47 protein-coding genes and 1 pseudogene (1 of these 48 only partly in view) are annotated in these 57,671 nt (G+C 62.4%); 39 read left to right on the top strand and 9 right to left on the bottom strand.

Annotated features, from left to right (window positions below):
• Nucleotides 1-714: the 5' portion of an AraC family transcriptional regulator gene (locus tag ACTJKT_RS00510; protein ID WP_440785737.1), read on the bottom strand. The gene continues 303 nt to the left of window position 1, outside the view; 714 of the gene's 1,017 nt are visible here — the first part of the coding sequence; it begins with the start codon at nucleotides 712-714; the stop codon falls past the left edge of the window.
• A gap of 357 nt (nucleotides 715-1,071) precedes the next feature.
• Here ACTJKT_RS00510 and ACTJKT_RS00505 point away from each other — a divergent pair, with 357 nt between their 5' ends.
• The 9 genes from ACTJKT_RS00505 to ACTJKT_RS00465 all read left to right on the top strand — a co-directional run bounded on the left by ACTJKT_RS00505 (nucleotide 1,072) and on the right by ACTJKT_RS00465 (nucleotide 12,870).
• On the top strand, nucleotides 1,072-3,282 hold the full coding sequence (locus ACTJKT_RS00505; RefSeq protein WP_440785736.1) for a TonB-dependent receptor: 2,211 nt from the start codon (nucleotides 1,072-1,074) through the stop codon (nucleotides 3,280-3,282).
• Between the two features lie 380 nt (nucleotides 3,283-3,662).
• Nucleotides 3,663-4,934: an ABC transporter substrate-binding protein gene (locus tag ACTJKT_RS00500; protein WP_440786054.1), complete on the top strand. Its 1,272-nt coding sequence runs from the start codon at nucleotides 3,663-3,665 to the stop codon at nucleotides 4,932-4,934.
• 136 nt (nucleotides 4,935-5,070) lie between these two features.
• Nucleotides 5,071-5,997, top strand: a complete 927-nt coding sequence (locus ACTJKT_RS00495) for a carbohydrate ABC transporter permease (protein WP_025808983.1) — start codon at nucleotides 5,071-5,073, stop codon at nucleotides 5,995-5,997.
• 10 nt (nucleotides 5,998-6,007) lie between these two features.
• A complete protein-coding gene (locus tag ACTJKT_RS00490) occupies nucleotides 6,008-6,838 on the top strand; it encodes a carbohydrate ABC transporter permease (protein ID WP_028683916.1) in 831 nt (276 codons plus the stop codon).
• A 178-nt stretch (nucleotides 6,839-7,016) separates the two neighbouring features.
• A complete protein-coding gene (locus tag ACTJKT_RS00485; RefSeq protein WP_440785735.1) occupies nucleotides 7,017-8,120 on the top strand; it encodes an ABC transporter ATP-binding protein in 1,104 nt (367 codons plus the stop codon).
• Between the two features lie 14 nt (nucleotides 8,121-8,134).
• Nucleotides 8,135-9,616 (top strand): mannitol dehydrogenase family protein, encoded by a 1,482-nt coding sequence (locus ACTJKT_RS00480; RefSeq protein ID WP_440785734.1) that lies wholly within the window; start codon nucleotides 8,135-8,137, stop codon nucleotides 9,614-9,616.
• Nucleotides 9,617-9,752: 136 nt separating this feature from the next.
• Nucleotides 9,753-11,261, top strand: coding sequence for a xylulokinase (gene xylB / locus ACTJKT_RS00475; RefSeq protein WP_440785733.1), 1,509 nt, complete (start codon nucleotides 9,753-9,755; stop codon nucleotides 11,259-11,261).
• Nucleotides 11,262-11,263: 2 nt separating this feature from the next.
• The gene (locus ACTJKT_RS00470) at nucleotides 11,264-12,202 is read left to right on the top strand and encodes a carbohydrate kinase family protein (RefSeq protein ID WP_440786053.1); all 939 of its coding nucleotides are present in this window, start codon (nucleotides 11,264-11,266) and stop codon (nucleotides 12,200-12,202) included.
• A gap of 50 nt (nucleotides 12,203-12,252) precedes the next feature.
• Nucleotides 12,253-12,870 (top strand): transglycosylase SLT domain-containing protein, encoded by a 618-nt coding sequence (locus ACTJKT_RS00465; protein WP_440785732.1) that lies wholly within the window; start codon nucleotides 12,253-12,255, stop codon nucleotides 12,868-12,870.
• A gap of 313 nt (nucleotides 12,871-13,183) precedes the next feature.
• Here ACTJKT_RS00465 and ACTJKT_RS00460 read toward each other — a convergent pair whose 3' ends face one another.
• Nucleotides 13,184-14,494, bottom strand: a complete 1,311-nt coding sequence (locus tag ACTJKT_RS00460) for an OprD family porin (RefSeq protein ID WP_440785731.1) — start codon at nucleotides 14,492-14,494, stop codon at nucleotides 13,184-13,186.
• Nucleotides 14,495-15,135: 641 nt separating this feature from the next.
• Here ACTJKT_RS00460 and ACTJKT_RS00455 point away from each other — a divergent pair.
• From ACTJKT_RS00455 to ACTJKT_RS00340, 24 genes are all read left to right on the top strand, one after another.
• Nucleotides 15,136-16,488: a UDP-glucose dehydrogenase family protein gene (locus ACTJKT_RS00455; RefSeq protein WP_440785730.1), complete on the top strand. Its 1,353-nt coding sequence runs from the start codon at nucleotides 15,136-15,138 to the stop codon at nucleotides 16,486-16,488.
• A complete protein-coding gene (locus ACTJKT_RS00450) occupies nucleotides 16,485-17,513 on the top strand; it encodes an NAD-dependent epimerase (RefSeq protein WP_440785729.1) in 1,029 nt (342 codons plus the stop codon). Before ACTJKT_RS00455 ends, ACTJKT_RS00450 begins: the two co-directional genes overlap by 4 nt.
• Nucleotides 17,514-17,588: 75 nt before the next feature.
• Nucleotides 17,589-18,362, top strand: coding sequence for a sugar transferase (locus tag ACTJKT_RS00445; protein ID WP_106699030.1), 774 nt, complete (start codon nucleotides 17,589-17,591; stop codon nucleotides 18,360-18,362).
• 1 nt (nucleotide 18,363) lies between these two features.
• Nucleotides 18,364-19,008 (top strand): CpsD/CapB family tyrosine-protein kinase, encoded by a 645-nt coding sequence (locus tag ACTJKT_RS00440; protein WP_440785728.1) that lies wholly within the window; start codon nucleotides 18,364-18,366, stop codon nucleotides 19,006-19,008.
• A gap of 22 nt (nucleotides 19,009-19,030) precedes the next feature.
• Nucleotides 19,031-20,044, top strand: a complete 1,014-nt coding sequence (locus ACTJKT_RS00435; protein ID WP_440785727.1) for a polysaccharide biosynthesis/export family protein — start codon at nucleotides 19,031-19,033, stop codon at nucleotides 20,042-20,044.
• A gap of 11 nt (nucleotides 20,045-20,055) precedes the next feature.
• Nucleotides 20,056-21,624 carry a GumC family protein gene (locus ACTJKT_RS00430; protein WP_440785726.1) on the top strand — a complete coding sequence of 523 codons (1,569 nt, stop codon included), beginning with the start codon at nucleotides 20,056-20,058 and terminating at the stop codon, nucleotides 21,622-21,624.
• Complete coding sequence (locus tag ACTJKT_RS00425) at nucleotides 21,597-22,712, top strand: glycosyltransferase family 4 protein (protein WP_440785725.1); 1,116 nt, start codon at nucleotides 21,597-21,599, stop codon at nucleotides 22,710-22,712. The genes ACTJKT_RS00430 and ACTJKT_RS00425 overlap by 28 nt, the downstream gene beginning before the upstream one ends.
• Nucleotides 22,709-24,067 carry an O-antigen ligase family protein gene (locus tag ACTJKT_RS00420; protein WP_440785724.1) on the top strand — a complete coding sequence of 453 codons (1,359 nt, stop codon included), beginning with the start codon at nucleotides 22,709-22,711 and terminating at the stop codon, nucleotides 24,065-24,067. The genes ACTJKT_RS00425 and ACTJKT_RS00420 overlap by 4 nt, the downstream gene beginning before the upstream one ends.
• Nucleotides 24,068-24,709: 642 nt before the next feature.
• Nucleotides 24,710-25,675, top strand: a complete 966-nt coding sequence (locus ACTJKT_RS00415) for a glycosyltransferase family 2 protein (protein WP_440785723.1) — start codon at nucleotides 24,710-24,712, stop codon at nucleotides 25,673-25,675.
• Nucleotides 25,668-26,804, top strand: a complete 1,137-nt coding sequence (locus ACTJKT_RS00410; RefSeq protein WP_440785722.1) for a glycosyltransferase — start codon at nucleotides 25,668-25,670, stop codon at nucleotides 26,802-26,804. The genes ACTJKT_RS00415 and ACTJKT_RS00410 overlap by 8 nt, the downstream gene beginning before the upstream one ends.
• Nucleotide 26,805: 1 nt before the next feature.
• Nucleotides 26,806-27,804 (top strand): polysaccharide deacetylase family protein, encoded by a 999-nt coding sequence (locus ACTJKT_RS00405; RefSeq protein ID WP_440785721.1) that lies wholly within the window; start codon nucleotides 26,806-26,808, stop codon nucleotides 27,802-27,804.
• A complete protein-coding gene (locus ACTJKT_RS00400; protein ID WP_440785720.1) occupies nucleotides 27,801-29,111 on the top strand; it encodes a lipopolysaccharide biosynthesis protein in 1,311 nt (436 codons plus the stop codon). The genes ACTJKT_RS00405 and ACTJKT_RS00400 overlap by 4 nt, the downstream gene beginning before the upstream one ends.
• On the top strand, nucleotides 29,105-31,039 hold the full coding sequence (locus tag ACTJKT_RS00395) for a hypothetical protein (RefSeq protein WP_440785719.1): 1,935 nt from the start codon (nucleotides 29,105-29,107) through the stop codon (nucleotides 31,037-31,039). The genes ACTJKT_RS00400 and ACTJKT_RS00395 overlap by 7 nt, the downstream gene beginning before the upstream one ends.
• Nucleotides 31,036-31,740 (top strand): N-acetyltransferase family protein, encoded by a 705-nt coding sequence (locus tag ACTJKT_RS00390; protein ID WP_440785718.1) that lies wholly within the window; start codon nucleotides 31,036-31,038, stop codon nucleotides 31,738-31,740. Before ACTJKT_RS00395 ends, ACTJKT_RS00390 begins: the two co-directional genes overlap by 4 nt.
• Nucleotides 31,737-32,867: a GNAT family N-acetyltransferase gene (locus tag ACTJKT_RS00385; protein WP_440785717.1), complete on the top strand. Its 1,131-nt coding sequence runs from the start codon at nucleotides 31,737-31,739 to the stop codon at nucleotides 32,865-32,867. The genes ACTJKT_RS00390 and ACTJKT_RS00385 overlap by 4 nt, the downstream gene beginning before the upstream one ends.
• Before the next feature lie 20 nt (nucleotides 32,868-32,887).
• On the top strand, nucleotides 32,888-33,670 hold the full coding sequence (locus tag ACTJKT_RS00380) for a carbohydrate deacetylase (protein ID WP_440786052.1): 783 nt from the start codon (nucleotides 32,888-32,890) through the stop codon (nucleotides 33,668-33,670).
• A 167-nt stretch (nucleotides 33,671-33,837) separates the two neighbouring features.
• Nucleotides 33,838-35,886, top strand: coding sequence for a type VI secretion system Vgr family protein (locus ACTJKT_RS00375; protein WP_440785716.1), 2,049 nt, complete (start codon nucleotides 33,838-33,840; stop codon nucleotides 35,884-35,886).
• Complete coding sequence (locus ACTJKT_RS00370; protein WP_440785715.1) at nucleotides 35,877-36,737, top strand: hypothetical protein; 861 nt, start codon at nucleotides 35,877-35,879, stop codon at nucleotides 36,735-36,737. Before ACTJKT_RS00375 ends, ACTJKT_RS00370 begins: the two co-directional genes overlap by 10 nt.
• A gap of 36 nt (nucleotides 36,738-36,773) precedes the next feature.
• Nucleotides 36,774-40,031: a hypothetical protein gene (locus ACTJKT_RS00365; RefSeq protein WP_440785714.1), complete on the top strand. Its 3,258-nt coding sequence runs from the start codon at nucleotides 36,774-36,776 to the stop codon at nucleotides 40,029-40,031.
• Between the two features lies 1 nt (nucleotide 40,032).
• On the top strand, nucleotides 40,033-41,025 hold the full coding sequence (locus ACTJKT_RS00360; protein ID WP_440785713.1) for a tetratricopeptide repeat protein: 993 nt from the start codon (nucleotides 40,033-40,035) through the stop codon (nucleotides 41,023-41,025).
• A 20-nt stretch (nucleotides 41,026-41,045) separates the two neighbouring features.
• Nucleotides 41,046-42,017: a tetratricopeptide repeat protein gene (locus tag ACTJKT_RS00355; RefSeq protein WP_440785712.1), complete on the top strand. Its 972-nt coding sequence runs from the start codon at nucleotides 41,046-41,048 to the stop codon at nucleotides 42,015-42,017.
• A 51-nt stretch (nucleotides 42,018-42,068) separates the two neighbouring features.
• On the top strand, nucleotides 42,069-43,040 hold the full coding sequence (locus tag ACTJKT_RS00350; RefSeq protein WP_440785711.1) for a tetratricopeptide repeat protein: 972 nt from the start codon (nucleotides 42,069-42,071) through the stop codon (nucleotides 43,038-43,040).
• 5 nt (nucleotides 43,041-43,045) lie between these two features.
• On the top strand, nucleotides 43,046-44,020 hold the full coding sequence (locus ACTJKT_RS00345) for a tetratricopeptide repeat protein (protein ID WP_440785710.1): 975 nt from the start codon (nucleotides 43,046-43,048) through the stop codon (nucleotides 44,018-44,020).
• Between the two features lie 235 nt (nucleotides 44,021-44,255).
• Nucleotides 44,256-44,516, top strand: a complete 261-nt coding sequence (locus ACTJKT_RS00340; RefSeq protein ID WP_440785709.1) for a DUF2790 domain-containing protein — start codon at nucleotides 44,256-44,258, stop codon at nucleotides 44,514-44,516.
• A gap of 145 nt (nucleotides 44,517-44,661) precedes the next feature.
• Here the strand turns inward: ACTJKT_RS00340 and ACTJKT_RS00335 are convergent, their stop codons facing one another.
• Nucleotides 44,662-44,931 (bottom strand): DUF1652 domain-containing protein, encoded by a 270-nt coding sequence (locus ACTJKT_RS00335; protein ID WP_096374174.1) that lies wholly within the window; start codon nucleotides 44,929-44,931, stop codon nucleotides 44,662-44,664.
• Nucleotides 44,932-45,403: 472 nt separating this feature from the next.
• On the opposite strand from ACTJKT_RS00335, the gene eco reads away from it, so the two are divergent.
• On the top strand, nucleotides 45,404-45,886 hold the full coding sequence (gene eco / locus ACTJKT_RS00330) for a serine protease inhibitor ecotin (protein WP_440785708.1): 483 nt from the start codon (nucleotides 45,404-45,406) through the stop codon (nucleotides 45,884-45,886).
• Nucleotides 45,887-46,073: 187 nt separating this feature from the next.
• Here the strand turns inward: eco and ilvA are convergent.
• Nucleotides 46,074-47,081 (bottom strand): annotated as a pseudogene (gene ilvA, locus ACTJKT_RS00325) (threonine ammonia-lyase, biosynthetic); the annotation flags it as partial.
• Between the two features lie 282 nt (nucleotides 47,082-47,363).
• On the opposite strand from ilvA, the gene ACTJKT_RS00320 reads away from it, so the two are divergent.
• The 3 genes from ACTJKT_RS00320 to map all read left to right on the top strand — a co-directional run bounded on the left by ACTJKT_RS00320 (nucleotide 47,364) and on the right by map (nucleotide 48,742).
• Nucleotides 47,364-47,699, top strand: coding sequence for a DUF2834 domain-containing protein (locus ACTJKT_RS00320; RefSeq protein ID WP_038579174.1), 336 nt, complete (start codon nucleotides 47,364-47,366; stop codon nucleotides 47,697-47,699).
• Between the two features lie 78 nt (nucleotides 47,700-47,777).
• Entirely contained in the window at nucleotides 47,778-47,981 is a 204-nt protein-coding gene (locus ACTJKT_RS00315; RefSeq protein ID WP_009048910.1) for a ParD-like family protein, read from the top strand.
• Nucleotides 47,978-48,742, top strand: coding sequence for a type I methionyl aminopeptidase (gene map / locus ACTJKT_RS00310; protein ID WP_440785707.1), 765 nt, complete (start codon nucleotides 47,978-47,980; stop codon nucleotides 48,740-48,742). Before ACTJKT_RS00315 ends, map begins: the two co-directional genes overlap by 4 nt.
• 4 nt (nucleotides 48,743-48,746) lie before the next feature.
• Here map and ACTJKT_RS00305 read toward each other — a convergent pair whose 3' ends face one another.
• Both ACTJKT_RS00305 and ACTJKT_RS00300 read right to left on the bottom strand, forming a co-directional pair.
• Nucleotides 48,747-49,685 carry a magnesium transporter CorA family protein gene (locus ACTJKT_RS00305; protein WP_440785706.1) on the bottom strand — a complete coding sequence of 313 codons (939 nt, stop codon included), beginning with the start codon at nucleotides 49,683-49,685 and terminating at the stop codon, nucleotides 48,747-48,749.
• Between the two features lie 7 nt (nucleotides 49,686-49,692).
• Nucleotides 49,693-51,279 (bottom strand): RimK family protein, encoded by a 1,587-nt coding sequence (locus ACTJKT_RS00300; RefSeq protein WP_440785705.1) that lies wholly within the window; start codon nucleotides 51,277-51,279, stop codon nucleotides 49,693-49,695.
• Between the two features lie 92 nt (nucleotides 51,280-51,371).
• Here ACTJKT_RS00300 and rimI point away from each other — a divergent pair, with 92 nt between their 5' ends.
• On the top strand, nucleotides 51,372-52,484 hold the full coding sequence (gene rimI, locus ACTJKT_RS00295) for a ribosomal protein S18-alanine N-acetyltransferase (protein WP_440785704.1): 1,113 nt from the start codon (nucleotides 51,372-51,374) through the stop codon (nucleotides 52,482-52,484).
• 107 nt (nucleotides 52,485-52,591) lie between these two features.
• Here the strand turns inward: rimI and ACTJKT_RS00290 are convergent, their stop codons facing one another.
• From ACTJKT_RS00290 to lpxO, 3 genes are all read right to left on the bottom strand, one after another.
• Nucleotides 52,592-53,740, bottom strand: a complete 1,149-nt coding sequence (locus ACTJKT_RS00290) for a PQQ-dependent sugar dehydrogenase (protein WP_440785703.1) — start codon at nucleotides 53,738-53,740, stop codon at nucleotides 52,592-52,594.
• A gap of 67 nt (nucleotides 53,741-53,807) precedes the next feature.
• Nucleotides 53,808-54,170 (bottom strand): hypothetical protein, encoded by a 363-nt coding sequence (locus tag ACTJKT_RS00285; RefSeq protein ID WP_440785702.1) that lies wholly within the window; start codon nucleotides 54,168-54,170, stop codon nucleotides 53,808-53,810.
• Nucleotides 54,171-54,446: 276 nt separating this feature from the next.
• The gene (gene lpxO, locus ACTJKT_RS00280) at nucleotides 54,447-55,346 is read right to left on the bottom strand and encodes a lipid A hydroxylase LpxO (protein ID WP_440785701.1); all 900 of its coding nucleotides are present in this window, start codon (nucleotides 55,344-55,346) and stop codon (nucleotides 54,447-54,449) included.
• Between the two features lie 537 nt (nucleotides 55,347-55,883).
• Here lpxO and ACTJKT_RS00275 point away from each other — a divergent pair.
• On the top strand, nucleotides 55,884-57,470 hold the full coding sequence (locus ACTJKT_RS00275; RefSeq protein WP_009043780.1) for an ABC-F family ATPase: 1,587 nt from the start codon (nucleotides 55,884-55,886) through the stop codon (nucleotides 57,468-57,470).
• Nucleotides 57,471-57,671 lie beyond the last annotated feature (201 nt).

Here is a 57,671-nt window from a genome sequence, read left to right as displayed (position 1 = left end):
GTGCTTGATGCGGCTGGCCAGGCTTTCTGGGTCGCGGTATTTGACCAGGATATTGGCCGGCGCCTGGGCCAGGAAACGCTTGAGTTCCTCATCGCTGCGCTTGATCGGCAGGTCCAGGCAATCGGCGGCGACGATCATCCGCGTGCGCGGCCGGTCGAACCGCAGGTTCTGCGAGAACATCACCTGGTAGTCGTCGCAGAAATCCGGTTCCGGGCAGCGCAGCTCGATGGCCAGGATCGGGATGCGCCGCCCGGCCAGCCAGCAGGCCACGCCGTGGACGATCATCCAGTAGGTGAAATAGGTAAAGGCCCGGCGCGGTTCCTGCTCGTCCTCCAGCAGGACGATCTCCGCCAGGCTCTGCTGGCGCACCAGCTGGGCCGGCAGGTATTCGAGCATCAGCGACAAAAACGCCAGCCCGGATTCCAGGCCCGCCGCCAGGTTCTGCCGGGCCATGGCGCTGCGGCAAAGAAACGCCAGGCTGCCGGACTTGAGCTTGCGCGGGTCCATGCCGAAGAACTCGTCGTCCGTGCGCCGGGCCAGCAGGCGCCACAGCCGGGCATAGGCCGCCGCCGGCACACGGGCGGCGCTGACCTCCAGCTGGGCCGGGTCGATGCCGACCTTGAGCAGCACTTCTTCGCTGGCGGCACCCGGGGCGCAGCTTTGCAGCAGCGCTTCGCGCACCAGTTGCATGGAGATCGTGTCTTTTTCCGACATCGCGCGTAACTGCTTCCTGCATAAGGAGATTTGTCGGTCATCTTAGGCAGTGCCGAGGAAAAAGCCAGTGGGCTTTTGGCTAAGCGGCCCGTCTCGTCCCGTCCGGTTACTGGCCTTCGTGCGCCGCTGCCTCCAGCCCTCCGCGCAGCGACAGGCCGCACACCCACTCACCCTTGATCCAGGCAGATGAGTCTCAGCACATCAAAAGATAAATCTCTTACAGGTTATGACCTTGCCTTCACTGCTAGAAGACAAATCTCATTAACGTCAAAAAATTGTAAGCGTTCTTGTACATTTCGCTTTTAATAATCAATCTCAAATAGGATTTAATCTCATCAAACCCAAAGAGTGATTCTCATGGATAGCAAAGCCCCCTCCTCCTTGTCACAGCGCCCTCTGCTGGCCCCCACAATAGGCCTCGCCATCGTCTCTGCCTCCGGTCTCAGCGCGGCTGGCGAACGGCAGAACGTCTTGCAACTGGACAACATCAAGGTCGAGGCGGAGGAAGGCAAAGGCTACAAGACCGAACGTTCGTCTTCCGCCAAGTACGTGGCGCCGTTGCTGGATACCCCGCAGACCATCACCGTGGTGCCGCCCAAGCTGATCCAGGAACAGCAGGCGCTGAGCCTGCGCCAGGTGCTGTCGAACGTGTCCGGCATCACCTTCAATGCCGGCGAAGGCGGTGGCGGCTCGGGGGACAGCATCAACATCCGCGGCTTCTCGGCCAACAGCAATATGCAGATCGACGGCCTGCGCGACAGTGCGCAGACCAACCGCTCCGACACCTTCAACATCGAGCAGGTGGAGGTGATCAAGGGCCCCAACTCAGTCTTCGGCGGCGCCGGCACCACCGGCGGCAGCATCAACCTGGTCAGCAAGCAGCCGAAGAACCAGGCGTTCACTCGCCTCGGCGGCAGCCTCGGCACCGACAACTACTACCGCCTGACGCTGGACAGCAACCAGCCCCTGGAAGGCGTCGGCCAGGACAGCGCGGTGCGGATCAACCTGATGGGCCATCAGAACGATGTGCCCGGCCGCGAGCAGATCGACCGCGAGCGCTGGGGCATCGCGCCGTCGTTGCGCCTGGGCTTCAGCGACGCCACCCGGCTGACCCTCAGCGCCTTCCACCAGACCGACGACAACCTGCCGGACTACGGCGTACCGGCGCTTGACGGCAAGAAGCTGGCCGGAGTCAAGCGCGATGCCTATTTCGGCTGGAAGAACCTGGACAAGGAGCAGATCGAACAGAACGCCTTCACCGCCGATTTCGAGCATGACTTCAGCGACCACCTACGCCTGCAGAACCTCACGCGCTACAGCCGCACCGCGCGCGACACCATAGTCTCGGCGTCCCATGTCAACACCAGCGGCGTGCCGGCGGGCCGCTACCGCCCGGCCGGGCCCCAGGCCTACGGGCGCGACGCCACCACCGAGATGTGGATCAACCAGAGCAACCTGATCGGCGACTTCGAGTTCGCCGGCATGCGCCACGACCTGGTGGCGGGCGTGGAACTGTCCCGGGAAACCCTCGACCTGAAGACCTACAACCATGGCCTGGGCACCGCGCTGTATCCGCGCGATGGCTATGCCCTGGGCAACCCGCCCGGACGCTGGAATGGCCCGGTCAGCAAGGCCACCAGCGGCTATACCGAGACCACCCTCAAGGGCCAGGCCTACTACCTGTTCGATACCATCGCCCTGAGCGAGCGCTGGGACCTCAACCTCGGCCTGCGCTACGACAAGATCAAGGGCGACGTCGACAAATACTCGGGCAGCCATGTGAAAAGCGAGAGCCTGGCCTCGGACACGAACAAGGCCAGCGCCCGCACCGGCCTGGTGTTCAAACCGACCGAAAACGGGCGCATCTATGCCGCCTGGGGCAACTCCTTCAACCCTTCCGCCGAGAACCTGGCCTCGACCGGCGGTGGCTTGAGCAATGGCAACCAGGACCTGGCGCCGGAGAAGAACGAGACCTGGGAACTGGGCACCAAGTGGGAATTGCTGGACAAGCGTCTGGAACTGGACGGGGCGCTGTTTCGCGTAGAGAAGAGCAACGCCCGGGAAACCATGGCCGACGGCTCGACCCAACTGGCCGGCAAGCAGCGGGTGCAGGGTGTGGAAATCGGCGTCACCGGGCATGTCACCGAGCAGTGGGACGTGTTCGCCAACTACACCTTCCTCGACAGCGAAACCCTGAAAGCGGCGAACACCGCCGCGGGCATCGCGCGCAAGGGCCAGGCCCTGGGCAACACGCCGCCGCGCTCGTTCAACCTGTGGACCACCTATGAACTGCCGGCCGGCTGGACCCTGGGTTACGGCACTCGTTATGTCAGCGAGCGCAACGTGACCTCCAGCACCCGCGCCAAGCTGGACGCCTACTGGGTGCATAACGCCATGCTCGGCTACAAGGTCAACCACAATCTCGACCTGCAGCTGAACGTCAACAACCTGTTCGACAAGGACTACGTGGAACGGGTGCGCCAGCAGAACGGCTCGACGGCGCGCTCCTCGGCCATCGAATACGGCGACGCCCGCGCGGCGATCATGTCGGCCACCTATAGTTTCTGACCCCCCTCCCCCTCAGCGCGAAACCCTGTTCGACCGGGGCTTCGCCGCTGTCATCGGCGCCGTCCCGCCGCTCTCCGGCACAGGTCGCCCCAGTAAAAAACCAATACGCAATCTCCCCCGCTTTACCCGGCCCGAGCGGGCTAATCCTTGGCCCATGGCGGCTTGCGCCGGGCGGAGGCTTTCATCGCAGTGCAAAAAAGTATCGATTCGAGTGTCAGGGATGATTTGTCAGCGCGGTCGTTGAGGGCTGTAATCAGCCCCACATTCTTCCCGGCATCCGGAAGACACAACAACAATAACCGTCCTTCTGCCGCCCACCGGGCCCGGAAGAGGAGTGCACGATGAAACCCTGCATTACCGCCCTGCTCGTCACCACCTGCATGACCCTCAGCAGCGTCAGCCTCGGCGCCCAGACCCTGACCATCGCTACCGTCAACAACAGCGACATGATCCGCATGCAGAAACTCTCGAAAGCCTTCGAGAGCGAGCACCCGGACATCAAGCTGAACTGGGTGGTGCTCGAAGAGAACGTGCTGCGCCAGCGCCTGACCACCGACATCGCCACCCAGGGCGGGCAGTTCGACGTGCTGACCATCGGCATGTACGAAGCCGCGCTGTGGGGCGCCAAGGGCTGGCTGCAACCGATGCAGGACCTGCCCGCCGCCTATGACCTGCAGGACATCTTCCCCGCGGTACGCGAAGGCCTGTCGGCCAAGGGGACGCTGTACGCCCTGCCGTTCTACGCCGAAAGCTCGATGACCTACTACCGCACCGACCTGTTCAAGGACGCCGGCCTGGTCATGCCCGAACACCCGACCTGGGAGCAGATCGGCGAATTCTCCGGCAAGCTCAACAAACCCGAGCAGGAACAGTACGGCCTCTGCCTGCGCGGCAAGGCCGGCTGGGGCGAGAACATGGCGCTGATCACCACCCTGGCCAACGGTTTCGGCGCGCGCTGGTTCAATGAGCAGTGGCAGCCGGAATTCACCGGGCCGGAATGGAAGAACGCCCTGACCTTCTACGTCGACACCATGAAAAAGGCCGGCCCGCCCGGCGCCTCCAGCAACGGCTTCAACGAGAACCTGGCGCTGTTCAACAGCGGCAAGTGCGCGATCTGGGTCGACGCCAGCGTCGCCGGTTCCTTCGTCACCGACAAGTCCCAAAGCAAGGTCAGCGAACACGTCGGCTTTACCTACGCCCCGCAACAGGTGACCGACAAGGGCAGCGCCTGGATGTACTCCTGGGCGCTGGCGATCCCCACCAGCTCCAAGGCCAAGGATGCCGCGCAGACCTTCGCCACCTGGGCCACCTCCAAGGAATACGGGGCCCTGGTCGCCGAGAAAGACGGCATCGCCAACGTGCCGCCAGGCACTCGCGCCTCCACCTACAGCGAGGCCTATCTGCAGGCCGCGCCGTTCGCCAGGGTGACCCTGGAATCGCTGAAGGTCGCCGCCCCGACCAGGCCGACCCTCAAGCCGGTGCCCTACATCGGCATCCAGCTGGTGACCATTCCCGAGTTCCAGGCCATCGGCACCCAGGTCGGCAAGCTGTTCTCCGCCGCGCTGATCGGCCAGACCACGGTCGACCAGGCCCTGGCCGCCGCGCAGCAGACCACCGAACGCGAAATGAAACGCGCCGGCTACCCCAAGTAATCCTTGTCTCCTGTAGGAGCGAGGCTTGCCCGCGATGAACGATAACGCGGTTATCGGACAGACCGCGGTGCGGCTATCGCGGGCAAGCTCCGCTCCTACAGAAAAAAGCATCTGTACCTGAACGGTTGTGATCGCCATGAATACCTCGACTGCCAAAGCTCATTTGCAAGTGCCCCAGGTCGCGCGCAAGCGCCGCCTGCTCAACCCCGGCTGGTTCCTGGTCAGCCCCTCGGTGGCGCTGTTGCTGCTGTGGATGATCGTGCCGCTGGGCATGACCCTGTACTTCTCGCTGATCCGCTACAACCTGCTGTACCCCGGGGAAAACCAGTTCGTCGGGCTGGAGAACTTCAGCTACTTCCTCACCGACTCGGGCTTTTTGCCCGGGGCCGGCAACACCCTGCTGCTAGTGGGCAGCGTGCTGCTGATCAGTGTGGTGTTCGGGGTGCTGATCAGCGCCCTGCTGGAAGCCAGCGAGTTCCTCGGCCGCGGCATCGTCCGGGTGCTGCTGATCTCGCCGTTCTTCATCATGCCCACGGTGGGCGCGCTGATCTGGAAGAATCTGATCTTCCACCCGGTGTCGGGGATTCTCGCCGCGGTGTGGAAGCTGTTCGGCGCCCAGCCGGTGGACTGGCTGGCCCACTACCCGCTGCTGTCGATCATCATCATTGTGTCCTGGCAGTGGCTGCCGTTCGCCATCCTGATCCTGATGACTGCCATGCAGTCCCTGGACCAGGAACAGAAGGAAGCCGCGCGCCTGGATGGCGCCGGGGCCATCGCGATCTTCTGGCACCTGACCCTGCCGCACCTGGCGCGTCCCATCGCGGTGGTGGTGATGATCGAGACCATCTTCCTGCTCTCGGTGTTCGCCGAAATCTTCACCACCACCAACGGTGGCCCGGGCTACGCCTCGACCAACCTCGCCTACCTGATCTACAACCAGGCGCTGGTGCAGTTCGACGTGGGCATGGCCTCGGCCGGCGGCCTGATCGCCGTGGTCATCGCCAATATCGCCGCGATCATCCTGGTGCGGATGCTCGGCAAAAACCTGACTGACAAGCCCTGAGGTGCGCGCCATGACCCTGCAACAATCCCGCCGCCTGCAAAGCCTGCTGCTCGGCACCCTGGCCTGGGCCATCGCCATCCTGATTTTCTTTCCGATCTTCTGGATGCTGCTGACCAGCTTCAAGACCGAAATCGATGCCTTCGCCACGCCGCCGCAGTTCATCTTCACGCCGACGCTGGAGAACTACCTGCACATCAACGAGCGCAGCAACTACCTGGCCTTCGCCTGGAACTCGGTGGTGATCTCCTTCAGCGCCACCGCCCTGTGCCTGCTGATCGCGGTGCCGGCGGCCTATTCCATGGCCTTCTACGAGACCCGCAACACCAAGCGCACCCTGCTGTGGATGTTGTCGACCAAGATGCTGCCGCCGGTGGGGGTGCTGATGCCGATCTACCTGCTGGCCAAGAGCTTTGGCCTGTTGGACACGCGCATCGCGCTGATCGTCATCTACACCCTGATCAACCTGCCGATCGTGGTCTGGATGATTTACACCTACTTCAAGGACATCCCCCGGGACATCCTCGAGGCCGCGCGGCTGGACGGCGCCACCCTGGGCCAGGAAATGCTCCGGGTGCTGCTGCCGATCGCCAAGGGCGGCCTGGCCTCCACTGTGCTGCTGTCGCTGATCCTGTGCTGGAACGAGGCGTTCTGGTCGCTGAACCTGACCTCGTCCAACGCCGCGCCGCTGACCGCGCTGATCGCCTCCTATTCCAGTCCCGAAGGGCTGTTCTGGGCCAAGCTCTCGGCGGTCTCGACCCTGGCCTGCGCGCCGATCCTGATCTTCGGCTGGATCAGCCAGAAACAACTGGTGCGCGGCCTGTCCTTCGGCGCCGTGAAATAACCAAACGACCCCCTTGATCAACGCTGATCCAAACCTTGATCAAAACCCTGTAGCCGCTGCCGCAGGCTGCGATAGGCACCGAAGGGGCCTCGGCGCCCCTGAGATCGCTGGCGAGCCTGCGGCTCGATCGCAGCCTGCGGCAGCGGCTACACCGAAATTTGAAATCCGGAGAGATTCCATGGCCAACCTGAAAATCAACAATCTGCAAAAAGGCTTCGAAGGTTTTTCCATCATCAAGGGCATCGACCTGGAAGTGCGCGACAAGGAGTTCGTGGTCTTCGTCGGCCCCTCGGGCTGCGGCAAGTCCACCCTGCTGCGGCTGATCGCCGGGCTGGAGGAAGTCAGCGGCGGCACCATCGAGCTCGATGGCCGCGACATCACCGAAGTCAGCCCAGCCAAGCGCGACCTGGCCATGGTGTTCCAGACCTACGCCCTGTACCCGCACATGAGCGTGCGCAAGAACATGTCCTTCGCCCTGGACCTGGCCGGCGTGCCGAAAACCGAGGTGCAACAGAAGGTCAACGAAGCGGCGCGCATCCTCGAACTGGGGCCGATGCTGGAGCGCAAGCCCAAGCAGCTGTCCGGCGGCCAGCGCCAGCGCGTAGCGATTGGCCGGGCCATAGTGCGCAACCCGAAGATCTTCCTGTTCGACGAGCCGCTGTCCAACCTAGATGCCGCGCTGCGGGTGCAGATGCGCCTGGAGCTGGCGCGCCTGCATAAAGAGCTTCAGGCGACCATGATCTACGTGACCCACGACCAGGTCGAAGCCATGACCCTGGCCGACAAGGTGGTGGTGCTCAACGGCGGCCGCGTGGAACAGGTGGGCTCACCGCTGGAGCTGTACCACAGCCCGGCCAACCTGTTTGTCGCCGGCTTCCTCGGCACACCGAAGATGGGCTTCCTCAAGGGCCGGATCAGCCGGGTCGAGGGCCAGGGCTGCGAGGTGCTGCTGGATGCCGGCACCCGCATCCAGCTGCCGCAAAGCGGCGCCAGGCTGAGCGTCGGCAGCCCGGTGACCCTGGGCATTCGTCCCGAGCACCTGGAACTGGCCCGCCCTGGCGACTGCACCCTGCAGGTCACCGCCGACGTCAGCGAGCGCCTGGGCAGCGACACCTTCTGCCATGTCGTCACCAGCTCCGGCGAAGCCCTGACCCTGCGTATCCGCGGCGACCTGGCCAGCGCCTACGGCCAGCAGCTGAACCTGCACCTGGACGCCGAACACTGCCACCTCTTCGATGCCGACGGCGTGGCCGTGGCCAGGCCGCTGCGCGCCGCCGCCTGAACGAGAACCGAACGATGAAACTGAACAGACACAACCTCCACTGCCTGGCCCCCGAAGTGCGGCTGCCCGCCTACGACCTGGCCGAGATCCGGCAAGGCATGGTGCATATCGGCGTGGGCGGTTTCCACCGGGCGCACCAGGCCTACTACACCGATGCCCTGATGAACACCGGCGAAGGCCTGGACTGGGGCATCTGCGGGGTCGGCCTGCGCGCCGAGGACCGCCGCGCCCGCGACGACCTGGCCGGCCAGGACTGCCTCTTCACCCTGTTCGAACTGGGCGACAGCGACGCTACCGAAGTGCGGGTGATCGGCGCGATCCGCGACATGCTGCTGGCCGAGGACGGCGCCCAGGCGCTGATCGACAAACTGGCCGACCCGCAGATCCGCATCGTCTCGCTGACCATCACCGAGGGCGGCTACTGCATCGACGACAGCAGCGGCGAGTTCATGGCCCACCTGCCGCAGATCCAGCACGACCTGGCCCACCCGCAGCAGCCGAAGACCGTATTCGGTTTTCTCTGCGCGGCCCTGGCCCAGCGTCGGGCGGCCGGGGTCCCGGCCTTTACCCTGATGTCCTGCGATAACCTGCCGCACAACGGCGCGGTGACCCGCAAGGCGTTGCTGGCCTTCGCCCGCCAGCGCGACGCCGAGTTGCACGACTGGATCGCCGCCAACCTCAGCTTCCCCAACGCCATGGTCGACCGCATCACGCCGATGACCAGCACCGCCCACCGTCTGCAACTGCACGACCAGCATGGCATCGACGACGCCTGGCCGGTGGTCTGCGAGCCCTTTGCGCAATGGGTGCTGGAAGACAAGTTCGTCAGCGGCCGACCGGCCTGGGAAAAGGTCGGCGTGCAATTCACCGACGACGTCACGCCCTATGAGGAGATGAAGATCAAGCTGCTCAACGGCAGCCACCTGGCCCTGACCTACCTGGGCTTCCTCAAGGGTTATCGTTTTGTCCACGAGGCCATGGCCGACCCGTTGTTCGTGGCCTACATGCGCGCCTATATGGACCAGGATGTGACCCCGCAACTGGCGCCGGTGCCGGGCATCGACCTGAGCGATTACAAGGACACCCTGGTGGCGCGCTTCTCCAACCGGGCGATTGCCGACCAGCTGGAGCGGGTCTGCTCCGACGGCTCGTCGAAGCTGCCCAAGTTCAGCGTGCCGACCATCAACCGCCTGATCGCCGATGGCCGCGACACCGAGCGCGCGGCCCTGGTGGTCGCCGCCTGGGCCCTGTACCTCAAGGGCGTGGACGAAAACGGCGCCAGCTACAGCATCCCCGACCCGCGCGCCGGGTTCTGCCAGGCGCTGGTGGCGGACGATGCACTGATCGGCCAGCGGTTGTTGGCGGTCGAGGAGATCTTCGGCACGGCGATCCCCGCCAGCGCCGAATTCACCGCCGCCTTCGAGCGCTGCTACAGCAGCCTGCGCGACGACGGCGTGACCCGCACCCTGGAGCGGATATTGGCCCGAGACAGCTGATGCTTGCCTGTTACTGTCGCGTTGATCCAGAAAGATCGCGGATTCAGGTTTTGCGGTTGCGCTGCAACCGATCGCAGCCTCGCGGGCTCGGCAGCGGCTACAGTGGGTTTGATTTGAATTTTGTGCAGGTTCATCCATGACGACGCAACAGCTTTTCCTCGGCATCGACTGCGGCACCCAGGGCACCAAGGCCATCGTCCTCGACGCCGCCAGCGGTGAAGTGCTGGGGCTGGGCGCGGCGCCCCACAGCCTGATCAGCAGCGCCAACGGCCGCCGTGAACAGGACGTCGGGCAATGGCGCGAGGCGTTCGCCCTGGCCACCCGCCGGGCCTTGCTGGCCGCTGGTGTCAGCGGCCTGGATATCCTCGGCATCGGCGTCTCGGGCCAGCAGCACGGCCTGGTCCTGCTCGACCGGCAGGGCCAGGTGCTGCGCCCGGCCAAGCTCTGGTGCGACACCGAATCCACCCCGCAGAACCAGCGCCTGCTGGATTACCTGGGCGGCGAACAGGGTTCCCTGGAGCGCCTGGGCGTGGCGATTGCTCCCGGCTACACGCTGTCGAAACTGCTGTGGACCCGGGAACAGCATCCGCAGATCTTCCAGCGCATCGCCCATGTCCTGCTGCCCCACGACTACCTGAACTACTGGCTGACCGGCCGCTGCTGCAGCGAATACGGCGATGCCTCGGGCACCGGCTATTTCAATGTGCGCACCCGGCAATGGGACCTGGCGCTGCTCAGGCATATCGACCCCGATGGCCGCCTGGAAGCCGCCTTGCCGGAACTGCTCGAAGCCCATCAGCCGGTGGGCACCCTGCTGCCGGAGATCGCCCGGCAACTGGGCCTCAACCCCCGGGCGCTGGTGTCCAGCGGTGGCGGCGACAATATGCTGGGGGCCATTGGCACCGGCAATATCCAGCCCGGGGCGATCACCATGAGCCTGGGTTCCTCCGGCACCCTGTACGCCTATGCCGAGCAACCCCGGGTCAGCGCGGACGCCACGGTGGCGACCTTCTGCTCCTCCAGCGGCGGCTGGCTGCCGCTGATCTGCACCATGAACCTGACCAATGCCACGGGCGCGGTGCGCGAATTGTTCGAGCTGGATATCGACGCCTTCAACCAGCTGGTGGCCCAGGCGCCGATCGGTGCCGAGGGCCTGTGCATGCTGCCGTTCCTCAACGGCGAGCGGGTCCCCGCCCTGCCCCACGCCAGCGGCAGCCTGCTAGGCTTGACCGCCAACAACCTGACCCGGGCCAACCTGTGCCGCGCGGTGATGGAAGGCACCACCTTCGGCCTGCGCTACGGCCTGGACCTGCTGCGCCAGAACGGCCTGCAAAGCCAGAGCATCCGCCTGATCGGCGGCGGTTCGAAAAGCCAGCTGTGGCGGCAGATGGTCGCCGATATCATGCACACCCCGGTGGTCTGCACCGAGCAGAGCGAAGCGGCGGCCCTGGGCGCGGCGATCCAGGCGGCCTGGTGCGAGTCCCACGACAGCGGCCAGGCGCAGAGCCTGGCGCAGTTGTGCCAGCGCTGCGTGAGGCTCGATGCAAGCAGCGAAACCTGGCCGATAGCGGCCAATGTCGCGGCCTACCAGCAGGCCTATGAACTTTACCAACAGCATGTGGCAACCCTTTTGAAGAGCGAGTGACTATGTATCTGGTCTGCGGTGAAGCACTGTTCGATTTTTTCAGCGAAGACGATGCCAGCGGTCGGGCATCGCGGGTCAACTTCCAGGCAATCGCCGGCGGTTCGCCCTTCAATGTCGCGGTCGGTCTGCGCCGCCTGGGCGTGGACGCGGCGCTGTTCGCCGGGCTGTCCACCGACTACCTCGGCCGGCGCCTGTTGCAGGTGCTGCGCGACGAAGGCGTGGGCGAAGACTACCTGCTGCACGTGCCGGCCCCGACCACCCTGGCGATGGTCGCGGTGGGCGCCGACGGCTCGCCGCAATACAGCTTCCGTGGCGAAGGCTGCGCCGACCGCCAGTTGCAGCTGGCCGACCTGCCGCAACTGGACAGCCGGGTGCGCGGCCTGCACATCGGCTCGTTTTCCCTGGTGGTGCAGCCGATCGCCGACACCCTGCTGGCACTGGTGCGCCGCGAGCGCGGCCAGCGCCTGATCAGCCTCGACCCCAACGTGCGCCTCAATCCGGCCCCGGATATCCAGCTATGGCGCCAGCGCATCGACACCCTGGTCCGGCTCGCGGACCTGATCAAGGTCAGCGACGAGGACCTGCACCTGCTCTACCCCGACCAGGACCCGCAGCAAGTGATCGAAGGCTGGCTGCAGCATCACTGCCAGCTGGTGTTCCTGACCCGCGGCGCAGAGGGCGCGACGGTGTTCAGTCGGGCACATGGCCGCTGGTCGGCGCCGGCCATGCCGATTAAGATGGCCGACACCGTGGGCGCCGGCGACACCTTCCAGGCCGCTCTGATTGCCTGGCTGACCGAAAGGCAGCTGGATTCGTTGGAAGCTGTAGCGGGATTGAGCCGGGACCAGATCGACCAGATGCTCAGGTTCGCCATCCGCGCCGCGGCGCTGACCTGTGGCAAGACCGGACCGGACCTGCCCTATCGCCACCAACTGAACTGATCGAAGGAGCGCTACGCGGCGCTGCCATCGACCCGAATAGAGCCTTGCCCTTGACCCGCTTTGCCTATGCCGCCGTAGTACTCCCCCTCGTCCTGACCGGCTGTGCGACCTCGCCGCCGGCCAACCCCAACGACATCTGCGAGATCTTTCGCGAGAAAAGCGACTGGTTCAAGGCGGCCAAGGCCACCGAAGAGAAATGGGGGGTGCCGATCCAGGTGCCGCTGTCGATCATCTACCAGGAATCGAGCTTCAAGCAGGATGCCTTGCCGCCGCGCAAATACCTGTTGTGGGTGATCCCCTGGGGTCGGGTCTCCACAGCGGCCGGCTACCCGCAGGCCAAGTATGAAGTCTGGGGCGACTACCAGCGCAAGGGCGACAACTACTGGGCCAGCCGCACCAACTTCGCCGACGCCACCGACTTTATCGGCTGGTACATGGACCAGACCACGCGGGTCAACGGCGTGACCAAGCAGGACGCCTACCGCCAGTACCTGAACTACCACGAAGGCTGGGGCGGCTATCGCCGCCAGACCTATACGGCCAAACCCTGGCTGCAGACCGTGGCGGGGAAAGTGCAAAGCCGCTCCAACCTCTACGGCCAGCAATACGCCGGCTGCCGGGAAGAGCTGAACCGCGGCTTCTGGAGCCGCTTCTGGGATTGGCTATAACCGCCTGACCCCGCTCTCCCCGCCTCCACGTTCTCTGTAGCCGCTGCCGAGCGTGCGAGGCTGCGATCGGCGGCGCAGCCGTCGCAAACCCGGCAACCGCGTTGCATCAGCTACACCGCGTGCGGTGGTTTGGCGGCTGCTTTGCAGCCGATCGCAGCCTCGCGGTGCTCGGCAGCGGCTACACATATACCGCGATCCCTGTAGCCGCTGGCGCAGCCTGCGATCGGGTTGGGCGGCATTCCGACGAAGCAGTCGTAAAACCAGCCAATGCGTTTATCCAGGCATATCGCGGATTCAGCTTCCGGCAGCGCCGTCAGAGAATCGAGAAGTTGTAGCTGACAATCAGCCGCGTCTCGTCCACGTCCCGGGCGAACTTCTCGTAGTTGCTGCGGTAGGTGGCGTTACGCAGGCGCAGGCTGACGTCCTTGAAGGTGCCGCTCTGCACCACGTACTTGAGTTCGCTGTCGCGTTCCCATTCGCGGCCTTCCTGGTCGCTGCCCGGGACCTTGATGTGGTCGCCGCTGACATAGCGGGTCAGGAAGCTCAGGCCGTTGATGCCAATGGCCTTGAAGTCGTAGTCGTAGCGCAGCTGCCAGGAACGCTCCTGGGCGGCGGCGAAGTCGTTGACCTGCACATAGTTGACCAGGTAGGGGTTGCTGCCATCGAGGTAGGGCATCGAGTTGTCGCCGTTCATGCGCTGCCAGCCGGCGCTGAAGGTGTGGCCGTCGATGGCGTAGCCGAGCATGCCGCTCAGGGCACGGTTGTCGATGGAGCCAGCGCGCTCGGCGCCGCTGTCGGCACTCTTGAGCAGGCGCAGGTCGGCCTTCAGCACACCGCTGCCCAGGGGCTGGTTGGCCAGCAGGCCGATGAAGTGCTGGCGGTAGATGTCTGCAAGCTCCCCGTAGTGGTACTGGCCGGTCAGGCGGTCGTTGAACTTGTAGTCGATGCCGTACATGTCGAAATGGTCGGCGGTGACGTTGCAGGCATACCGCTTGTTCTTGCAGTGCACGCGGATGTCCTGGGCGTCGGTGGAGTCCCGGGCGGTGTACCGGTCCAGGCGCGCGGCCATGAACGTCAGGTCCTTGATCTCCCTGGAGGTGAGCATGGCGCCGTTGAACATGGTCGGCAGCAGGCGCCCGTCGTTGTACTTGAGCAACGGCAGGTCCGGCAGCAGCGCGCCGTACTTGAACACGCTCTGCGACAGGCGCACCTTGGCGGTCAGGCCGAGCTTGGCGTACTGGTCCTTGGAGCCCCGCGGGTCCTGGCCGCTGGACGGCAGCAGGCCGCTGTTGCTGCGGTCGGGACTGGAATCGAGCTTGAAGCCGAGCATGCCCAGCGCGTCGATGCCAAAACCGAGGGTGCCTTCGGTGTAGCCCGATTGCAGGTTGAGAATGAAGCCCTGGGCCGCCTCTTCGCGCTTGGAAGCACCCTGGTCGTTGCTGGTATGGCCGTCGCGGAAGTCACGGTTGAAATAGATAGTGCGCGACTCGAGCTTGGCGCTGCTGTCTTCGAAGAAACCCGCGGCCTGGGCGGTAAAACCCGCGCACAGGCAAAGGGCGCCAAGGCCCACTGATTGATAACGCAGCGGTCGGGATGAGTGCAGCAAAGGGAAAGGGGGACGCATGAAAAGCTCCAACAGTGCATCGGTAACGCGGATGAAAGAAAGGCAATAGCAATCCATCTGGCGAATCATTTCTGGCCAGGTGAATTGATCAAATCAATGTTGACCCGCAATGATGGCAGATGGCTTTGACGGGCTACACCCGACTTTAGTCTGAAGCTGCTACAGCCTTTGGCGCTTCCCGTGCTCTTCCAGCGCACTGCCCTGCCTGCAATAAAGCGATCATTTCCAACACTTTTTTCCTTCGTGGAGGCCCTTGGCCGAGGCGCCATTCATTGGGCGATTCCAGAGGTTTTGGATCCAAGCAAGCGTCCACCGAGGATAAAAACGCTGTTTTTCTTGCTCAAAAAAATACCGTTCGTCGGCTAAATTTACCTTATGGGGTTTTGTAACAAGGAATTGACACAATGCTTTCTCAACCCTTTCAGTAACATTATCTAGTTGATTTTAAACAGAATTAATCTATTCAAATAAGGATCCAAAATGCCATCGTCATTTATATAACACGGCAAAACGCCAATTAACCGTCTCCATGCTGTGGTAGTGTCAAAAAAAGAACGCGAAAAGGGCTTGCACCTATTCAGTTCCTTAAGAAGTGGGCAGAAAAAACTCACTCACTACCCATCACGGATGAGGTTCCTCCCTTGGATGTCAGCGTTTTTGGTACCGGCTACGTCGGCCTGGTACAAGCAGTCGCCCTGGCCGACGTCGGCCACAACGTGGTCTGTGTCGACATCGACGGCCAGAAAGTCGCCCAATTGCAGCGCGCCATCGCGCCCATTCACGAACCGGGGCTGACGACGCTGATCGAGGACAATCTGAAAGCCGGTCGCCTGTCCTTCACCACCCAGGCCCAGGACGCGGTGAACCATGGCGAGCTGATGTTCATCGCGGTGGGCACCCCGTCCAACGAAGACGGCTCCGCCGATCTCGATCATGTGATTGCCGTCGCTCGCGACATCGCCCGCCTGATGCAAAGCGACAAGACCCTGGTGATCAAGTCCACGGTGCCGGTGGGCACCGCCGACCTGGTGCTGGAAACCGTCATCGAACAGCTCACCGACCTGGGCAAGTCCGAGCTCAAGGTGCATGTGGTGTCCAACCCCGAGTTCCTCAAGGAAGGCAGCGCGGTGGCCGACTGCATGCGCCCGGACCGGATCATCGTCGGCTGCGCCCATGACAAGCCGCGCCAGCAGTTGAGCGAGCTGTACGCGCCGTTCAACCACAACCGCGACCGCCTGATGTTCATGGATAACCGCAGCGCCGAGCTGGTGAAGTACGCCGCCAACGCGATGCTCGCCACGCGCATCAGCTTCATGAACGAAATGGCCAACCTGGCCGAGCGCCTGGACGTCGACATCAGCGCCGTGCGCAAGGGCATCGGCGCCGACCCGCGGATCGGCTACCACTTCATCTACCCGGGCGCCGGCTTTGGCGGCTCGTGTTTCCCCAAGGACCTCAAGGCGCTGATCCACACCGCCGAGAGCCATGGCCTGGAGCCGCACATGCTCAAGACCGTGCGCGACGTCAACGAGCAGCAGCGGCACGTGCTGTTCCGCAAGCTCAAGGCGCACTTTGGCGACGACTTGCGCGGCAAGGTCATCGCCATCTGGGGGCTGGCCTTCAAGCCCAATACCGACGACATGCGCGAAGCCACCAGCCGCTACCTGATGGAAGCGCTGTGGGACGCCGGCGCCACGGTGCATGCCTACGACCCGGAAGCCATGACCGAATGCCGGCGCCTGTACGGCTACCGTCCCGACCTGCAGCTGTGCGCAACCCGCGACGACACCCTGCAATGCGCCGATGCGCTGGTGATCTGCACCGAGTGGAAGGCCTTTCGCGTGGTCGACTTCAACCAGTTGCGCGAGCGCCTCAAGGCGCGGCTGATCGTCGACGGGCGCAACCTCTACAACCCGCAACAAGCGGCGGATGCCGGCCTGCATTACCTGAGCATCGGCTTACCCTATCGCCTACCGGGGGCGCTCTACGCATGAATATCCTGATCACCGGGGCCGCCGGTTTCATCGGCGCCCATACCGCACTGCGTTTGCTCAAGGATGGGCATCAGGTCACCGGGCTGGATAATTTCAACGACTACTACGACCCGCAGCTCAAGCGCGACCGGGTGCGCTGGGTGGAGCAACAGGTGGGAGCCTTCCCGCTGTACCGCCTGGACTTGAGCGATGCCGAGGCCCTCGACCGGCTGTTCGCCCAGGTCCGCCCGCAGGTGGTGATCAACCTGGCGGCCCAGGCCGGGGTGCGTTATTCCCTGGAAAACCCCAAGGCCTACCTGGACAGCAACCTCGGCGGCTTCCTCAACCTGCTGGAAATGTGCCGGCGCTACCCGGTCGAGCACCTGATCTATGCCTCGTCCAGTTCGGTGTACGGCGCCAACCATCACACCCCGTACAAGGTCAGCGACAACGTCGACCATCCGCTGTCGCTGTACGCCGCGAGCAAGAAAGCCAACGAGCTGATGGCCCACAGCTACAGCCACCTGTTCGACGTGCCGGCCACCGGCCTGCGCTTCTTTACCGTGTACGGCCCCTGGGGCCGCCCGGACATGTCGCCGATCCTGTTCGCCCAGGCCATCAGCGAAGGCCGGCCGCTGAAGCTGTTCAACTACGGCATGCACCAGCGCGACTTCACCTACATCGACGACATAGTCGAGTCCCTGGTGCGGCTGCTGGGTAAACCACCGCTGCGCGACCCGCTGTGGGACCGCGAACAGCCCGACCCGGCCACCAGCATGGCGCCCTGGCGCCTGTTCAATATCGGCGGGCAACGCCCGGTGGAACTCAAGGACTACGTCGCCACCCTGGAGCGACTGCTCGGACGCAAGGCGCTGGTCGAGTACCTGCCGCTGCAGCCCGGCGATGTGCTGAACACCTGCGCCGATGCCAGCGCCCTGGAGAACGTTACCGGCTTCGGCCCGCAGGTGCCCCTGGCCGAAGGCCTGGGGCGCTTCGTCGACTGGTTCCAGAGCTACTACCGGCCGCCCTTGCCGCCACGGGCCTGACGCGTCGCACCGAGCTGCACCGGCGAACCCGCTCGCCGCTTCTACCCACTGCCAATGGAAATACCCCCGATGGACATGGAAAGACCATTCTCATCGCCCGTGCCTTCTGTTCCCGAGGAGCCTGCGCCGGCTGCCGGCCCCGTCCATATCGACCGGCGCAACGACCCGTTCCGGCGCAAGGTCGAGGCCGCCGTCGAGCTGCAACGCCGTGGCTGGCTGACCGGTCGCCGCGGCGGCTGCCCCTGGACCCTGTCCCTGAGCAAGCGCCTGACTTCGACCCTGCTGGCCGCGCTGATCCTGCTGCTGATCGCGCCGCTGCTGCTGGCGATCGCCCTGCTGATCAAGCTGACCAGCCCCGGCCCGGTGTTTTTCGTGCAGCTGCGCACCGGCTTTCGTGGCCGGCGTTTCGGCATGTACAAGTTCCGCACCATGGTGGTCAACGCCGAGTCCCTGAAGGACTCGGTGCGCCACCTGAACAAGCACGGCCCGGACTCGGTGGACTTCAAGATCGACCGCGACCCGCGGATCACCGGGATCGGCGGTTTCCTGCGACGCACCAGCCTCGACGAGCTGCCGAACCTGATCAATGTGCTGCTCGGCCAGATGCGCATCGTCGGCCCGCGGCCGACCTCGTTCCACGCCCAGACCTACAAGGAACACCACCTCGGCCGCCTGAGCATCTACCCCGGCATCACCGGCCTGTGGCAGGTGTCCGGGCGCAGCGATGTGGACTTCGACGGCCGGGTGACCCTGGACATGACCTACATCTTTCAGCAGAGCCCCTGGCTGGACCTGAAGATCCTGCTCAAAACCCCTCTCAAAGTCCTCAACGGCCACGGAGCAAGTTGAAATGGCGGCTGCAACCTTTGCCAGTCTGGAGATCCAGACCCCCACCGAAAGCAACCTGGCCGTGACCGTACTCGACCAGCAGCTGCGGGTGATCCTGCTCACCGCGCCGAACGGCAACAGCGGCGTGACCACCAGCAGCCTGACCCTGGCCAACGAGCTGGCGCGCACCAGCCGCGGACGGGTGCTGCTGCTGGACACCAGCCTCGCCGACAACAGCCTGACCCAGCGCCTGGGCCTGGAACAGAACCCGGGCTTCCTCGATCTGGTGCTGGCCGAGCAGCCGCCGAGCCTGGCGTCCTGCATCGAGCACCCCGGTGCCCCGGGCTTCGACTTCCTGCCCCTGGGGCGTCGCCAGCAGTACAGCGAACGCCTGACCAGCCAGCCGCTGCGGGAACTCTTCGCTGCGCTGAACGAGGTGTACCGCTTCGTGATCGTCGACGGCGACCCGGTGTACAGCAACGGCGACCTCCTCACCCTGAGTACCCAGGTCGATGGCGTGGTGCTGGTGGTGCGCAGCGAGGAAACCCGCTGGGAAGTGGCCCAGGCCGCCGCGCAACGGCTGGTCCAGGCCGAGGCGAAGCTGATCGGCAGCGTGTTCAACGCGCGCAAGTACTACATGCCCAAATGGGTCTACGACCGTCTCTGACCGGCACAAGGAAAGTCTGCACATGAAACCTCAAGCGCTCCCCCTTTGCCTGTTGCTGGCCGCCCTCGCCGGCTGCGCCAGCCCCGACGTCGAGGAAATGCCGGTGCATGTCCTCAGCGCCGAAGCCGGCCAGGGCCAGATGACCGAAGTGCTGCCGGTGGAGCAGGTCCTGCGTCCCCAGGACGTGCTGGACGTGATCTTCCACATCGGCAGCACCAGCCAGACCCGCTATAGGGTGCAGCCGGGCGACCAGGTCGACGTCTCGTTCCTGACTGCCGCCGAGCTGGGCGGCAACAAGCTGGTGTTGCCCGACGGCAGCATCGAGATGCCCTACGTCGGCAACGTGCAGGTCGCCGGGCTGACCGCCGAAGAGGCGCGCCGGACCCTGGAAAGCGCCTACTCGCGGGTACTGAAAAAACCCCAGGTGACCTTTTCGATTTCCCACGCCATGGCCCAGCTGGATAACCTGCGCACCAGCCTGACCAACCCGGCCACCGGCCTGAGCCGCGAGATCACCGTCGGCTCCGACGGGCGCGCCAGCTTCCCGTTGCTCGGCGCCATGTCCCTGCAGGGCATGACCCTCAGCCAGCTGCAGAAGACCCTCAACCAGCGCTACGCCAAGGAAGTCAGTCAGGTCAGCGCCGATGTGCTGCTCAAGTCGACGGCGGCCAACGAAGTCTTCGTGCTCGGGGAAGTCGGCCAGCCCGGCGCCTACCCGATCCGCCGCCCGGTGTCGGTGCTCGAGGCCCTGACCCTGGCCAAGGGCGCCGGCCCCACCGCGCGCCTGGACTCGGTGGTGATCATGCGCCGCACCGGCAACCAGGTGCAGGCCCGCACCTACGACGTCGCCGCCGCCCTGGACCGCAACGCCGCGCAGTTCGCCTACCTGCAGCCGGACGACCTGCTCTACGTGCCCAAGACCCGCCTGGCCAAGGCCGGCGCGTTCAGCAAGCAACTGGCCGACATCATCATGTTCCAGGGTGTCGGCTTCAGCTTCGGCTACCGCGTCGACAACAAAGAATCGGACAACAATTGAGCCTTCCCGCGATGAACAGAATCGAAAACTACCTGCACGAGTTCCTCCTCGTGTTCTTCGTCAATCGCCGGCTGATCAAACGTGTGTTCCTCGGCTTCGCCGTGATCGCCCTGCTGTTGCCGCTGGTGCTGCGCCAGAGCTACGAGATCACCGCCGAAGTCATAGTGCAGTCGAAAAAGCTGTCGCAGAGCGACGCCAACACCGTGCTCACCCCGGACAGCGACAAGTTCATCCCGCCGTCCCTGGCGGACATGGAAACCGAGAGCAACATCCTGCGTTCGCCGACGCTTATCCGCGAAACCATCGGCCAGTTGCGCGACACCGGCGAGTTCGGCGACGGCGAGGGCCTGCTCGCCCGATTGATCTTCAATCCGCTGCGCGATCATGTGACCACCCCGCTGCGCGCCGCCCTGGGCCTGAAGATCGAACCGGTGCGCGACACCGCCCTCGACGCCATGACCAACCAGGCGGTCAAGGACCTGAAGATCGCCACCCTGCCCGGTTCCAATGTGATCTCAGTGGTCTACGCCAGCGCCGACCCGACCCAGGGCACGCGCTTCGTCGAGCGCCTACTGGCCAACTACCTGAAGAACCGCCAGGACCTGCAATCCAACGAGCTGCCGCAGACCTTCTTCGAGCAGAAGAAAGTCCAGTACCAGGAGCGCCTGGATGACCTCGAAGGCTTGCGCCAGGCCCTGCTGGAAGCGGCCCACGCCTCCGATCCCAAGGAAGAGATCACCTTCCGCCTGAACGCCATCAACACCGAAGAGCAGTCGCTCAACGGCTACCGTGACCAGGCCCTGGAGAACCAGCGCCGCCTGGACTACCTGCAAAACAACCTGAAGGCCGCGCGCAAAGGCAGCCTGACCGACTACACCTTCCCCTTCGCTTTCGCCAACACCGTGGACAACGTGGCCTACGAGGACCGCGAGATCAAACAGCTGGGCGAACAGCTGACCAACCTGGTGAGCCAGTACGGCACCACCTCCGACACCTACCGGGCCGACAGCGTGCCTATGCAACAGCAGCGCGAGCAGATCGTCCGCGCCCGCGCGCAGTTCCTCAAGGTCGTGGAAAACCGCGTCCGCGAGCGCACCAGCGACCTGCAGATCACCAACTCGGTGATCGCCCAGAAGACCGCGCGGATCAACCAATACAAGACCCGCGTGCGCGACCTGCAGGAAGTGCTGAGCAAGCTGCGCCAGCTCGACACCGAGATCGACGCCCTGCACAAGGCCTTCTTCACCTACACCCAGCGCTACGAAGAAAGCCGCGGCGAACGCCTGATCAATGGCGAGCTGTCCAACGCCCGGGTGCTCAGCCAGCCTTATGAACCCAGCGAGGCGGCCTTCCCCAAACCCATGCTGATCATCCCCCTGGGCCTGCTCACCGGCCTGCTGCTGGCGATTGCCCTGGGCTACGTCTACGAGTTCTTCGATCACCGCTTCAAACATCCGGCCCAGGTCGGCGACCACCTGAACCTGCCGGTGCTGATGGTGCTCGACGCGGTGCAGGTGCCGGTGGTCAACCCCTACCCGCGCTGGACCTGGCAATGGCTCTGGCACTGGGCCAAGCAGTGAACCGCACGGAAAGCGAGATGCTCATGGCCGACCTGCCGATTGTCCATGTGATCCACAGCGGCGGCTTCTATGGTGCCGAACGCATGCTGCTGGACCATTGCCGGGGCATGTCCGGGCAGCATCGGGTGCTGTTTATCGACGCGCCGCCGGCCCTGCTCGAACGTTTTCGCGCGGGCGGCGTCGAGTGTCACAGCTGCAGCGGGCTGCGGGCGATGCTCAGGCATCTGGGCCCGCAACCGGTGCTGCTCAATGCGCACAATTTCAAGGCCCAGCTGTTTGCCCTGCTCTGTGCCTGGCACCTGGGCCTGCCGCTGGTCTGGACCCAGCACGGGTTCACCCCGCGCAGCGCCAAGCAGAAGTTCTACACCTGGCTCAGCCTGCGCCTGTGCCGCCGGCGCACGGTGCGGCGGGTGGCCTGCGTGGCGCAGAGCATCGCCCGCTTGCATCGCCAGGCCGGGGTCGAGACGGACAAGTTGCAGGTGATCCCCAACGGCTTGCCCGAACAGTGCATCCCCGACCAGAACCTGCGCGACCCGAAGGCGCCGCTGGTGGGTTTTGTCGGCCGCCTGAGCCAGGAAAAAGGCCCGGACCTGTTTCTCGACGCGCTGATCCCGCTGTGCCAGCAACGCCCAGCGCTGAAGGTGGTGCTGCTCGGCGACGGGCCCTTGAGCGAGATGCTGCGCCAGCGCATCCAGGACGCCGGCCTGGCGTTGCAGATCCTGATGCCGGGCTACCAGAACAACATGAGCAAATGGATGCACCGCCTCAGCGTGCTGGTGCTCAGCTCGCGCACCGAAGGCACGCCGATGATCCTGCTCGAAGCCATGCAGGCCGGCACGCCGATCGCCGCCTTCGCCGTCGGCGGCATTCCCGATGTGATCGAACACAGCGTCAACGGCCTGCTCGCCCAGCCGCTGGACAGCGCCGAACTGGCCGGGCATATCGCCGAGCTGCTGGACGACCCCGACCTGGGCGAACGCCTGAGCCTGGCGGCGCGCCAGCGGCAACGCTGTAACTATCACCTGCCGCGCCTGGCCCTGCGCTGGCAAGCCCTGTACCGCGCGGCCCAGGAGGCCTGGAACCGATGATCGCCTCCCTTTCCCTGGGCGCCCTGCTGGGGCTGGCCTGCCTGCTGCTGCTCGCCAGCCCCTGGCCCTACCTGGCGCCGCTGGTGGTGGTCGGCATGTTCGGCCTGGCGCTGCTGTACCGCCGTACCGGCTGGGGCCTGCTGGGCATCTGCGCGCTGGTGCCGTTCGAAGGCCTGTTCAAGGACAGCTCTTTTTCCGCGGCCAAGCTGCTGGGGGCCTCGCTGATCCTGATCCTGCTGTTCAAGCTGCTGATGCGCCAGATCGGCGAGACGCGCCTGCGCAGCAATCTGTGGCGGGCGCTGCTGCCGTTCCTGCTGTGCCTGCTGCTGAGCCTGATGTACAGCGAGAACCTGGGCGTGTCCCTGGGCAGCCTGCGGGAACTGGCGGTGGGCCTGGTGCTGTTTTTCGTGACCCTGCTGATCGGCCGCGAGGTCAACCTGCTGATGCTCTGCCGCCTGCTGGCGCTGAGCGTGGCCGCCACCTGCGTGATCGCCCTGTTCTCAGCCAAGTACCAGGTCGGCGGCCGGGCCATCGGCCTGCTGCAGGACGCCAACTACTTCGCCCTGCTGATCGCCATGGCGGTGCCGCCGGCGATCCTCCTGGCCCTGCGCGAGCGGCACTGGCCGCTGCGGCTGTTCTGGGCCGGGGTGACCCTGACCCTGATGGCCGGCATGACCAAGACCGACTCGCGCTCCGGGTTGCTGGTGGTGCTGTTCACCATCGCCATCGGCGCCTGGCACTACCGCCATCGGCTGCAACGGCTGCGGCCCAAGCACCTGGGGTTCGTCATGTTCGCCGTGGCGATTGTCGTGCCCCTGGGCATCGCCGCGCTGCCGGCGGACTATGTGGCGCGGATCCAGTCCCTGAGCCTGCTCAAGTCCGGCTCCCACTCCGCCGACACCTCCCTGGGCCGACGCACCTCCTACCTGGTGGTCGGCGGGCAGATGATCCGCGAGAACCCCTTGCTCGGCTCGGGCCTGGGCACCTTCCCGATCCATTACGCGCAGACCGGCTTTGCCAGCGGCTTCTCGGAAAACATGAACGAGCCGGACCTCTACCGGCGCGCCCACAACACATACCTGGAGCTGTTCAGCGAACTGGGGATTCCCGGCGGCCTGAGCTTCGTCGCCCTGTTGCTGATGGGCCTGCGCAACTTCGAACGGGCGCGGATCGCCTGGCTGCACAAAAGCCAGCAGGACCAGGCCGACATCGCCACCCACCTGGGCCTGAGCCTGCTGGCCCTGGCGGTGTTCCTGCTGTTTCTCAGCGCGCCGAACCACAAATACCTGTGGATCTTCCTGGCCCTGTCCAGCGTCCTGCGCCGCCAGGCCGAAACGCCGGAGAGCCAATCATGAAACGGATCCCTGTAGCCGCTGGCGTAGCCTGCGATCGAGCGCGCCGCGCTCGCCAAACCTGCCAGCGCGCTTATCCAGGCAGATCGCGGACTCAGGCTTTGCGGTTGCTGCGCAACCGATCGCAGCCTCGCAGGCTCGGCAGCGGCTACACAGACAACGCAGCCCCTGTAGCCGCTGGCGCAGCCTGCGATCGAGTGCGCAGCGCTTGCAAAACCAGCCAGCGCGCTTATCCAGGCAGATCGCGGATTCAGGCTTTGCGGTTGCTGCGCAACCGATCGCAGCCTCGCGGGCTCGGCAGCGGCTACACAGGCAACGCAATCCCTGTAGCCGCTGCCGCAGGCTGCGATCGAGCGCGCAGCGCTCGCAAAACCAGCCGGCGCGCTTATCCAGGCAGGTCGCGGACTCAGGCTTTGCGGTTGCTGCGCAACCGATCGCAGCCTCGCGGGCTCGACAGCGGCTACATAGACAACGCAATCCCTGTAGCCGCTGCCGCAGGCTGCGATCGAGCGCGCAGCGCTCGCCAAACCTGCCAGCGCGCTTATCCAGGCAGATCGCGAACTCAGGCTTTGCGGTTGCTGCGCAACCGATCGCAGCCTCGCGGGCTCGGCAGCGGCTACAGGTCAGGAACAAGGAAAGCCGAGCATGAAACGGATCAGCGTGATAGTGCCGATGTTCAACGAGGCGCGGCATATCCTGCGCACCCTGGACAGCGTCAGCAGCGCCGCCGCGGTGGCGGGGCTGGAATGCGAGCTGATCGTGGTCGACAACGGCTCGCGCGACAACGGCCCGCAACTGGCCATGGACCAGGGCGCGCGGGTGCTGCATTACCCCGGGCTGTCCATCGGCGCCCTGCGCAATCGTGGCGCGGCCTGTGCGACCGGCGACTGGCTGGCCTTCCTCGATGCCGACATCGAGGTGCCGCTGAACTGGCTGCTGCTGTGGAAATCCGCCGAGGCCAGCCAGCGCGCCGATGTCTTCGCCCTGGACTGCGACGCCCCGCGCAGCGCGCCCTGGTTCGCCCGCGCCTGGCAGCGCCGCAGCCTGTCCGGCAACCAGCAGGAACGCCTGCTGCAATGGCTGCCCACCCCCAACCTGTGCATGGCCCGGGTCTGGTTCAACCGCATCGACGGTTTCGACGAGGCGCTGCGCACCGGCGAAGACAAGGATTTCGGCCTGCGCCTGAACCGCGCCGGCGCCCGCCAGCTGAGCCTGGCCACGCCTGTGGTGCAGCACTGGGGTTTCGAGGGCAGCTGGCGCGAATGGAGCGGCAAGGAGTTCTGGCGCCAGAGCAGCCATATGCAGTTGCTGCGCAATGGCGGGCTGAGCCTGCGCCTGTTGCGCTTCCCCCTGCTGTGCCTGGCCACCGCCCTGCTCAGCCTGCTGGCCCTGCTCTGCCTGCTCGGCGGGCAGTGGACGGCGGCGCTGCTGGCCCTGCTCGGCAGCGCCCTGGCGCCCCTGGGCCTGGCCCTGCGCCAGAGCTACCGGCACCGCGACCCGCTGTTTTTCCTGCAACTCTGGCTGCTGCACTGGCTGCGCCTGCACCTGGGCGCCGGCGCCCTGCTGCAGGGCCTTTTCAACCGTACTGCCGTGAGGCCCGATCGTGGCTAAGACACTCTTCTGGTTATGCCTGCTGTTGCCGGTCTACGCCTGGGTCGGTTACCCGCTGATCCTGGCGCTGATCAGCCTGTTTATCCGCAAGCCCCGGGTCGAAGCGGGGCCGCCCTTGTCGGTCAGCGTGATCATTGCCGCACACAATGAAAACCAACACATCGAGCACAAGCTGCGCACCCTGCTGGCCCAGGACTACCCGGCCAGCGACCTGCAGATCATCCTCGCCAGCGACGGCTCGACCGACGCCACCGTGGCCACCGCCCTGGCGATCCACGACCAGCGGGTGCTGGTCCTCGACCTGCCGCGAGTAGGCAAGGCCGGAGCGCTGAACGCCGCGGTGGAACTGGCGCGCAACGAGATCCTGGTGTTCACCGACGCCGACAACCAATGGTCCGGCGACACCCTCGGCAAGCTGCTCGCACCCTTCGCCGACCCGGATGTCGGGGCCTGCGGCGGGCATATGATCATCCCCAACCCCGGCCACGCCCTGAGCCTGGGCGACAGCCTGTACCGGCACTACGAAGCCTGGCTGCGCGAGGCGGAAAATCGCACCGGCTGCATGGTCTCGGCCGACGGCGCGTTGCTGGCCCTGCGCCGCGAACTGTTCGAACGGGTTCCGGCCGAGGTCAACGATGACTTCTTTATCAGCACCTGCGCACCAGTCGCGGGCAAACGCATTGTCTACGTCGAGGAGGCCCAGGTGCTGGACCAGGGCGTGGACGAAGTCGGCAAGCAATACCGCCGGCGCCTGCGGGTCACGGTCGGCGGCCTGCAAAGCCTGGCCCAGCGCCGGGGCCTGATGAACCCCTGGCGCCACGGCTTCTACGCGATAGCGCTGATCAGCCACAAACTGATCCGCCGCCTGGCGCCGGTGCTGCTGATCCCGCTGCTGCTCAGCAATCTGTGGCTGTGGAATGCCGGGGCCTTCTACAGCCTGTTCCTGATCGCCCAGCTGTGCGGATATGGCGCCGGCATGCTCGGCCTGCTCGATCAGCGCGGGCGCTTGCCCAAAGCCTTTCGCCTGGCCGGTTTCGTCCTGGTGACCCTGGCCGGCATGAGCATGGGCCTCTGGCAATTTCTCCGCGGGCAGCGCTACAGCCTGTGGAACCCGCAGCAGAACCGCTGACATGACCCTCAAACAACACTTCAAGCGCCTGGCCGGCACCCTCTATCTCAATAGCTTCGGGCGCACGCGCCTGAGCGAGGCCGGCGTGGTGCTGATGCTGCACCGGGTGCTGGCGGACGAAGGCGCGGCGAATTTGCCCCATCGCGGGCCGCTGTGTGTCGGCCGCCACAGTTTCGAGCACCTGCTGCGCTGGCTGCGCCGGCATTTCGATTGCGTGCCTCTGGAGCACCTGCTGCTGTACCCCGGCGGCGATCGCCCGCGGGTGGCCCTGACCTTCGACGACGGCTGGCGCGACAACGCCGAGCAGGCCTATCCGCTGCTGGAACGCCATGAAGTGCCGGCGAGCATCTTCCTATCCACCGACTTTATTGGCACCGGCAAGGCGTTCTGGTGGGAAGCCATAGGCGAGACCCTGTGGCACCAGCCGCAGAGCATCGCCGGCCGGCAATTGCAGGAGCAGTTGCGGGTGCTGGGCCTGGTGCTGCCGGCCAGCCTCAGGCAACCCGGCAGCGACGAGGCCCGCAGCCGTGACCTGGGGCTGTTGCTGCAACGCCTGAAAACCCTGGCCCCGGACAGCCTGCAGTTGCTGGCCGACAGTTGCCCGCGGGACGCCGCGCCCCACAGCCTGGACTGGCGCCAGGTCAAGCGCCTGGAACGTTCCGGGCTGGTGCGCTTCGGGCCACATGGCGCCAGCCACGGCATCCTCACCCAACTCGATAGCGCCGCCCTGAAGGACGATCTGGCGCGCTCCCACGCCTGCGTGCAGCACCATTGCGCCTCGCCGCTGCCGATCTATTGCTACCCCAATGGCGACCATGATCCGGCCGTGCGCCAGGCGGTCGCCGACCTTGGTTACTGCTATGCCCTGGGCACCGCCCCGGGGCTGATCGAGCCATCGCGCAACGAGCCCCTGGCCCTGCCGCGCATCGACGTCAGCCAGGCCAGCGCCCGCTGCCCGTCGCTGTTGGCCTGGCGCCTGTTGAAAGGGGCGCGGGCATGAAGCGCAACGGCTATGTCTGGCATCTGCTGCTGAGCATGGGCACGCGGCTGGCGATGATCGCCATTCGCCTGCTGCGCAACGTGCTGCTGGCGCGCCTGCTGGGCCCGGCGGATCGCGGCCTGTTCGCCCTGCTCAGCGCCCTGCCCGACCTGATCGCCGCCCTCACCAGCGGCGGCCTGAACACCGCGGTGGGTTATGAAGCGGCGCGCCAGCGACCGATGGGCCTGCTGCTGACCCAGATCCTGATCTACGGCTGCCTGCTGGCCGGGACCCTGACCCTGATCGGCCTGCTGCTGATGCACAGCCTGGGCCAGGACTGGTCGATCACCGCCCAGCTCGGCCCCTTCGCCTGGCTGTTGCTGCTGGCGGTGCCGCTGACTGTGCTCAAGAGCGGCCTGCTGACCCTGCACAACGCTGACGGCCGGGTCGGTGCCTTCAATGGCCTGCGCCTGCTGGAATCCCTGGTGCCCTTGTTGCTGTTTGTCCTGCTCTGGTGGCTGTGGCGCGACCAGGCCTTGTCGGCGGCGCTGGCCGGCTGGCTCGGCGGCACCCTGCTGGTGGTGCTGGCGGGCTGGTACTGGCTGGGGCGTTATCACCGGTTGCGGCTGCGCTGGCAGCCGGGCGAGCAAGGCAAGCTGCTGCGCTACAGCGCCCAGAGCCACCCCGGCGTGCTTTCCCAGCAATTGATGCTGCGCTGCGACTACCTGTTTATCGGCGCCCTGCTCGACCCGGTCGCCCTGGGCCTGTACGCCATGGCCAGCGCTGCCGCGGAACTGCTGCTGATCATTCCCGAGGCGGTGACCACGCCGCTGATGAAGCGCCTGCTGCAACAGGGCGAAGGCATCGAGCGCCTGACCCCGCTGGCCCTGCGCATCACTGCCACTGTGATGCTTGGCGCCTGCCTGGGCATGGCGCTGGTCGGCCACTGGCTGATCGTCAGCCTGTTCGGCGCGGCCTACGGTCCGGCCTATCCGGCCCTGCTGGCGCTGCTGCCGGGGCTGTTCGGCCTGTGCTACGCGAGCATCCTGCGCCTGGACCTGCTGGGCAAGCAGCGTCCCGGCGCGCTGTCGTGGCTGCTGGGCGGCGGCGCGCTGTTGAACCTGCTGCTCAACGCGCTGCTGATCCCGAGCCTGGGCATAGTCGGCGCCGGCCTGGCCTCGTCCCTGGCCTATCTGGCGGTGAGCCTGGCGATGCTGGTGATGTACTGCCGCCTGAGCGGCGTGGCCTGGTACCGCACCCTGCTCCTGCTGCCCGAAGACCTGATGCAGTTGCGCGCGCTATTGCGCCCTCGGGAGGCGGCATGCTGAAAGCCGGTCTCTGCACGCTCCTGGCCCTGCTGAGCCTGGCCCCGGGCGCCCGGGCCGAATCCATGCAGTGGTCGAGCATCCGCGACGGCAGCCTGTACCTGCGCGCCGCACAGCCGGACCGGCTGAAGATCGGCTGGAGCCCGGCCTGGCAAAGCGACGCCAACCACGAGCAGTTATATCTGCTGCAGCCCGACGGCCAGCTGTTCAAGCAACTGGAGATCCGCGCCGACCAGGCCTATGGCGAACAGGACATCGAGCTGCCAGCGGCTGCGGGCGACTATCGCCTGCAGATTCCCGGCTACAGCTTTCGCGGGTTCACCGTCAGCCACCGCGGCAGCACGGCAGCGCAGTTCGAGCCGACCAAGGTGCATTTCAGCGCCGAAGTGCACAGCGGCGCCGAGCTGTTCTTCCGGGTCGCGGCCGGTGAGCAGGCGATACTGGCTGGCAAGTATTACGGCGGCGTCAGCGTCTTGCAGGCCAGCCGCCTGAGCGATGGCACCAAGGTCCGCCTGGAACTGAAAGAACACCCGGCCTACGGGCAATTCGACCAGGTGGCGCTGCCGCCGGCCGAGCAGGACGAGGTCTGGCGCCTGTCCCTGGGCGGCTCCGGCAAGGCGGCGTTCTGGCTGGACGGCACGGCCAATCTGTTTGCCCAGGAGGTCCAGCAACTGCACCCGCTGGACCAGCCCCGGGGCGAGGCACGCCTGCAGCTAAAACCCCAGATCCTCGGGACTACGCCGCGCCTGGGCATCGCCCTGCCCTATGCCCAGCCGCCGCAATCCACCTTCGGCCTGTTGCAGGCGATTGGCGCCCGCGCGGCCAACTTCTACAGCTTCGTCGACGTGATCGAGCAGGAGCCCGAGCGGGAAATCGGCTTTCGCCGGCTGTACCGCGAGCGCTTCGGCATCGATCGCGACATCACCCTGCTGGCCGGTACCGGGCGCCGCGCCGTGCTCGCGGCGGACGCCCAGAGCTTCGCCGGCCTCGACGCCTGGCTGGCCGACAGCGTGCAGCTGGCCGGCAACGGCCTGCACTACCTGGCCTTCGCCGACGAGCCCAACCTCAACTACCCGGACTACAGCAGCTACGCCCTGTACTTCGAGCAGATGCTGGCCCGGGCCAAGGCCAATCCCGAGGCGCGCGCAGCCGGGGTGCGGATCGCCATGCCGGCCAGTTCGCGGCTGCTCGACGGGCCGTTCCGGGTCGGCGCCGGGCAACGCCGCGGCATCGACTGGGCGCGCAAGCTGCTGGAGCGGCACGGCGAGGACATCGACGCCCTGGCCTGGCACGAATGGATGGTCCGCGACCTGCTCGCCACCCGCCGCTACCGCGACAGCGTGCGCGCCGCCGCCGAGCTGGTGGGCCTGGATGCCGCGGGACGGCCGCGCAAGGCCCTGCTGCTGAGCCAGACCAACATCTCCAGCGGCCGCGACCTCAGCCCCTACCAGCAAGACACCTATTACGCCGGCCTGTGGTGGGCCTCGGTGGTGATCAACGCCTCCGCCGACGGCCTGCTGGACATGCTCAATTGGTTCCAGGCCGCCGACGAGCCGGACTACCCCAAGGGCATGCTCGCGCAACGCAGCGCCAGCCAGTTCAACCTCAAGCCGGTGGCCGTGGCCCAGCAGTTCATTGCCCGGCACTGGCTGGCCAATGTGCAGGCCCTGGACAACCCGGCCTTCGAGGTCGACGCCCTGGCCATGAGCGAGGCCGGCCGCCACAGCCTGCTGGGGGTGAACAAGGCGTCGCGGGTGCAGGCGCTGAGCCTGGATGGCCCCGTCGGCCTGTGCCATGCGTCGCAGCTCAAGCTGAGCTTGCTCGGCCCCGACGACCAGCCTCGCGACGCGCCCCTTGAATGTCGTGATGGCCGGGTGCACTTCGAGTTGCCCGGCGAAACCCTGTTTGCCCTGACCTGGAAAGCCTTATGAGCCGATTGAGCGCATTGCTGGAAAAAATCCGCCGCAAGGGCCTGCGCGACAGCCTGCGGGTCCTGCGCGAGCGCTACTTCTATTACCACTGGGAACTGCTCAGCGTCGAACGCTCCCTGGCGCTGCCGGTGCCTTGCCCGGTCACCACGCGGCGCTGGCCCCAGGTGCCGATCGACCGCGCGCTGCTGCCGGCCTTCGACAAGTACTTCGCCGCGCAGTTGCCGGCGATCCGCGGCTTGCTGGACAAGGGTTGTCGCGGCACCGCCCACCTCGACGCCGACGGCAACGTAATGCTGATGATCTGGATCAACGAGCGCGACTACTACGACGATCAGCTGTACCGCTGCTGGATCCGCATCCCGCCGGGCTGCATCTATCAGTTCGCCGGCGAGTGCGCCCTGCCTTACCGCGGCACCGGGGTGGTGGTGCTGGCGCAGAAACTGATCTGGGAGCACTACCGCGAGCGCGGCTTCAAGGCCACCCGGGCGGTGGTCAACGTGCGCAACGAGGCGGCGCTGAAGCTGCACGTGCGCATGGGCTTTACCGAGGTCGGCGAATCGATCCACGTCTATTGCCTGCTGCGTTGCCTGCATTTCCATCGGCGCGTGCCCTATCACCAGCCGCGCCTGCTACACCTGCGCAAGCCACAGTTGTCGACGCAAGCGCAAACCTCGGTCGATTCCCGCAAGGAGCCGCTGTGACGATCCGCTTCGCCTGGCGCTCCAGCCTGCTGGACGACGGTTTTCCCGTCGCCGCCTTCGAGCAACTGCACAACGCGGTCGAACTGGCCACGCCCTTCAATCGCCTGGCCTGGCTGCGCGGCGCCGAGCAGGCGCTGGACGCCGGGCAACGCCTGCGGGTGCTGCTGGGCTGGCACGGGGAACGGCTGGTGCTGTGCCTGCCGTTGCTGCATGGCCGCGAGCGCAAGGCTGGCCTGCCGTTGCAGGTAGTGCGCCATCTGGGCTTCCCCCTCAGCGACCGCCTGGCGCTGCTGGTGGCCGAGGACGTGCTGCCGGCCATGCCCTTGGCGCTTGAGGAAATCCGCCGCGAGTTGCCCTATGCCCTGCTGCAGTTGAGCGAGCTGCAGGCGGCCGGCCCCAGCCTGGCGAGCTGGCGTGAGCACAGCTGGTACAGCGCCTGCGCGATCAGTTGCCGGGCGCCGGAACACCTGATTGTCGAGGCCGACCGCCAGGAAGCCCGGGACAAGAATCTGCGCTACGAGCTGCGCCGGGCGAAAAAACGCTGCGCCGAGATCGATGCCCGGGTGATCCGCGTCAGCCCCGATGGCGAGGGCATCGACGCGCTGCTGGACTTTATCGGCGCCGTGGAACAGGCCAGCTGGAAAGGCGCGGACGGCCTGGGGATCTTCTCCGGCGCTCGCCGCCAGCAGTGGATGCGCAGCGCCCTGCGCGGGCTGGCCGCCGACGGCTGCGTGCGCGTGGTGCTGCTCGAACACCAGGGCCGCTGCATCAGTTATCGCCTGGGGCTGCTGGAGCGCGGGCGGCTGTACGACTACAACATCGCCTTCCTGCCGGACTACGCCAGCCTCGGCAGCGGCCGGCTGCTGCTCGACGAGTGGATTCGCTGGGGCCTCGACGAAGGCTGGCAGTGGGTCGATGCCTCGCGGGTCAGCCTCAGCCGCTCCAGCCATCAACTGCATGAACGCATGAGCGGCCAGGTCGAGCACCAGCGCTGGAGCTTCTATTCGCGCCGCCCCGACGGCCTGCTGCTGGGCCTTGCCGATCGCCTCTGGCAAGCCCTCAAACCCCAGGTCAAAAACTGGCGCGAACGCCGTGCCGCCCGCCAACCAAAAGAGAGCCGACCTTGAGCGCTACTTTGAACAGCCGTTTGAACAGCACAGAGACCGCGGCGAAGCTGCCGGCGGTGATCGTCAATGCCGACGACTTCGGCCTCGACCCCGAGTACAACCAGCTGACCCTGCGCGCCTTCGAGCGTGGGGTCATCAGCTCCGCGACCCTGATGGCCAATATGCCGGCCTTCGAGGACGCCTGCCGGCTGGCCCGCGAGAACAATCTGCAAGGACGCATCGGCCTGCATTTCAACCTGACCTACGGCGAGCCGCTGAGCATGCCGATCCGCAGCCAGCGGCGGTTCTGCAACAGCAGCGGCGAGTTCGACCTCAGGCTGCCGCGCTCGGTGCTGCGCCTGCCGGCCAGTTGCGTGGCTGCGATCCGCGACGAACTCGAAGCGCAATGGCAGCGCTGCCTCGACCAGGGCCTGCGCCCGAGCCATATCGACTCCCATCAGCACGTGCACAACCTGTGGCCGATCGCCCCGATCGTCGCCCGCTTCGCCGCGCAACAGGGGGTGCCGGTGCGCCTGGCGCGTAATGTCGGGGGCAATATCGGCCTGGCCAAGCGCCTGTTCAAGAACGCCCTGAACCGGCGCATCGTCCATTTGAGCGGCGCCACGGTGGCCTTCGTCTGCACCCCGCGGGACCTGCTGCAAGGCTTCCGGCCAGCCGGTGCGCTGGAGGTGGTGGCCCACCCGACCCAGCTGGCCGACGGCGATTTCGGTGATGATTACCTGCCCGAGGGCCAATCCCTGGACCAGCTGCTACGGGAAACCCTGAGGGGCTATCGGTATATCGCCTACAGCCAACTCCGCTGATGCCCGTAGGGCGTTAGCCGGATGGCTTGTCAGGCCTGAGTGACAGTTAGCAGGGACATTTCTGAATGTTCCAGGGGGGCGGATGGCGGCGGCCGACCCCGCTTGAATCGACTGGCTTATTCCTGCACCATCCGCCCCCTGCTTATTCAATGGATGGATTTCACGGCATGCTGGATGCTAACGCTACCCATATTTCCCTGACGATCGAAGGCGCCTCGGTCGACCTTCAGGTCCTCAGTTTCGTTGGCCGCGAAGCCCTCAATCAGCCCTTCTGCTTCGATATCGAACTGGTCAGCGCGCGTCCCGACCTCAAGCTCGAGGAACTGCTGCACAAGCCGGCCTGCCTGACATTCGGCAGCACTGGCAAAGGCCTGATCCATGGCCTGGTGTACCGCATCGCCCAGGGCGATTCCGGGCGCAAGCTGACCCGCTACAGCATCAGCCTGACCCCGCAGCTCAACTACCTGCGCCACAGCGTCAACCAGAAGATCTACCAGCATCTGAGCGTGCCGAAGATCATCGCCCAGGTCCTCGAGGCCCGCGGCATCCTGGCCGACGCCTACAGTTTCCAGCTCGGCGCCACCTATCCGGAGCGGGTCTACTGCACCCAGTACGACGAATCCGACCTGCACTTCATCCAGCGCCTGTGCGAAGAAGAAGGCATTCACTTTCACTTCCAGCACAGTGCCAGCGGCCACAAGCTGGTGTTCGGCGACGACCAGACGGTGTTCCGCAAGCTGGCGGCGGTGAACTACCAGCAGGACTCCGGCATGGCCGCCGAACAGCCGGTGATCAAGCGCTTCAACCTGCGCCTGGAAACCCGCACCAGCCGCGTCAGCCGCCGCGACTACGACTTCGAGAAACCGCGCCTGCTGCCCGAAGGCGCGGCCAAGTCCGGGGTCATGCCGGACCTGGAAGACTACGACTACCCCGGCCTGTTCACCCAGCAGGCCCGCGGCAAACAACTGGCGACCCGCGCCCTGGAACGCCACCGCAGCGACTACCAATTGGCCGAAGGCAAAGGCGACGAGCCGAGCCTGGTCAGCGGTCACTTCCTGACCCTGGCCGCACACCCGCGCAGCGAATGGAACGACCTGTGGCTGTTGCTGGAAGTGATCCACGAGGGCAAGCAGCCGCAAGTGCTGGGCGAGAACATCACCAGCGACGTCACCAGCAACAAGGACGATTTCCACCAGGGTTACCGCAACCGCTTCCTCGCCACCCCCTGGGACGCCCACTACCGCCCGCCGCTGGAACACCCTAAGCCTAAGTCCCTGGGCAGCCAGACCGCCGTGGTCACCGGGCCCAAGGGTGAAGAGATCCATTGCGACCAGTACGGGCGGATCAAGGTGCAGTTCCACTGGGACCGCGACGGCCAGGCCGACGACAACACCTCCTGCTGGGTCCGCGTCGCCAGCGGCTGGGCCGGTAAGGCCTACGGCGGCATCGCCATCCCGCGGATCGGCATGGAAGTGCTGGTGACCTTCCTCGAAGGCGACCCCGACCAGCCCCTGGTCACCGGCTGCCTGTACCACAAGGAAAACGTCGTCCCCTACGACCTGCCGGCGAACAAGACCCGCAGCACCTTCAAGACCCTCAGCTCGCCGGGCGGCAAGGGCTACAACGAACTGCGCATCGAAGACAAGAAAGGCGCCGAGCAGATCTACCTGCACGCCCAGCGCGACTGGGACGAAAACGTCGAGCACGACCAGCGGATCCGCGTCGGCAACCAACGCCACGACACCGTCGAAGCCAACAGCCTCACCGAACTCAAGGCCGAAGAACACCGCATCACCCACCTCGACCGCAAGAGCGAAATCCGCGCCAACGACCACCTCACCGTGGCCGTCACCCAGCACGCCAACATCGGCACCGCGCAATTCGTCGAAGCCGGCCAGGAGATTCACTACAAGGCCGGGACCAAGGCCGTGCTGGAAGCCGGCGCCGAACTGACCGCCAAGGCCGGCGGCAGCTTTGTGAAGCTCGACGGCGGTGGCGTGACCATCAGCGGGGCCGATGTGAAGATCAATTCCGGCGGCGCGCCGGGGGTGGGTACACCGGCGGCGCCGCTGTTGCCCGGCCCCTTGAAACTCGCCGATAACGACAAGGCCGGCAAGGTCCCGCTGCCCAGCCGCCTGAACGAGTCGGGCATCACCCCGCTGTGCGGAAAACAGAGCAACGGCGCCTGCAGCCGTAAGGATTGCACATGCATGTAAACGCCATGAACGCCCTGCTGGCCGCACCGCGTTATACCTTCGAGCAACTGCCCCGCGATGGCTCCAGCCAGAGCCTGTGCTTCATCATCGATCGCGGCCGCCAGCCCGAGGCCATGTCGATTCTTTATCGTGTCGGCGAGCCGATGAACACCCAGCCCCTGTTCGGCAATACCGACTTGGCCGAACTGGCCAGCGAAGGCCCGCTGTGGCTGGTCGCCCCCTGGGGCAGCCGTCTGGCCGCCGAAGCCGCGCGCCTGTGCGCAGAGAACGGCGCCGGCATCGCCCTCACCGCCGAGGATCCCGCCCAGGCCCTGGTCCACGCCCGCTGGCTGCTGAAGGCCAACGACGGCTCCGGCGGCCAGAGCCTGCTGAGCTATCACAAGGCCAGCCTGTGGGCCGCCCTGGTCTACACCGCCGGCGACACCGCGAATCAGCTGTTCGGCCCCTGGCAGAACGTCTACAGCCCTGCCCCGCGCAATTTCGGCTCACAGAACGGCCACTGGCTGGCCTGGAGCACCAACGCCCAGCAGCCCTGGAACGCCGACGGCCCCGCCTTCAACCTCCCCGCCGACACCGCCAGGGTCCAGGCACGCCTGGGCTGGGTGTACTGGGTCGACGAGCAATACGCCGCCTTCGGCGAACCCGAGGATGAACGCCTGCCAGACATCACCGAGAACCTCGACGTGCTGCTGGAACACCAGATTTATGAAGGCCGACATTTGCTCAAGCTGGCCCCGGTGGTCAATGGGCCACTGTTTAAAACCCGGCCACAAGCCATGACTGTCCTGCAATCCAAGGAAGAGTCGTTCATCAAGGTTGAACAGCTGCAGCAACTCGCCAGCGACGCCTGATGAACCTCACCGCGCCCCGCACGAATGGAAGCATTTATGGAATCTGATACCTCTGTTGCATCGAAAGCCGCTCCCAAACCGGCAGCTCAGACGACTGTGGCCAAACCGCCAAAACAGCTGGACCCGCAACCTAAACTGCCAAAGAGTTGCGAAACTTCCTTCGAAAAGGTCAAAACACCTTGCTCAACCACTTTCGGGGAAGTGATTTACGCAACCAAAGAGCAAATGTTTTACCTGCTTCCTGATCGTGCGGCGACTTCGATCAAGGAGGCAATGAAGGAACTCGAGGATCATCTTTCAGCTGGAAAGTCTCCCGAAGAGCGGCAGAAAGCCATGAACAAGCTTGGGCTGCTGGAGTATTTCCTGGAGCCCAAATTGGCCAACTTCCTCGAAGGCGAGCAGCGCAGCCGCATGCTGGAGATCGAGAAACAGGAGCCTTACATCGACCAACCCACCATGGCGATGCGCATCAAAGCGGCAAAAAGAGAAGCCGAGTACGCTGCCAAGGCTCAGGGGGCGAAAGAGCAACCCGACTCCTACCTCAGTCGCGAGCTGGCCAGCACTCAACAGGATCAGTTTCTCGAAGCCCACAAAGAAGGCATGCATCTTCAGCATCTGCATCATGAGTGGAAAAAGCTCAAGAAAATCGCTGTGGCACAGGCTGAAAAAGAGGGCTACATCTACGAAAACGGCAACTTGTTCACCCCAGAAGCACTTGAAGCGCGCAAACGTGTTCAAACTTATCTGAAGGCTCGCAAAGAGCTGATTGACGACGACGAACTGACCACGCTCAGTGCAGACGATCTGGCGAAAAATAAAAAGTTCTATTTGGATGCCACCAACTGCGCGAGCGACGGCAAGGCACAAATGTGCCGTTATCTGGAATTGCAAGCTGAGGAACGCAAGAGGCTGGAGAAGAAGTTCAGCGCTTATATCGACGCAATCCTGAAAGTCGCGGACTACGGGTTGGCTCTGCCTGAATTCGCGTTGATTCCGGAAAATGGCGCCATTGAAGCAGGCATTGAGCAGTTCAAGTCCTATCTTGAGACGGAACAGCAGCAAAATGACGTCAGTGAGCGGATCCGCAGCAAATACAAAGCCTGGATTGACGCTAGCGGTCAGAACATTCCCGCCCCCTCTGGTTTGATCGATGCCGAACAGGCTGAATGGGAACGCCTCCAGCAATCGAGAATTGCCTTGCGTGCTACAGCGGAAGCCGCCGTGGCCAAAACCACCCCGCTCCGCCACCTGTTGTGGGAGCCGGAACAGTTCGAACCGAAACCGGAAGAACGTCGGGTAAAGGCAGGATTCCCATTACGGGAAGTCAGTTTGCTGAGCGCCGTGAACAAGCCCTTGAAGCACTTTAGCCTGTTGAACCTTGAAGGCATCAGAAAAGTAGTGAAAGAGGACTTGAGCAAAATAGGAGCCGATCTCGAAGAAGATCTGGTGAAAGTGCCTGGTAACAGCAGCGAAAAGTCCACTGAAGACACAACCGACAATTCATTCCACGAATGGCTGCGTCTACAAGGCGCCATCGCGATCAAGGACCAGGAAAATAACTGGTTTGACGCCCAAGGCTGGTTTGATGTCGAGCTCTTCTATAGCTACCTGCAAAGCAAGAACTACAAGGTCAGTACGCTTGAAGATGCCTCCGTCAGGCAGGAATGGGGTTTGCGGCTGCGCCAGTTGTTGTTCAAGGGTGAGGTTCGCAGTCAATTGAGGCTCTTCGATAAAAGCCCTCAGGCGCAGCTCATCAGGTGCCTCTCTCCTGCACAGTCGATGATTCACAAAGAGCTAAAGCTTGAAGGCCCCGAGTTCACGCTGGCCGATGGTTTCAAGGCCTCTGCCGAAGCCAGCTTCGGCATTGATCTGGCGCGTGGTGAAGTTGAACTTCTAAAAGTCGACCTCCCGGAACGCAGTCGGGCAAAAGAGTTTGTACTCAATTATCAGGACTACCAGGACCAGCCTCAGACGCTCAATCTCGGTCGTTTTTCCTTGCATCTGGGCGCCAGGGCATGGGGTTATGCCGGCGCGTCATTGCTTCTGTCATCAAGCATTGAACTGGGCGCGGGCAATGTTCGAGGCGGCATGAACCTGCAAGCCATTGAAAATGCCGAACGACCAGAAGCGAAACGAGCAATAGCGGTCACACAACGCAGCGCCATGCAGGACAATCCCACCAGTGCCTTGAAAGTAGAAGACGGCGCCAAGGCCGAATTCAGCCTGTTTGCCGGAGTCCAGGCGGGAGTTCTGCTGACAGGTGCCTTGAACTGGGCCCCCCCACAGCAAGTTGTATTACTGCGTACTGCACCGACTCCCGGGATGGCCGGTAAAGACAATGCCAATAAGGCAAGCCAATGGTTCAGTCTCGCAAGGCTCACAGCGGGATTCACCGGCTCCCTGGGTGCTGGCGCTAACGCAGACGTAACGATTTCGCTGCACGAAGGCCGCTTTATCATGAGGCTCAAGGCATCGCTGATAGTAGGTGCCGGTGGCGGTGGGGAGTTTGAGTTTGAGGTGGGGTACGACGGGGTAACAGAACTGATCAACCTGATACGTCGTGAGATGCATAAGAATCAGGGAAAGAGGCTGATCTTTGTTACAGGTGAAGCATCTGAGTTTATCGACAAGCTCAACTTTATCGGTACTGCCGGGATGAATGTGGCCATGGTCTATATGATGGGGTGGGATATGGCCATATCATTATACAAATCCCTAACTGGTGGGGGGCGTGGAGCTTTAATTGCTCATGCAATCATGAACTACCCTAAACCCGAGGAACTTAGACAGTGGTTTATTAATGCTACCCCACAGGCTCTTGGGCCAATGCTTATGACGCTAACCTCTGCAGCAAAGTCGTTCGAAACAACAGAATATGACGACAAAGATGCCTCATCCTCAAAAAAAGAATACTCAAAAGATGAATGCCACTTTCTTCAACAACAAGCAATAGAGCAGATCTTGGGATGGATCTTGGTAGAAGCGAAGCAAAAAAACACTATCAATTTGGTTCAAACCCAATTTGAAGAGTCATGTATGAGCATGAACGAATCTGGCGTCAAACCTATTGAAGGCGCAGAGCAGGCCTATTGCGAGAAAAGATTGAGAATGGACAACTTCATGTCCGAAGCAGTACAGCGACTTACGGATCCAAAGAGCGACCAGGTAAGAAGTCTATACAGAACACACATCAAGACACTTGGCGCTCGTTTGGACGGAACCTGTGTGAGAACGACCTATTACGGTAGGGACTTCCTACCTCGCGGCGCAGTTAAACATACAGTGAGCGAGTAACATGAAAAAAACCAAATCAATACTTAGCACCATCTTGTTCTCAACTTTTTTTATTTTTTTTGCATCTATAGATAACACACTAGCCGCATTAGCAGAAGAAGAAGCGCTAGCAAAAAAACAGGGAATCATTCTATTCAACCAATACAAAGTTGCTGAGCCAGAATTGCGTATTGCTGCTAGCGCAGGTGATAGCGAGTCGCAATTTTACCTAGCCGAATATATAAGAAAACAGAACCAGTACATCACACCTGAAGCTAAAAAATGGTATGAAGCTTCCGCAATCCAAGGCAACTACTATGCAATGTTTAGGCTCGCCACATCTAAAAGCGATCTATGCAGTGTAATCAAACAATGCCCTCCAGGTCTAAATACCCCCAGTGACTGGATGAAGTTGCTGTTGAAGACTACTGAGCCACTAATACAAAAAGGTGATGGAGAAGCAATGGCCGTGATGTATAGCATTAAGGGTGAACTGGACTGGCTAAAGAGGTCTGCCGATGCTGGATACGCCCCTGCGCAACGCTTGCTGGCCAACAGATATAAAGAAGGGGAAGGTTTTTTTATTTTCCCATGGGCACGTTCACAAGCTACTGAAGACCTATTAAAACAGGCTGCAGAGGGTGGTAACCCCAAAGCAATGATGGAATATTTCGGCGTTCTAAGAGGCGAAGGTGACTTGGCCGGAGCTCGTTACTGGTTAGAACAAGCAGCTAAAACTGGCTATGAAAGTGGCGTTTACGCTTATGGATATTTTCTAGCAGTAGAACCTGACACTTTAGGCTTCAAAACTGACTTAGTTAAGGGCCACGCATTAATATCTCTCCTGAAAGAGCTAGATGGAGGTGGTGGCGTACAGAAATTTGTGGATGACACACTGCCTAAAATAGAATCAAAGATGACAAACTTGCAAGTTACCGAAGCTGAAAGAAAATCTGTAGAATGGAAGGCCACCCACCCACCACTCTCCTTCTTTCCTCCTAAATTAGGTTTTTAGTATTCAATTGAATATACCCTATGAAGACGCCCTTCATTGCTACAGCTCTTTTCCTAATACTCTGTGGACAGGTAAATGCCGGGCTTTCACCAGAGCAGCAGGCTACTAAAGAACAAGGAATTGCATTATTCAATCAATATAAATCTGCGGAACATAAACTTCGATTAGCCGCAGAGGCGGGAGATCCTGAAGCACAGTTCTATCTAGCGGAAGAGCTACGCCTTACTAATCAGTTCATTACCAAAGAAGCACAATCATGGTATGAAAAATCCGCAGAGCAAGGCGATTTTTACTCCATGATTCGGCTAGGGCGCAGTAAAAAAGATCTGTGTGCAACGTTAAAAAACTGCCCTGATGGGAAAAGAACCCCATCAGGATGGTTAAAACACGCTCAAGACATGGCCAAACCAAAAGCAGAGCAAGGCGATGCCGAAGCCATGTTCATTATGTATGAAGTAACATCAAATAAAGATTGGTTGGAAAAATCCGCAGAGCATGATCATGCTATTGCTCAATACTGGATGGCAATTGGTATACGGCAAGGTGAAGGTTTCTTTCTGCCATGGAAACGTAACAGCGTCGTAGGCGACTGGCTAAGAAGGTCTGCAGAGAACGGCTATCCCAAGGCGATGATGGAGTATGCAGTCTTTTTATATGAAGACAATGGCGATCTATCTGCTGTACGAAAATGGATTAAGAAATCTGCCGAAGCCGGGCTAAAGGAAGGTATCAGCAGCTATGGTGCATACTTAGCCCATGCGCCATCACGCTTTGACTTCCCCTATGATGTTGTAAAAGGGTATGGGATAACCTCACTATTATCTGACTTGGATGGTGGCGGTGGAAACGTTCAACCTTACCTTGAAGAAGTACTTCCAGAAATTGCTGAAAAAATGACGCCCAGCCAAATCGAAGAAGCAAAAGAGTTTGCAATGAAATGGAAATCCTCTCACCCGCCCATTTCGTATTTTCCAGACAAACTTGGGTATTGACATTCACCACTAACAACCTCATCGATTTCTACTTGGACCGGAGATCACTTTTTGAAAATATCTTCCATAGTGACGGCTATTTTCTTGTTGTTCTCCAGTCAAGTGACCGCGGGGCTTTCGCCGGAGCAGCAGACCGCTAAAGAGCAAGGATTGATTCTATACAATCAGTTCAAAGCCACTTCGGCTGCTCCTTTTTTGACTGTTGCAGCCGAGGCAGGAGACGATGAGTCACAATACTTCTTGGCGGAGGCACTCAGAAAAAAGAATCACTTTATGAATTCTGAGGCAAAAAAGTGGTATGAGGCGGCCGCATCTCAAGGCAATTTATACGCGATGATTCAACTTGGCCGGGATAAGGATGACCTCTGCAAAATGGCAAAGGACTGTCCTATTGACCAGAAGAATCCAATTGATTGGCTAAATAAAGCTAAAGAACTTGCCGAACCTCAAGCTTCTGCAAAGGATGCAGAAGCAATGTATGTAATGTATGAGATTACACTGGATAACACTTGGCTTGAAAAAGCCGCCACTAACGGTCATGCGATTGCCCAGTACTGGATGGGAATACTGTACAAGCAGGGTGAAGGTTTTCTTTTGCCATGGAGCCGTGCCGAAGTAGTTGAGAAGTGGTTTAAGGCATCCGCCGAGGGTGGTTACCCAAAAGCGATGATGGAATATGCGGCCATATTGTTTGAAAAGGGTGACACAGAAGGCTTTCGTCAGTGGAATGAAAAAGCAGCTTTAACTGGTTATGCCCCAACAGTATATGGTTACGGCTCTGATCTTGCCCATGAACCCGATACTTATGGATTTCCTTTCGAGCCTATAAAAGGCTATGCCCTCATCTATCTTTTAAAGGAGTTGGACGGGGGCGGTGGAATGCAAGAAAATGTTGAATACAAGCTCCCTCTAATTGCAAAAAAAATGACCCCACAACAAATAGAGGAAGCAATAGAAGCATCCAAAAAGTGGAAGGTTAGCCACCCACCTCTATCTTTTTTCCCTGACAGGCTAAGCCAGTAACTCTTATGAGATTCCCTTACTGCATTGCCGTTATCTTGTTGATGGCTCTCAGCCAAGCTCATGCACAGTTTTCTGCGGAGCAGCAGACAGCTAAAGAACAAGGGTTGGTTCTATACAACCAGTTCAAAACCATTTCGGCAGTTCCTTATCTAAGAGCAGCTGCAGACGCTGGTGATTCAGAGTCACAGTATTTTTTAGGCGAGGCAATTCGCAAGAGCAAAAGATACATCACCCCTGAAGCGCAAAGTGCTTACGAGGCAGCGGCCCTGCAAGGTGATATCTATTCAATGATCCGGTTGGCCGGGAATGCCGATGATCTCTGCGTAGCAATGGGAAACTGCCCTGAAGGCCGTAAAGAGCCAAGAGAGTGGCTACAGATGGCTAAACAGCATGCAGGTGAGCAGGCTGCGAATGGTAATGCCGAGTCTATGTATCTTATGTACGAGCTTACTGCTGACAAGAAGTGGCTCGAACAATCGGCAGAGAATGGTTTTGCGCTCGCGCAGTATTTATTGGGAGTCGAATACAAAGAAGGTGGAGGTTTCTTTCTATCACCCTCAAGTAGAACAGAAAAGGCTGAGCATTGGATGAGAGCTTCGGCTCAAGGAGGTTACCCTAGAGGAATGATGGGGTTAGCTGCTATTTTGATAGAGAAAAAGGATCTTGAAGGCTTCAGACAGTGGAACGAAAAGGCTGCCAACTCTGGGTATGTAGAAGGTGTATTCGGATATGCCTCCTATTTGGCTGGAGAACCTTCTAATTACGGTTATTCATTAGATTTTGTAAAGTCATATGCGTTGCTTTCACTCTTGCTCGAACTGGATGGTGGGGGTGGCGTCCGCCGAGATGTTGAAGACATCCTGCCTAATATTGCAGAAAAAATTACCCCAGAACAAATACAGACTGCTGAGAAGCTTGCACATGAGTGGAAGGCCACTCACCCACCTCTTTCTTTTTTTCCTTTCAAGCTGAGTCGTTGATTGTTCTAATTGCCTCTATGAACATCCTTTTTGCTGAGAATTTCAGCTCAAACTCTTTTCCCCCAGCCGGCTATGAGTGATCAGCCCGGCACCTCAAAGATTCATTAGCCCCCTACTTAATCTTCGATTAATCCCCCAGCCCAAAACTGTACGAGACCGCGCAGCGCAGAATCCTCTGCCGCCCTCCGCGGCGTGCTCGATGGCGGTTTGTGTCGGGCTTATCGGAGAAATTCTCATGAACATGCGTATTTTGCTGGTCGGGGCCTTGGCTTTTGTCGGGGCTGTGGGTTTGGCTCAGGCGGACACGGCTCAGGTGCAGCCGGTGCCTTATCACTATGGCATGCCGCTGAATGTGGCCAAGGTGGTGTCGATGACCGAGCCTGCAACGCCGGAGTGCAAGGTGATCACCGCGGACATGACCTTTATCGACAAGGCGGGCAAGCTGGAGGCCATCAGCTACCGCAAATTGTCGGACGCCTGCAGTTATCAGAACTGAGGACTGCCCTGCTCTACCCCGCGCCAGGTTGCAGGCAGCTCGGCGATAGTCAGGCAGGGATTTTATTCGCGGTGAGTCGAGTTTGCGCCTGGCCCGGGATTTATCCAGGCCAGGCAGGCAACGCAGGCATTGGCAGAGCCGCCGATCAATGAACCCTGGACTTCAGGGTGATGGGCTGGCTGCCCGGATGATTGGCCAGGTCGTAGCGCAGTTCGGCGATCAGGTCGTTGATTTCCCGGCAGCCGTTGAGGCTCGCCGCATCGATACCGGTGACCACCAGGTCCACGCGGTCGGTTTCATGGTCGCCATAGACTTTCACGGTCATGTGCAGGTCGGGGCTCAGGGTGCACTCGCAGCGTTTGGGCAGGAAGCTGCATTCAATGATATTGCGCAGTTCCAAGGCAGATAAGAACATGGCAGATCTCTCCGTTGGTGCAGTGGCCATTCAATGATGGCAAGAATATCGTCTCGGGGTTCCACCCCCGAAATACGGCGTACGGCATGACTAAACCTCCCTGGAAGAGAAAGCCAATTCCTAGACTAGGCCGTATTTTTGCTTCTACTAAATTCTTTTTTGCTCTGAGCAGTGAGGCTTTTTTCACCCTCAGTCCTAGGACTTTCGCCCGACTGGAGGACCTCCTGCGGATCCGATAGCTGCCTCTCGCCAATAAAGGATGGAGCATATGCATGCCGTCCTCTCTCCCATTTTCATGCTTTATAAATCAACGACTTATCCATGGATATTGAAGGAAAACGTCATGTCAGTTGCCGCGGCGAAACGGGCCACGGTTTGCATGACCGGGCGTTACCCAGTCAAACTGCCCGGCGTTTCAAGCAAGCGGCTCCCTCCATGGAGAGAGCCGTCGATCAACCTGCAAGGAGGCCTTATGCGCTTTTTTCCTGTTTCCACCGCCATCGCTGTGCTGTTGAGCGGTATTTCCACCCTGAGCCATGCGGCCAAACTCGAAGACGTGGCGCCCTACCCCAAGGCCGAAGAAGGTTTTGTGCGTCAGGTGATCCATCTGCCCAAACAGGCCAAGGAAGAAGACTTCAAGGTCGAGGTGCTGGCCGGCAAGACCCTGACCGTCGACTGCAACCGTCAGCGCCTGGGCGGCGCGCTGGAAGAGAAGAACCTTGAGGGCTGGGGTTACCCCTACTACCGCCTGGACAAGGTCAGCGGCCCGATGAGCACCCTGATGGCCTGCCCCGAAGGCACCAGCAAGCAGGCGTTCGTGCCGGTGGTCGGCGAAGGCTTCGTGCTGCGCTACAACAGCAAGCTGCCGATCGTGATCTACGCCCCCAAGGACATTGAAGTGCGCTACCGCCTGTGGTCCGCCTCGGACAAGGTCGAAAAGGCCCGCGCGGAATAATCCAGCCCCCGGCGGCTGCATCGCAGGTGATGTAGCCGCTGCCGCAGGCTGCGATCGGCTACGCAGTAGCCGCCAGGCCAGGCAACGCGGTGCATCAGGGGTTCGGCTGGCGAGCGCTTCGCGCTCGTGCGCAGGCTTCGCCAGCGGCTACAGAAGCCCTGCTCCCTTCTTACACCAGCGCAACCGCACCCAAGGCCGCACGCTCGGCCACCTGCCCCAGGCGATCGAAGTTGATATTGGCCCCGGAATCGATGGCCACCAGGGTTTCGCCCTGCACCCCGCTGCGGGCCACGTACTGCTTGATCCCAGCCACCGCCAGCGCCCCCGACGGCTCGGTGATGGAACGGGTGTCATCGTAGATGTCCTTCATCGCGCAGCAGAGCTCATCGTTGCTCACTGTGATCACCTCGTCGACCAGCAAGCGACACAGCTCGAAACAATGGGCGCCGACCTGCGCCACGGCAACGCCGTCGGCAAAAGTGCCGACGCTGGGCAGCAGCACCCTTTCCCCGGCCTGCAACGCCTGCTGCAGGCAGTTGGAATGCTCGGACTCGACACCGACGATACGCACCTCAGGGCGCAGGTATTTCACATAGGCGGCGATGCCGGCGATCAATCCGCCTCCGCCCACCGGGACGAAGATCGCGTCCAGGCGCCCGGGGTGCTGACGCAGGATCTCCATGCCCACCGTGCCCTGCCCGGCGATCACGTCCGGGTCGTCGAAGGGCGAGACGAAGGTCTGGCCGCTGTGCTCGGCCAGCTGCAGGGCATGGGCCAGGGCAAAGGGAAAACTCTCGCCGTGCAGCACCGCCTCGGCGCCACGGCTGCTGACGCCCTGCACTTTCAGCTGCGGCGTGGTAGAGGGCATGACGATGGTCGCCTTGATCCCCAGTTCCCGCGCCGCCAGTGCCACGCCCTGGGCGTGATTGCCGGCGGACGCGGTAATCACCCCGCGCCGCTTTTGCTCGTCACTGAGCTGCACCAGCTTGTTGTAGGCGCCGCGGATCTTGAAGGAAAAGGTCGGCTGCAGATCCTCGCGCTTGAGCAGTACCTGGTTGCCCAGCGCCGCCGACAGGGCCGGCGCCGGTTGCAACGGGGTGCGCACCGCCAGGTCGTAGACCGGCGCCGCGAGAATCTTCTTCACGTAGTGCTCAAGCAGTTCCAGCGGGGTGTGCGGCTCGGCGGGATGGTTCATACGGCTCTCCTGGCTGTGTTGAAGACCCCGGAGACAGAAAGAAAAAACCCGCCTCTAGGGCGGGTTGGGTGCAGTCGTCAGCAATCCCGCCAATCAGGAATGGCGGTAATAATGCTTGGCTGGGAACGCAATGCGGAAAAAGTCATGGCCAGGAAATTAACCGGCGCGCTGCTGGCAAGTCAATGGCCAATTCTTTGAAGCGGCCGCTGCCTGCGCTACTCTCGCGGCTCGCTCAAGCCCTCATTCATAACCCCCCTCATTCATAAACCAAGGAAGGAACCCATGAAGTCTGTCGGATTGCCCCTGATTGCCCTGATCGCCTTTGCCGGCTACACCTTCGCGGTGATGCTGCAGGCGGAACAATCGCTGCTCGAGTTTGGCCTCGGCCTGATGTCCCGCCCCGACACCGCGCAGGTGGTGATCGACCTGTACCTGCTGGCGACCCTGGCCGGCATCTGGATGTACCGGGACGCCCGCTCTCGCGGCCAGTCCGCATTGTCGGTGCTGCCTTACCTGCTGCTGACGGCGGTGTTCGTCTCCATCGGTCCGCTGTTGTATCTGGTGGTTCGCGGCCTTCGTGAGCGCAGGTCCGCCAGCCCTGCCCGCCAGCAGGCTTGAACCCGATCGAGAGATCCCCGTTTGCCCACGAATATATGAAACGTATATGCTTCGTATATTTTCAGGAGCATGAATCCCGTGGGCATCGTCAAGATTTCAGATCAGTTGCATGAACAGATCCGCGTCGCCAGCGACGCCATGGATCGCTCCATCAACGCCCAGGCCGAGTTCTGGATCAAGATCGGCCTCTTGGCCGAACTCAATCCGCACCTGGCCTACAACGACCTGATCAATAAACTGCTGCTGAACAAGAGCGATCTGATCCGGGGGCGCAGCGAATGACCCAGGCCCTGATCAAGACCCCGCAACAACTGGCCCTGATGCGCGAGTCCGGGCGCCTGCTGGCGACGGTGTTCAGCTTTCTCGACGAGCTGGTCGCGCCCGGCCTTTCCACCATGGAGCTGGACACCGCGGTGGAGCGCTTCATCCGCCACGACCTGGGCGCCCGCCCGGCCAGCAAGGGCCAGTACAACTACCCCTACTCGATCAACACCTCGATCAACGAAGTGGTGTGCCATGGCATGCCCCATGAGCAGGCCATCCTCAAGGACGGCGACATCATCAACATCGACATCACCCTGGAAAAGAACGGCTTTATCGCCGACTCCAGCAAGATGTACCTGGTCGGCAACGTCAGCCCCAAGGCCCAGCATCTGGTGAGCGCCACCTTCGAGGCGATGTGGCAAGGCATCAAGGTGGTCCGCCCCGGCGCGCGCCTTGGCGATATCGGCCACGCCATCCAGAAACACGCGGAAACCCAAGGCTACAGCGTGGTGCGCGAGTACTGCGGCCACGGCATCGGTCGGCAGATGCACGAAGAACCGCAGATCCTGCATTTCGGTCGCCCCGGCACCGGCCTGGAGCTGCGCGAAGGCATGGTGTTCACCATCGAGCCGATGATCAACCAGGGCAGCGCCCGGGTGCGCGGCCTGAAAGACGGCTGGACCGTGGTCACCCGGGACAACCGCCTGTCGGCGCAGTGGGAACACACGGTGGCGGTGACCCGCGACGGTTACGAAGTACTGACCCTGCAACCGGCCTGAACGCTCAGGCGCACTTGCCGCTGCCGGTCAGGCGCCTGAGACCGAGCACCATCCCCCCCGCCGCCAGCAGCATCGCCACGAGGAACAGGGGGTAGGCAATCCACCAGGGGGTGCCGGCGGTCATCATGCTGAATTCGGACATGCCGCCAATGCTGGCGATCAGGTTCAACGGCAGGAACACCACGTTGATCAGGGTCAGTTTGCGCAGCAGGCTGTTCATGTTGTTGTTCATCAGGTTGCCGCGCGCGTCGATCAGCCCGGAAAACACCGTCGAATAGATCTCCGCCTGTTTGTAGCACTGGTTGTTCTCGATGATCAGGTCGTCGATCAGGCCGATGGCCTCGGCGCTGAAATGTTCCTTCTCGGCGTGGTTGCGCAACCGGGTCAGCACCGCGCCGTTGCTGTGAATGGCGTTGATGTAATAGATCAGGCTTTCGCTGAGGTTGAACATCTGGATCAGGTGGCGGTTCTCCATCGAGTCGTTGAACTTCTGCTGCAACTCCCGGGCGACCATCTTGATCACCTTGAGGTGCCCCAGGTAGTGATGGATGTTGTTGGACAGCAGGTCCAGCAATACGTCGAGGGGGCTGTGCAAGGCCTGGCGCGCCCCCAGGCCGCTGAGCTGGGTGTCGTCGTGGGCGATCACCAGCAGGCGCTGCGGGGAAAACAGCAGGCCGCAGGACGACACCTCGAACGACAGGCTGCCGCCGCCGGAGTAGTTCTCCGGACGCTTCCAGATCAGGAACAGGTTGTCCGGGTGGAACTCGATGCGCGACACCTCGTCCGGGTCCAGGGCCGAGGCCAGGGCGTGTTCGTCAAGCTTGAAGTCCGTGTGCAGCAGGTCGCGTTCGGCGAGGTCGGGGTTGCTGAACAGCATCACCTCGGCGTCCAGGCGCTCCACCGCCAGCAGGCGGCCCTGGGTCAGCTGATAGCTCTTGATCATCGACCGTTCACCAGGCCTGTCCGCGGCGCTTGAGCTCCAGGCGGCGGACGAACTCCTCGAGTACCAGGGAATACAGGTCGTCACGCAGGTAGGCATCTTCGATGCCGGCGTCCAGGTTCGGGTTGTCGTTGACTTCGATCACCACCACCTTGTCGCCGGACTGTTTCAGGTCCACACCGTACAGGCCGTCGCCGATCAGATTGGCGGTCTTCACCGCCAGCTCCACTACCGCCCGCGGCGCCTCGTGGATCGCCAGGGTGCGGCATTCGCCGTTGATGTCCTGGCCCTTGGCCTTGTGGTTGTAGATCTGCCAATGGCCCTTGGACATGAAGTACTGGCAGGCAAAGATCGGCTTGCGGTTGAGTACGCCGATGCGCCAGTCGTACTCGGTGTAGAAGAACTCCTGGGCCAGCAGCAGCACCGAGTGCTCGAACAGCTCGGCGGTGGCCTCCAGCAGCGCCTGTTGGCTCTCGACCTTGATCACCCCGCGGGAGAAACAGCCGTCGGGAATCTTCAGCACCAGCGGGAAGCCCAGGCGTTCACCGACCCGCTCGAAATCTTCCGGTCGCTCCTTGTACAGAATCTCGGTGGCGGGCATGCCCAGCTGGTGGCTTTTCAGCAGATCGGTCAGGTAGACCTTGTTGGTGCAGCGCAGGATCGAGGCGGGATCGTCCATCACCACCAGGCCTTCGCTTTCGGCCTTCTTGGCGAAGCGGTAGGTGTGGTTGTCGACGCTGGTGGTCTCGCGGATCAGCAAGGCGTCGTACTCGGCGATACGCGAGTAATCCTTCTTCTCGATCAGCTCGACATCGATGCCCAGGCCCTTGCCGACCCGGACAAAATTCTCCAGCGCCCGGGCGTTGGAAGGCGGCAAGGCTTCCTGGGGGTCATGCAGGATCGCCAGGTCATACCGGGCCAATCTTTTCGAGCGCGGCACGCGCCAGATCTTCCGGCTGAAACTGTCCAGGGAGAGAGCGAATTGATCTTCCTGATCTTCGCGCAACTTATGTAGCGCACCCGCCTTCACGCCTTCGATATGCCAGCCGTTAGTTCGTTTGAAGTCCACCAGTAATATCGGGCAGGGAAAAACTTCGAACAACTGACGGGCCAACTCCTGCAAGGGCTCTATATGAGTCTTGCCGAAGTAAAGGGTCAGGGTAAAACCTTCGGTATCGCTGTAAAGATGATTGCTCAGGGCCTTTTCCAGGGTTTTATCCAGGTCGTCCAGGGCCAGCCCGTAGAGCGATTTGCGGGTCAGCTCGCTGATGGTGCGCACCGAGGGAATCACCTTGTGCCCCCGCGCCTCGGCCAGCAGCGAGCAGTAGTAACCGTGGCCCAGGTACTTGTAGCTGCGACACAGGTTGATCACCTGGACCCGCTTGCCGGGTTGGGTTTCACGGGTCTGTTCCAGGTATTCCTGAGCGCTGACGATATCTTCGCTGGGGAAGTAAGAGGCCCAGTCTTCCTTGCGTTCGACAATAATGACCAGCTGACTGGAAGTTTCGCCAAGCGTTGAAAAATAATTAACCGGAGTTATTGTCGCCGGCAGACTTTGCTCGGATACTTCACGCCAATGACCTTGTACCGCTGACATAATGTTTGATCCGTTTTAGAACAAGACCTTTTCTATTAAGCACGAACTTTTTTAAAAGTCTCGTTTCGTTACGCAACTTTTACGGCGGTAATATGGATCTTGTCTTTCGCGTTGCCCTACCTGAGGACCTGCCCGCTCTGGTACGGCTGGAACAGCAGTGTTTCACCACCGATCGCCTCACCCCGCGCAGCTTCCAGTGGATGATCAGCCGCGCCCATGCGCGCTTGATCGTCGCCGAGCACGCAGGAAATCTGCTGGGTTATGCCCTGGTGCTGTTCCATCGCGGTACGTCCCTGGCGCGCCTGTACTCGATCGCCACCGCGGTCGAAGCCCGCGGGCTGGGCTTGGGCAAGCGCCTGCTGGAACAGATCGAAGCCTGCGCGCGGGAGCATGACTGCGCCTACCTGCGGCTTGAGGTGCGCACCGACAACCCGACCGCTATCGCCCTGTACGAACGCAGCGGTTATCGGCGCTTCGCCGTGCTGCACGATTACTACGAGGACCACACCGATGCCCTGCGCCTGGAAAAACGCATCCTGCAGCATCGCGAAACCCGCAGTATCAGCGTGCCCTACTACCAACAGACCACCGACTTCACCTGCGGCCCGGCCTGCCTGCTGATGGCCATGGGCGCGCTGCAACCCGGACGGGCCCTGGAGCGGCGCGAGGAGCTGCAGCTGTGGCGCGAGGCGACCACCGTGTTCATGACCTCCGGCCATGGCGGCTGCAGCCCCCAGGGGCTGGCGTTGGCCGCGTGGCGCCGGGGCTTCAGGGTCAGGCTGCAGGTCAATACCCGCGGGCCGCTGTTTCTCGGCGGGGTGCGCGACGAGCATAAAAAAGACGTCATGCGCCTGGTGCACGAGGAGTTCTGTGCAGAGCTGGATAGCAGCGACGTGTTGCAGGTGCTGGGTGGGCCACTGGACCTGCCAAGGTTGCTGGCCGATGGAGGCCAGCCCCTGGTGCTGATCAGCAGCTACCGCCTGACCCGCTCCAAGGCCCCGCATTGGATAATGGTCACCGACTGCGACGAGGAGTTCGTCTACCTGCACGATCCCGATGTCGACCACAGCCAGCACCGCCAGCCGATGGATTGCCAGCACCTGCCGGTGAGCCACAGCGAGTTCGCCAAGATGTGCCGTTTCGGCAGCGGCAAGCTGCAGGCGGCGGTGATCCTCTACCCTGCCCCCGCGCCCGTCGCCCTGTAGGAGCGAAGCTTGCTCGCGAAAAAACCCTCGACGATAACCCGTGTTGGTAGGATGAATCGCCGCTTCGCGGCTATCGCGAGCAAGCTTCGCTCCTACAGGTACCTAAATTATTCCAGGCCGACCTTGTACAGCCTGCCCTTGTCCTCGTCGGTCAGCACATACAGATAACCGTCCGGCCCCTGGCGCACGTCGCGGATGCGCTCTTTGAGTTCGCCCAGCAGGCGCTCCTCGTGGCCCACCTTGTCGCCGTCGAACTGCAGGCGGATCAGTTCCTGGGAAGCCAGGGCGCCGATAAACAGGTTGTGTTGCCAGGCCTTGAAGCGGTCGCCGTCATAGAAGGCCATGCCGCTGATGCCAGGGGACTTCTCCCAGACATGCCGCGGCGCCACCGTACCCGGGGCAGTCTTGCCCTGGGCTTCGGGAATCGGCGCGCCGGAATAGTTGATGCCATGGGTCGCCAGGGGCCAGCCGTAGTTCTTGCCACGCTCGATCAGGTTGATTTCGTCGCCGCCCTTGGGCCCATGCTCGTTATCCCACAGGGTGCCGCTCCAGGGATTGAGCGCCGCGCCCTGGGGGTTGCGGTGACCGTAGGACCAGATTTCCGGGCGCACGCCCGGCTGGCCGACAAAGGGGTTGTCCTCCGGGATCCGGCCGTCCGGATACAGGCGCACGATCTTGCCCTGCAACTTGTCCAGGTCCTGGGCGGTCGGGCGCTCGTTGTTTTCCCCCAGGGTGATGAACAGGTAGCCGTCGCGGTCGAACACCAGGCGCGAACCGAAATGGTTGCCGGTGGAGAGCTTGGGCGCCTGACGGAAAATCACCTGGAAGTCCTTGATCGCCTTCAAGTCCTTGGACAATCGCCCGCGCCCCACCGCCGTCCCCGCCGTGCCGCCCTCGCCGCCACCTTCGGCGTAGGACAGATAGACCAGGCGGTCCTGCTTGAAGTCCGGCGACAACACCACATCCAGCAACCCGCCCTGGCCCTTGGCCCAGACCTGCGGCACGCCGCCCAGGGGCGCCGAGAGCTTGCCGTCGGCGCCGACCAGCCGCAGGTTGCCGGGGCGCTCGGTCACCAGAATGCCCTGGCGGTCCGGCAGGAACGCCAGGGCCCAGGGGTGGTCCAGGCCCTCGACCAGCGGGGTCAGGCTCAGCGGGCCCAGCTCGCTCTGCAACTGTTGGGTAGCGGCCACCGCGGGTAGCGCGCTGCCCAGAACAAGGCTGGCGCAGACTGTCGCCAAGAGGGTTTTACGCAACATGCACGATTCCTTCTGTCGATAAAAAGGTTTCCGCCCGGGGCCGGCATCGGCCTCGGGCGGTCAGCGTTTATCGCTGCTGTTGGTTACGGGGTGGGGTCACGGGTGTCGGATCGATGATCCGCGGCTGGGTGATGGTGCGCGGGTAACCGTTGCCGATGCCGCCGTTCTCCAGGGTCGGAGGGCGTTGCACCGGTACTGGATTAACCCCACGGACAGCCGGGGCACTGGGCTGGGTGCCCTGCATGCTGTTGGGGTTGGCCCGACGTATCGGGCTGTTGTAGGGATTGTTGTTGCTGCCGGGCAGGTTCTGCGCCAGCAGCATGGCGGGCGCCGGGCTGCTATCCGCGAACGCCTGGGGCGTGGCGAACGCCGCGATGCTGGCCCCGCTCATCAGGGCGAACACGGCAAGACCGCGAAGCAGGTTGTTCATGGCGACCCTCCTGGATGACGACGAGTTATCGCATTCGAGTCCAGGCTACGTCGCAGGTTCGGCCTTGTTAATTAAATAATCCGTCAGACATGTAACACGAGTTATCGGCTCGCCCGAAGAGGCGATACAGATCCCGAAAGCTGCCGCTCAGGCATCAAGGCCAGGCCAGGCGGCAGTGGATCACGACATAGACGGATTGGGAGGCGGTAGGCGCGGACAGGCCTTGAAAGACTTATCGCGGGCAANCCCGCGATCAGCGATTCGCCATCCGGCGAATCAGATGAAGATGAACAGCAGCAACAACCCAGCGAAGATCGCCCACTTTTCCAGGTAATAAAGCTTGCGGTTGCGCTTTTTCAGCTCTTTGCCGCGCAGGCGGATCTTGTACAGCTTGGTGAAGGCGCGGTTCAGGCCCCCGGTGCGGTCGCCGGCATCGTTGGGCGAGCCGGCGGCGGCCATCACGGTGCGGCTGAACCAGCGGTTGAAGGCGGCGGCCCAGCGGTACTTCATCGGCCGCTCCACGTCGCAGAACAGGATGATGCGGTTCTGCTCGGTGGTGTTTTCCGCGTAGTGGATGTAGGTCTCGTCGAACATCACCGCCTCGCCATCACGCCAGTGATACTTCTCACCGTCGACATTGATGTAGCAACCGGCACTGTTGGGCGTTTCCAGGCCCAGGTGGTAACGGTAGGAACCGGCATAAGGGTCGCGATGGCGCACCAGCTTCGAGCCCGGCGGCAGTTCGGCGAACATCGCCGCCTTGATCGAACCGATGCTTTGCACCAGTTCGGTGGTCCGCGGGCACAGCTTCATCGCCGAAGGATGGCTGTCGCCGTACCACTTCAGGTAGAAGCGCTTCCAGCCGGTCTTGAAGAACGAGTTGAAGCCGACGTCGTCGTACTGCTCCGAACGCTTGATCTCACCGGCCCTGAGCAGGCTCTGGCCTTCGGCGCGGATTTCTTCCCAGTGCGCCTGCAGCGGGCTCAGGTCGGGAAAGTCGGCCGGATCGAGGTATGGACGGTTGGGGATCTTCGAGAACAGATAAAGGAAGCAGTTGATGGGGGCCAGGAAGGTCGAGTGATCACTCAGCTGGCGGCCCAGTTTATGGCGCACGCGACCACGCAGGTGCACATACGCGATGGATAGAACGTAAACAGCGGCAATGATGAGTTTCACGGAAATCGTCACATGTCAGAAGAGAACATACTGCGCCCCGCTAGGGCCACCTGGGCCGAGGGGGTCATGTGCAGCGTCCGAAAGCGATAAGAGGTCCTGATGGTACGTCCCTGAACCCATGCCAATGATGGCATGTGGCAACTGGTCGGCATTTTAGCCACAGTTTGTAACCAAAGGTTAACTCCCATTTGTGAAAATGTGTCCGCCTACCGTGCCACGACCTAAGTCGCATTGCCCGGGGCAAATCCGCAGCGGCGACTTTTACAACGGCAGACGCTTACCGGCCTGTATGAAAAATCCGTGGCTCGCTGTCATACAACTGCCCGCGCACATATGCGACAATGCGCGCCAAATTCCAACATGAACTCCCGCATTTTTTGCTCGGCAGCTTGGCCCATGCCTCAAAGCTGCTGTCGACGTATGCCCGCTGGCTCAGCTCAACCCCGACCCGGTCCTGCCCTGGAGAGACTCCAGACAGGGTTTTCCAATCGGTGTCAGCCGTTTCATGTCAGCTCTAAATCACTGATAGGTAAGTAATTGATCTCCACAGCTAACATCACGATGCAGTTCGGCGCCAAGCCGCTATTCGAGAACGTTTCGGTCAAGTTCAACGGCGGCAACCGCTATGGCCTGATCGGCGCCAACGGTTGCGGCAAATCGACTTTCATGAAGATCCTCGGCGGCGACCTCGAGCCGTCCGGCGGCCAGGTCATGCTGGAGCCGAACGTTCGCCTGGGTAAACTGCGCCAGGACCAGTTCGCCTACGAAGAATTCACCGTGATCGACACCGTGATCATGGGTCACGAAGAGCTGTGGAAGGTCAAGGCCGAGCGCGATCGCATCTACTCGCTGCCGGAAATGAGCGAAGAAGACGGCATGGCCGTGGCCGAGCTGGAAACCGACTTCGCCGAGATGGACGGCTACACCGCCGAATCCCGCGCCGGTGAACTGCTGCTGGGCCTGGGCATTCCCCTGGAACAGCATTTCGGCCCGATGACCGAAGTGGCTCCGGGCTGGAAACTGCGGGTCTTGCTGGCCCAGGCCCTGTTCTCCGATCCGGAAGTGCTGCTGCTCGACGAACCGACCAACCACCTGGACATCAACACCATCCGCTGGCTGGAAACGATTCTGACGGCGCGTAACAGCACCATGATCATCATTTCCCACGACCGTCACTTCCTCAACAGCGTCTGCACCCACATGGCCGACCTGGACTACGGTGAGCTGCGCCTGTTCCCGGGCAACTACGACGAGTACATGACCGCGGCGACCCAGTCCCGCGAGCAGCTGCTGTCGGACAACGCCAAGAAGAAAGCCCAGATCGCCGAGCTGCAGACCTTCGTCAGCCGCTTCTCGGCCAACGCCTCGAAAGCCAAGCAGGCCACCTCCCGCGCCAAGCAGATCGACAAGATCCAGCTGGCCGAGGTCAAGCCATCGAGCCGCGTCAGCCCGTTCATCCGCTTCGAACAGACCAAGAAGCTGCACCGCCAGGCCGTGACCATCGAGCAGATGTCCAAGGGCTTCGACGGCAAGACCCTGTTCAAGAACTTCAGCTTCACCGTCGAAGCCGGCGAGCGCGTGGCGATCATCGGCCCGAACGGTATCGGCAAGACCACCCTGCTGCGCACCCTGATGGGCGAGCTGACCCCGGACGCCGGTTCGGTGAAGTGGACCGAAAGCGCCGAGCTGGGCTACTACGCCCAGGACCACGCCCATGACTTCGAAGACGACGTCAGCCTGTTCGACTGGATGGGCCAATGGACTCAAGGCGAGCAGATCATCCGTGGCACCCTGGGCCGCATGCTGTTCTCCAACGACGAGATCCTCAAGTCGGTGAAAGTCATCTCCGGTGGTGAACAGGGCCGCATGCTGTTCGGCAAGCTGATCCTGCAAAAGCCCAACGTACTGGTGATGGACGAACCGACCAACCACCTGGACATGGAATCCATCGAGGCGCTGAACCTGGCGCTGGAAAACTACCCGGGCACCCTGATCTTCGTCAGCCACGACCGTGAGTTCGTATCGTCCCTGGCCACTCGCATCATCGAGCTGAGCCCGAACGGCGTGACCGACTTCAGCGGCACCTACGACGACTACCTGCGCAGCCAGGGCGTGGTGTTCTAAGGAACACCCGTTGGTTGCCGATCTGAAAGCCCCGTCCCTGTGACGGGGCTTTTTTTGTGCGGCTATAAAAGCATCGCGAGCAAACGGGCGTTGACCGACTGCTCCTGCAGCGACGCAAACCGCTTTTTGTAGGAGCGAGCTTGCTCGCGATAGCAGTCCTGCAAGCCACATCGATGTTGAATGTATCGGCCTCATCGCGGG

Origin of the sequence: Pseudomonas sp. 22526 (genome assembly GCF_052044735.1) — a bacterium.
Classification (GTDB): domain Bacteria; phylum Pseudomonadota; class Gammaproteobacteria; order Pseudomonadales; family Pseudomonadaceae; genus Aquipseudomonas; species Aquipseudomonas piscium.
This window is presented reverse-complemented; position numbering and strand designations above follow the sequence as displayed.

What these genes read in the sequence shown, in the direction of transcription:
- ACTJKT_RS00285 (WP_440785702.1), bottom strand. Translation starts at nt 54,170, where the DNA reads ATGAACAACCTGCTTCGCGGTCTTGCCGTGTTCGCCCTGATGAGCGGG.
- ACTJKT_RS00390 (WP_440785718.1), top strand. Translation starts at nt 31,036, where the DNA reads ATGAGCCGATTGAGCGCATTGCTGGAAAAAATCCGCCGCAAGGGCCTG.
- ACTJKT_RS00400 (WP_440785720.1), top strand. Translation starts at nt 27,801, where the DNA reads ATGAAGCGCAACGGCTATGTCTGGCATCTGCTGCTGAGCATGGGCACG.
- ACTJKT_RS00505 (WP_440785736.1), top strand. Translation starts at nt 1,072, where the DNA reads ATGGATAGCAAAGCCCCCTCCTCCTTGTCACAGCGCCCTCTGCTGGCC.
- eco (WP_440785708.1), top strand. Translation starts at nt 45,404, where the DNA reads ATGCGCTTTTTTCCTGTTTCCACCGCCATCGCTGTGCTGTTGAGCGGT.
- ACTJKT_RS00430 (WP_440785726.1), top strand. Translation starts at nt 20,056, where the DNA reads ATGAACAGAATCGAAAACTACCTGCACGAGTTCCTCCTCGTGTTCTTC.
- ACTJKT_RS00370 (WP_440785715.1), top strand. Translation starts at nt 35,877, where the DNA reads ATGCATGTAAACGCCATGAACGCCCTGCTGGCCGCACCGCGTTATACC.
- ACTJKT_RS00470 (WP_440786053.1), top strand. Translation starts at nt 11,264, where the DNA reads ATGTATCTGGTCTGCGGTGAAGCACTGTTCGATTTTTTCAGCGAAGAC.
- ACTJKT_RS00485 (WP_440785735.1), top strand. Translation starts at nt 7,017, where the DNA reads ATGGCCAACCTGAAAATCAACAATCTGCAAAAAGGCTTCGAAGGTTTT.
- ACTJKT_RS00335 (WP_096374174.1), bottom strand. Translation starts at nt 44,931, where the DNA reads ATGTTCTTATCTGCCTTGGAACTGCGCAATATCATTGAATGCAGCTTC.
- ACTJKT_RS00375 (WP_440785716.1), top strand. Translation starts at nt 33,838, where the DNA reads ATGCTGGATGCTAACGCTACCCATATTTCCCTGACGATCGAAGGCGCC.
- ACTJKT_RS00445 (WP_106699030.1), top strand. Translation starts at nt 17,589, where the DNA reads ATGGAAAGACCATTCTCATCGCCCGTGCCTTCTGTTCCCGAGGAGCCT.
- ACTJKT_RS00495 (WP_025808983.1), top strand. Translation starts at nt 5,071, where the DNA reads ATGAATACCTCGACTGCCAAAGCTCATTTGCAAGTGCCCCAGGTCGCG.
- xylB (WP_440785733.1), top strand. Translation starts at nt 9,753, where the DNA reads ATGACGACGCAACAGCTTTTCCTCGGCATCGACTGCGGCACCCAGGGC.
- ACTJKT_RS00290 (WP_440785703.1), bottom strand. Translation starts at nt 53,740, where the DNA reads ATGTTGCGTAAAACCCTCTTGGCGACAGTCTGCGCCAGCCTTGTTCTG.
- ACTJKT_RS00345 (WP_440785710.1), top strand. Translation starts at nt 43,046, where the DNA reads ATGAGATTCCCTTACTGCATTGCCGTTATCTTGTTGATGGCTCTCAGC.
- ACTJKT_RS00365 (WP_440785714.1), top strand. Translation starts at nt 36,774, where the DNA reads ATGGAATCTGATACCTCTGTTGCATCGAAAGCCGCTCCCAAACCGGCA.
- ACTJKT_RS00305 (WP_440785706.1), bottom strand. Translation starts at nt 49,685, where the DNA reads ATGATCAAGAGCTATCAGCTGACCCAGGGCCGCCTGCTGGCGGTGGAG.
- ACTJKT_RS00300 (WP_440785705.1), bottom strand. Translation starts at nt 51,279, where the DNA reads ATGTCAGCGGTACAAGGTCATTGGCGTGAAGTATCCGAGCAAAGTCTG.
- ACTJKT_RS00490 (WP_028683916.1), top strand. Translation starts at nt 6,008, where the DNA reads ATGACCCTGCAACAATCCCGCCGCCTGCAAAGCCTGCTGCTCGGCACC.
- ACTJKT_RS00460 (WP_440785731.1), bottom strand. Translation starts at nt 14,494, where the DNA reads ATGCGTCCCCCTTTCCCTTTGCTGCACTCATCCCGACCGCTGCGTTAT.
- ACTJKT_RS00440 (WP_440785728.1), top strand. Translation starts at nt 18,364, where the DNA reads ATGGCGGCTGCAACCTTTGCCAGTCTGGAGATCCAGACCCCCACCGAA.
- ACTJKT_RS00435 (WP_440785727.1), top strand. Translation starts at nt 19,031, where the DNA reads ATGAAACCTCAAGCGCTCCCCCTTTGCCTGTTGCTGGCCGCCCTCGCC.
- ACTJKT_RS00415 (WP_440785723.1), top strand. Translation starts at nt 24,710, where the DNA reads ATGAAACGGATCAGCGTGATAGTGCCGATGTTCAACGAGGCGCGGCAT.
- ACTJKT_RS00355 (WP_440785712.1), top strand. Translation starts at nt 41,046, where the DNA reads ATGAAGACGCCCTTCATTGCTACAGCTCTTTTCCTAATACTCTGTGGA.
- ACTJKT_RS00425 (WP_440785725.1), top strand. Translation starts at nt 21,597, where the DNA reads ATGGCTCTGGCACTGGGCCAAGCAGTGAACCGCACGGAAAGCGAGATG.
- ACTJKT_RS00360 (WP_440785713.1), top strand. Translation starts at nt 40,033, where the DNA reads ATGAAAAAAACCAAATCAATACTTAGCACCATCTTGTTCTCAACTTTT.
- ACTJKT_RS00340 (WP_440785709.1), top strand. Translation starts at nt 44,256, where the DNA reads ATGAACATGCGTATTTTGCTGGTCGGGGCCTTGGCTTTTGTCGGGGCT.
- ACTJKT_RS00395 (WP_440785719.1), top strand. Translation starts at nt 29,105, where the DNA reads ATGCTGAAAGCCGGTCTCTGCACGCTCCTGGCCCTGCTGAGCCTGGCC.
- ACTJKT_RS00420 (WP_440785724.1), top strand. Translation starts at nt 22,709, where the DNA reads ATGATCGCCTCCCTTTCCCTGGGCGCCCTGCTGGGGCTGGCCTGCCTG.
- ACTJKT_RS00480 (WP_440785734.1), top strand. Translation starts at nt 8,135, where the DNA reads ATGAAACTGAACAGACACAACCTCCACTGCCTGGCCCCCGAAGTGCGG.
- rimI (WP_440785704.1), top strand. Translation starts at nt 51,372, where the DNA reads ATGGATCTTGTCTTTCGCGTTGCCCTACCTGAGGACCTGCCCGCTCTG.
- map (WP_440785707.1), top strand. Translation starts at nt 47,978, where the DNA reads ATGACCCAGGCCCTGATCAAGACCCCGCAACAACTGGCCCTGATGCGC.
- ACTJKT_RS00500 (WP_440786054.1), top strand. Translation starts at nt 3,663, where the DNA reads ATGACCCTCAGCAGCGTCAGCCTCGGCGCCCAGACCCTGACCATCGCT.
- ACTJKT_RS00450 (WP_440785729.1), top strand. Translation starts at nt 16,485, where the DNA reads ATGAATATCCTGATCACCGGGGCCGCCGGTTTCATCGGCGCCCATACC.
- ACTJKT_RS00405 (WP_440785721.1), top strand. Translation starts at nt 26,806, where the DNA reads ATGACCCTCAAACAACACTTCAAGCGCCTGGCCGGCACCCTCTATCTC.
- ACTJKT_RS00320 (WP_038579174.1), top strand. Translation starts at nt 47,364, where the DNA reads ATGAAGTCTGTCGGATTGCCCCTGATTGCCCTGATCGCCTTTGCCGGC.